Origin of the sequence: Streptomyces europaeiscabiei, assembly GCF_001550375.1 — a bacterium.
Classification (GTDB): Bacteria; Actinomycetota; Actinomycetes; order Streptomycetales; family Streptomycetaceae; genus Streptomyces; species Streptomyces europaeiscabiei.
Map to the genome: position 1 here is coordinate 1 of NZ_LRTR01000315.1, position 55,616 is coordinate 55,616.

53 protein-coding genes and 1 tRNA gene are annotated in these 55,616 nt (G+C 71.3%); 32 read left to right on the forward strand and 22 right to left on the reverse strand.

Annotated features, from left to right (window positions below; genetic code table 11):
- Nucleotides 1–33: 33 nt before the first annotated feature.
- A complete protein-coding gene (locus tag AWZ10_RS15200; protein WP_060891310.1) occupies nucleotides 34–1,008 on the reverse strand; it encodes a helix-turn-helix transcriptional regulator in 975 nt (324 codons plus the stop codon).
- Between the two features lie 279 nt (nucleotides 1,009–1,287).
- On the opposite strand from AWZ10_RS15200, the gene AWZ10_RS15205 reads away from it, so the two are divergent.
- From AWZ10_RS15205 to AWZ10_RS15225, 5 genes are all read left to right on the forward strand, one after another.
- The gene (locus tag AWZ10_RS15205) at nucleotides 1,288–2,781 is read left to right on the forward strand and encodes an MFS transporter (RefSeq protein WP_244172494.1); all 1,494 of its coding nucleotides are present in this window, start codon (nucleotides 1,288–1,290) and stop codon (nucleotides 2,779–2,781) included.
- Between the two features lie 192 nt (nucleotides 2,782–2,973).
- Nucleotides 2,974–3,798 (forward strand): DeoR/GlpR family DNA-binding transcription regulator, encoded by an 825-nt coding sequence (locus AWZ10_RS15210; protein WP_046704877.1) that lies wholly within the window; start codon nucleotides 2,974–2,976, stop codon nucleotides 3,796–3,798.
- On the forward strand, nucleotides 3,795–4,742 hold the full coding sequence (pfkB, locus tag AWZ10_RS15215) for a 1-phosphofructokinase (protein ID WP_046704876.1): 948 nt from the start codon (nucleotides 3,795–3,797) through the stop codon (nucleotides 4,740–4,742). The genes AWZ10_RS15210 and pfkB overlap by 4 nt, the downstream gene beginning before the upstream one ends.
- A gap of 171 nt (nucleotides 4,743–4,913) precedes the next feature.
- Nucleotides 4,914–7,025: a PTS fructose transporter subunit IIABC gene (locus tag AWZ10_RS15220; RefSeq protein WP_060891312.1), complete on the forward strand. Its 2,112-nt coding sequence runs from the start codon at nucleotides 4,914–4,916 to the stop codon at nucleotides 7,023–7,025.
- Nucleotides 7,026–7,317: 292 nt separating this feature from the next.
- Complete coding sequence (locus AWZ10_RS15225; protein ID WP_046703059.1) at nucleotides 7,318–7,596, forward strand: hypothetical protein; 279 nt, start codon at nucleotides 7,318–7,320, stop codon at nucleotides 7,594–7,596.
- A 28-nt stretch (nucleotides 7,597–7,624) separates the two neighbouring features.
- Here AWZ10_RS15225 and AWZ10_RS15230 read toward each other — a convergent pair whose 3' ends face one another.
- The 4 genes from AWZ10_RS15230 to AWZ10_RS15245 form a co-directional block, all read right to left on the reverse strand.
- Nucleotides 7,625–8,383 carry a DUF6227 family protein gene (locus tag AWZ10_RS15230; protein ID WP_060891313.1) on the reverse strand — a complete coding sequence of 253 codons (759 nt, stop codon included), beginning with the start codon at nucleotides 8,381–8,383 and terminating at the stop codon, nucleotides 7,625–7,627.
- A gap of 157 nt (nucleotides 8,384–8,540) precedes the next feature.
- Nucleotides 8,541–9,764 (reverse strand): L,D-transpeptidase, encoded by a 1,224-nt coding sequence (locus tag AWZ10_RS15235; RefSeq protein WP_060891314.1) that lies wholly within the window; start codon nucleotides 9,762–9,764, stop codon nucleotides 8,541–8,543.
- 205 nt (nucleotides 9,765–9,969) lie between these two features.
- Complete coding sequence (locus AWZ10_RS15240) at nucleotides 9,970–11,010, reverse strand: P1 family peptidase (RefSeq protein ID WP_060891315.1); 1,041 nt, start codon at nucleotides 11,008–11,010, stop codon at nucleotides 9,970–9,972.
- Nucleotides 11,000–12,349 (reverse strand): low temperature requirement protein A, encoded by a 1,350-nt coding sequence (locus AWZ10_RS15245; RefSeq protein ID WP_046703055.1) that lies wholly within the window; start codon nucleotides 12,347–12,349, stop codon nucleotides 11,000–11,002. The genes AWZ10_RS15240 and AWZ10_RS15245 overlap by 11 nt, the downstream gene beginning before the upstream one ends.
- Nucleotides 12,350–12,512: 163 nt before the next feature.
- On the opposite strand from AWZ10_RS15245, the gene AWZ10_RS15250 reads away from it, so the two are divergent.
- Nucleotides 12,513–12,695 carry a hypothetical protein gene (locus AWZ10_RS15250; RefSeq protein WP_037705523.1) on the forward strand — a complete coding sequence of 61 codons (183 nt, stop codon included), beginning with the start codon at nucleotides 12,513–12,515 and terminating at the stop codon, nucleotides 12,693–12,695.
- Between the two features lie 88 nt (nucleotides 12,696–12,783).
- Here the strand turns inward: AWZ10_RS15250 and mscL are convergent, their stop codons facing one another.
- Both mscL and AWZ10_RS15260 read right to left on the reverse strand, forming a co-directional pair.
- Nucleotides 12,784–13,260, reverse strand: coding sequence for a large conductance mechanosensitive channel protein MscL (mscL, locus tag AWZ10_RS15255; RefSeq protein WP_173531449.1), 477 nt, complete (start codon nucleotides 13,258–13,260; stop codon nucleotides 12,784–12,786).
- 150 nt (nucleotides 13,261–13,410) lie between these two features.
- Entirely contained in the window at nucleotides 13,411–13,935 is a 525-nt protein-coding gene (locus AWZ10_RS15260) for a hypothetical protein (RefSeq protein ID WP_244172497.1), read from the reverse strand.
- On the opposite strand from AWZ10_RS15260, the gene AWZ10_RS52930 reads away from it, so the two are divergent.
- Complete coding sequence (locus AWZ10_RS52930) at nucleotides 13,904–14,083, forward strand: hypothetical protein (protein ID WP_208618501.1); 180 nt, start codon at nucleotides 13,904–13,906, stop codon at nucleotides 14,081–14,083. The genes AWZ10_RS15260 and AWZ10_RS52930 overlap by 32 nt on opposite strands.
- Nucleotides 14,084–14,238: 155 nt before the next feature.
- On the opposite strand, the gene AWZ10_RS15265 is transcribed toward AWZ10_RS52930, so the two are convergent.
- From AWZ10_RS15265 to AWZ10_RS15275, 4 genes are all read right to left on the reverse strand, one after another.
- Nucleotides 14,239–15,147, reverse strand: coding sequence for an S-methyl-5'-thioadenosine phosphorylase (locus AWZ10_RS15265; RefSeq protein WP_244172495.1), 909 nt, complete (start codon nucleotides 15,145–15,147; stop codon nucleotides 14,239–14,241).
- Nucleotides 15,148–15,225: 78 nt separating this feature from the next.
- Nucleotides 15,226–15,567, reverse strand: a complete 342-nt coding sequence (locus AWZ10_RS47710) for an FmdB family zinc ribbon protein (RefSeq protein WP_078935154.1) — start codon at nucleotides 15,565–15,567, stop codon at nucleotides 15,226–15,228.
- A gap of 70 nt (nucleotides 15,568–15,637) precedes the next feature.
- Entirely contained in the window at nucleotides 15,638–16,918 is a 1,281-nt protein-coding gene (locus AWZ10_RS15270; protein ID WP_060891317.1) for an MFS transporter, read from the reverse strand.
- A gap of 376 nt (nucleotides 16,919–17,294) precedes the next feature.
- The gene (locus AWZ10_RS15275) at nucleotides 17,295–18,770 is read right to left on the reverse strand and encodes a potassium/proton antiporter (RefSeq protein ID WP_408991363.1); all 1,476 of its coding nucleotides are present in this window, start codon (nucleotides 18,768–18,770) and stop codon (nucleotides 17,295–17,297) included.
- A 371-nt stretch (nucleotides 18,771–19,141) separates the two neighbouring features.
- Here AWZ10_RS15275 and AWZ10_RS15280 point away from each other — a divergent pair, with 371 nt between their 5' ends.
- Nucleotides 19,142–21,931, forward strand: a complete 2,790-nt coding sequence (locus AWZ10_RS15280; protein ID WP_060891319.1) for a penicillin acylase family protein — start codon at nucleotides 19,142–19,144, stop codon at nucleotides 21,929–21,931.
- Nucleotides 21,932–21,992: 61 nt separating this feature from the next.
- On the opposite strand, the gene AWZ10_RS15285 is transcribed toward AWZ10_RS15280, so the two are convergent.
- A complete protein-coding gene (locus AWZ10_RS15285) occupies nucleotides 21,993–22,601 on the reverse strand; it encodes a 5-formyltetrahydrofolate cyclo-ligase (RefSeq protein ID WP_107417436.1) in 609 nt (202 codons plus the stop codon).
- Between the two features lie 103 nt (nucleotides 22,602–22,704).
- On the opposite strand from AWZ10_RS15285, the gene galU reads away from it, so the two are divergent.
- The 7 genes from galU to AWZ10_RS15320 all read left to right on the forward strand — a co-directional run bounded on the left by galU (nucleotide 22,705) and on the right by AWZ10_RS15320 (nucleotide 28,478).
- Nucleotides 22,705–23,607 (forward strand): UTP--glucose-1-phosphate uridylyltransferase GalU, encoded by a 903-nt coding sequence (gene galU / locus AWZ10_RS15290; RefSeq protein WP_046703048.1) that lies wholly within the window; start codon nucleotides 22,705–22,707, stop codon nucleotides 23,605–23,607.
- A gap of 5 nt (nucleotides 23,608–23,612) precedes the next feature.
- Complete coding sequence (gene glp, locus AWZ10_RS15295) at nucleotides 23,613–24,935, forward strand: molybdotransferase-like divisome protein Glp (RefSeq protein ID WP_046703047.1); 1,323 nt, start codon at nucleotides 23,613–23,615, stop codon at nucleotides 24,933–24,935.
- A gap of 84 nt (nucleotides 24,936–25,019) precedes the next feature.
- Nucleotides 25,020–25,502, forward strand: coding sequence for a cyclic pyranopterin monophosphate synthase MoaC (gene moaC, locus AWZ10_RS15300; protein WP_046703046.1), 483 nt, complete (start codon nucleotides 25,020–25,022; stop codon nucleotides 25,500–25,502).
- A complete protein-coding gene (locus tag AWZ10_RS15305) occupies nucleotides 25,499–26,041 on the forward strand; it encodes a MogA/MoaB family molybdenum cofactor biosynthesis protein (protein WP_046703045.1) in 543 nt (180 codons plus the stop codon). The genes moaC and AWZ10_RS15305 overlap by 4 nt, the downstream gene beginning before the upstream one ends.
- A gap of 20 nt (nucleotides 26,042–26,061) precedes the next feature.
- Complete coding sequence (locus tag AWZ10_RS15310; RefSeq protein ID WP_173531448.1) at nucleotides 26,062–26,691, forward strand: GNAT family N-acetyltransferase; 630 nt, start codon at nucleotides 26,062–26,064, stop codon at nucleotides 26,689–26,691.
- A gap of 211 nt (nucleotides 26,692–26,902) precedes the next feature.
- Nucleotides 26,903–28,279 (forward strand): divisome protein SepX/GlpR, encoded by a 1,377-nt coding sequence (sepX, locus tag AWZ10_RS15315; RefSeq protein ID WP_046703044.1) that lies wholly within the window; start codon nucleotides 26,903–26,905, stop codon nucleotides 28,277–28,279.
- Nucleotides 28,280–28,404: 125 nt separating this feature from the next.
- Nucleotides 28,405–28,478 (forward strand) — tRNA-Ala (locus tag AWZ10_RS15320).
- Between the two features lie 67 nt (nucleotides 28,479–28,545).
- On the opposite strand, the gene AWZ10_RS15325 is transcribed toward AWZ10_RS15320, so the two are convergent.
- Together AWZ10_RS15325 and AWZ10_RS15330 are read right to left on the reverse strand one after the other, a co-directional pair.
- On the reverse strand, nucleotides 28,546–28,983 hold the full coding sequence (locus AWZ10_RS15325; protein ID WP_060891331.1) for a hypothetical protein: 438 nt from the start codon (nucleotides 28,981–28,983) through the stop codon (nucleotides 28,546–28,548).
- An 83-nt stretch (nucleotides 28,984–29,066) separates the two neighbouring features.
- Nucleotides 29,067–29,543: a GNAT family N-acetyltransferase gene (locus tag AWZ10_RS15330; RefSeq protein WP_046708571.1), complete on the reverse strand. Its 477-nt coding sequence runs from the start codon at nucleotides 29,541–29,543 to the stop codon at nucleotides 29,067–29,069.
- Between the two features lie 153 nt (nucleotides 29,544–29,696).
- On the opposite strand from AWZ10_RS15330, the gene AWZ10_RS15335 reads away from it, so the two are divergent.
- Nucleotides 29,697–30,491: an exodeoxyribonuclease III gene (locus tag AWZ10_RS15335; RefSeq protein ID WP_079104372.1), complete on the forward strand. Its 795-nt coding sequence runs from the start codon at nucleotides 29,697–29,699 to the stop codon at nucleotides 30,489–30,491.
- A 34-nt stretch (nucleotides 30,492–30,525) separates the two neighbouring features.
- Here AWZ10_RS15335 and AWZ10_RS15340 read toward each other — a convergent pair whose 3' ends face one another.
- Nucleotides 30,526–31,203: a MerR family transcriptional regulator gene (locus AWZ10_RS15340; RefSeq protein ID WP_046708566.1), complete on the reverse strand. Its 678-nt coding sequence runs from the start codon at nucleotides 31,201–31,203 to the stop codon at nucleotides 30,526–30,528.
- 156 nt (nucleotides 31,204–31,359) lie between these two features.
- On the opposite strand from AWZ10_RS15340, the gene AWZ10_RS15345 reads away from it, so the two are divergent.
- The 4 genes from AWZ10_RS15345 to AWZ10_RS15360 all read left to right on the forward strand — a co-directional run bounded on the left by AWZ10_RS15345 (nucleotide 31,360) and on the right by AWZ10_RS15360 (nucleotide 35,154).
- Nucleotides 31,360–32,934, forward strand: coding sequence for a flavin-containing monooxygenase (locus tag AWZ10_RS15345; protein ID WP_060891322.1), 1,575 nt, complete (start codon nucleotides 31,360–31,362; stop codon nucleotides 32,932–32,934).
- Nucleotides 32,931–33,878 carry an alpha/beta fold hydrolase gene (locus AWZ10_RS15350; protein WP_046708568.1) on the forward strand — a complete coding sequence of 316 codons (948 nt, stop codon included), beginning with the start codon at nucleotides 32,931–32,933 and terminating at the stop codon, nucleotides 33,876–33,878. Before AWZ10_RS15345 ends, AWZ10_RS15350 begins: the two co-directional genes overlap by 4 nt.
- On the forward strand, nucleotides 33,875–34,771 hold the full coding sequence (locus tag AWZ10_RS15355) for an SDR family oxidoreductase (RefSeq protein ID WP_060891323.1): 897 nt from the start codon (nucleotides 33,875–33,877) through the stop codon (nucleotides 34,769–34,771). The genes AWZ10_RS15350 and AWZ10_RS15355 overlap by 4 nt, the downstream gene beginning before the upstream one ends.
- A gap of 101 nt (nucleotides 34,772–34,872) precedes the next feature.
- Nucleotides 34,873–35,154 carry a hypothetical protein gene (locus tag AWZ10_RS15360; RefSeq protein WP_037705541.1) on the forward strand — a complete coding sequence of 94 codons (282 nt, stop codon included), beginning with the start codon at nucleotides 34,873–34,875 and terminating at the stop codon, nucleotides 35,152–35,154.
- A 233-nt stretch (nucleotides 35,155–35,387) separates the two neighbouring features.
- Here the strand turns inward: AWZ10_RS15360 and AWZ10_RS15365 are convergent, their stop codons facing one another.
- On the reverse strand, nucleotides 35,388–38,741 hold the full coding sequence (locus tag AWZ10_RS15365; RefSeq protein ID WP_060891332.1) for a S41 family peptidase: 3,354 nt from the start codon (nucleotides 38,739–38,741) through the stop codon (nucleotides 35,388–35,390).
- Between the two features lie 399 nt (nucleotides 38,742–39,140).
- Here AWZ10_RS15365 and AWZ10_RS15370 point away from each other — a divergent pair, with 399 nt between their 5' ends.
- The 4 genes from AWZ10_RS15370 to AWZ10_RS15385 all read left to right on the forward strand — a co-directional run bounded on the left by AWZ10_RS15370 (nucleotide 39,141) and on the right by AWZ10_RS15385 (nucleotide 44,105).
- Complete coding sequence (locus AWZ10_RS15370; protein ID WP_060891324.1) at nucleotides 39,141–39,740, forward strand: TetR/AcrR family transcriptional regulator; 600 nt, start codon at nucleotides 39,141–39,143, stop codon at nucleotides 39,738–39,740.
- A gap of 174 nt (nucleotides 39,741–39,914) precedes the next feature.
- On the forward strand, nucleotides 39,915–42,242 hold the full coding sequence (locus AWZ10_RS15375; protein WP_060891325.1) for an MMPL family transporter: 2,328 nt from the start codon (nucleotides 39,915–39,917) through the stop codon (nucleotides 42,240–42,242).
- A gap of 183 nt (nucleotides 42,243–42,425) precedes the next feature.
- Complete coding sequence (locus tag AWZ10_RS15380) at nucleotides 42,426–43,514, forward strand: epoxide hydrolase family protein (RefSeq protein WP_046704827.1); 1,089 nt, start codon at nucleotides 42,426–42,428, stop codon at nucleotides 43,512–43,514.
- Between the two features lie 81 nt (nucleotides 43,515–43,595).
- The gene (locus AWZ10_RS15385) at nucleotides 43,596–44,105 is read left to right on the forward strand and encodes a DinB family protein (RefSeq protein WP_046704828.1); all 510 of its coding nucleotides are present in this window, start codon (nucleotides 43,596–43,598) and stop codon (nucleotides 44,103–44,105) included.
- A gap of 40 nt (nucleotides 44,106–44,145) precedes the next feature.
- Here AWZ10_RS15385 and AWZ10_RS15390 read toward each other — a convergent pair whose 3' ends face one another.
- A complete protein-coding gene (locus tag AWZ10_RS15390; RefSeq protein WP_046704829.1) occupies nucleotides 44,146–44,610 on the reverse strand; it encodes a hypothetical protein in 465 nt (154 codons plus the stop codon).
- A gap of 72 nt (nucleotides 44,611–44,682) precedes the next feature.
- Between AWZ10_RS15390 and AWZ10_RS15395 the strand changes: the two genes are divergently transcribed.
- Together AWZ10_RS15395 and AWZ10_RS15400 are read left to right on the forward strand one after the other, a co-directional pair.
- On the forward strand, nucleotides 44,683–45,042 hold the full coding sequence (locus AWZ10_RS15395) for a hypothetical protein (RefSeq protein WP_244172496.1): 360 nt from the start codon (nucleotides 44,683–44,685) through the stop codon (nucleotides 45,040–45,042).
- A gap of 118 nt (nucleotides 45,043–45,160) precedes the next feature.
- Nucleotides 45,161–46,036, forward strand: a complete 876-nt coding sequence (locus tag AWZ10_RS15400; RefSeq protein ID WP_046704830.1) for an intradiol ring-cleavage dioxygenase — start codon at nucleotides 45,161–45,163, stop codon at nucleotides 46,034–46,036.
- Nucleotides 46,037–46,186: 150 nt separating this feature from the next.
- Here the strand turns inward: AWZ10_RS15400 and AWZ10_RS15405 are convergent, their stop codons facing one another.
- The 5 genes from AWZ10_RS15405 to AWZ10_RS15425 all read right to left on the reverse strand — a co-directional run bounded on the left by AWZ10_RS15405 (nucleotide 46,187) and on the right by AWZ10_RS15425 (nucleotide 50,549).
- Nucleotides 46,187–46,828 (reverse strand): response regulator, encoded by a 642-nt coding sequence (locus AWZ10_RS15405; protein WP_046704831.1) that lies wholly within the window; start codon nucleotides 46,826–46,828, stop codon nucleotides 46,187–46,189.
- Nucleotides 46,821–48,263, reverse strand: coding sequence for a sensor histidine kinase (locus AWZ10_RS15410; protein ID WP_079104370.1), 1,443 nt, complete (start codon nucleotides 48,261–48,263; stop codon nucleotides 46,821–46,823). The genes AWZ10_RS15405 and AWZ10_RS15410 overlap by 8 nt, the downstream gene beginning before the upstream one ends.
- 11 nt (nucleotides 48,264–48,274) lie before the next feature.
- Complete coding sequence (locus AWZ10_RS15415; protein ID WP_060891326.1) at nucleotides 48,275–49,069, reverse strand: ABC transporter permease; 795 nt, start codon at nucleotides 49,067–49,069, stop codon at nucleotides 48,275–48,277.
- A complete protein-coding gene (locus AWZ10_RS15420; protein ID WP_060891327.1) occupies nucleotides 49,066–49,974 on the reverse strand; it encodes an ABC transporter ATP-binding protein in 909 nt (302 codons plus the stop codon). The genes AWZ10_RS15415 and AWZ10_RS15420 overlap by 4 nt, the downstream gene beginning before the upstream one ends.
- Nucleotides 49,975–50,174: 200 nt before the next feature.
- The gene (locus tag AWZ10_RS15425) at nucleotides 50,175–50,549 is read right to left on the reverse strand and encodes an SsgA family sporulation/cell division regulator (RefSeq protein ID WP_046704835.1); all 375 of its coding nucleotides are present in this window, start codon (nucleotides 50,547–50,549) and stop codon (nucleotides 50,175–50,177) included.
- A gap of 350 nt (nucleotides 50,550–50,899) precedes the next feature.
- Between AWZ10_RS15425 and AWZ10_RS15430 the strand changes: the two genes are divergently transcribed.
- From AWZ10_RS15430 to AWZ10_RS15455, 6 genes are all read left to right on the forward strand, one after another.
- Nucleotides 50,900–51,964, forward strand: a complete 1,065-nt coding sequence (locus AWZ10_RS15430; protein WP_046704836.1) for an energy-coupling factor ABC transporter permease — start codon at nucleotides 50,900–50,902, stop codon at nucleotides 51,962–51,964.
- A 1-nt stretch (nucleotide 51,965) separates the two neighbouring features.
- The gene (gene cbiQ, locus AWZ10_RS15435; protein ID WP_060891328.1) at nucleotides 51,966–52,727 is read left to right on the forward strand and encodes a cobalt ECF transporter T component CbiQ; all 762 of its coding nucleotides are present in this window, start codon (nucleotides 51,966–51,968) and stop codon (nucleotides 52,725–52,727) included.
- On the forward strand, nucleotides 52,715–53,512 hold the full coding sequence (locus tag AWZ10_RS15440; RefSeq protein WP_046704838.1) for an energy-coupling factor ABC transporter ATP-binding protein: 798 nt from the start codon (nucleotides 52,715–52,717) through the stop codon (nucleotides 53,510–53,512). Before cbiQ ends, AWZ10_RS15440 begins: the two co-directional genes overlap by 13 nt.
- A 194-nt stretch (nucleotides 53,513–53,706) precedes the next feature.
- Complete coding sequence (locus tag AWZ10_RS15445) at nucleotides 53,707–54,180, forward strand: MarR family winged helix-turn-helix transcriptional regulator (RefSeq protein ID WP_037705555.1); 474 nt, start codon at nucleotides 53,707–53,709, stop codon at nucleotides 54,178–54,180.
- Nucleotides 54,181–54,364: 184 nt separating this feature from the next.
- Nucleotides 54,365–54,823 (forward strand): organic hydroperoxide resistance protein, encoded by a 459-nt coding sequence (locus tag AWZ10_RS15450; RefSeq protein WP_060891329.1) that lies wholly within the window; start codon nucleotides 54,365–54,367, stop codon nucleotides 54,821–54,823.
- Between the two features lie 171 nt (nucleotides 54,824–54,994).
- Nucleotides 54,995–55,616: serine hydrolase domain-containing protein (locus AWZ10_RS15455; RefSeq protein ID WP_159058279.1), on the forward strand; the 622-nt coding region annotated here is incomplete at its 3' end.

Sequence of the window (55,616 nt, forward strand, 5' to 3'; positions counted from 1 at the left end):
CACGCCGCACGCCCCGCGCCCCGCGTCCGCGCCTCACGCCTCGGAGACGCCCGCCGCCCGAGCCAGCCGCGAGCTCAACTCCCGTACGTACCCGACCAGTTCCGGCGGCTCGTGCACCGTGAAGTCGCAGTCGACCATGGCGAGCCGTACGGCCAGCCACTCCACGGAGTCGCCGACGGAGGCCCGCAGCCGGCAGCTGTGCTCGTCGACGGGTTCGGGCGTACCGAACCAGCGGGGGAGCCGGGCCGCGATGAACTCGGCGGGCGCGGCGAAGGTGACGTCGCACGCGTAGGTCTCCTGCCGCCCGTACATCGACTGCCGCAGATATTCCTCCGCGCTCCCCGTCGGCAGCTCGCGCGGCGAGTACCGGGCGCCCGTGGCGAAGGGTTCCTCGACCCGGTCGACCCGGAAGGTGCGCCAGTCGGCGCGATCGAGGTCGTACGCGACGAGATACCAGCGGCGGCCGGTCGAGACGAGCCGGTACGGCTCGCAGTGGCGCCGTGAGTCCGTGCCGTCGCCGGAACGGTAGGCGAAGCGCAGCCGCTCCCGACCCGCCACCGCCGAGGCCATCACGGTCAACGTCTCGGGCGCGACGGTCGCCCCGTCGCCGCTGGTCAGGGGAGTGGTGGCGGCCTGCAGCGTGGAGACCCGGTGACGCAACCGCGACGGCAGCACCTGTTCGAGCTTGGCGAGCGCCCGCACGGAGGCCTCGTCCACTCCCTCCACCGCGTGCCCGGCACCGGCCCGCAACCCCACCGCGATCGCCACCGCCTCCTCGTCGTCCAGCACGAGCGGGGGCATCGCCTTCCCCGCCACCAGCCGGTACCCGCCCTCGGCCCCCATGGTCGCCTGTACCGGATATCCCAGCTCCCGCAGCCGGTCGATGTCCCGCCGGACCGTACGACGCGACACCCCGAGCCGCCCGGCGAGTTCCCCACCGGGCCACTCACGGGGCGTCTGGAGGAGGGAGAGGAGTTGGAGGAGCCGGCCGGGGGTGTCGGTGGTCATGAGAGCCCCTCTCCGGCCGATGGTTTCCCTGTTGTCGTCATGACCCGAGCATGCCGGAGAAGTAGGACACTATCTGACCTACTGGGCCTCTACATTCAACGCATGACCTCGACAACGAGCGCCCTTCAGGGGCGCGGGGCTGTTACATCTGCGACTCCGTCGCGTGGGCACGACCAGCCACGGACGACCGTCAGTGACCCGACGACAGAAGCCCGAACGGCGCTCGACGCGTCCCCCGGCGGAGCCGACCGGCGCCGCTGGGTAGCCCTCGCCATCGTCATGACGGCCGCCTTCATGGACCTGGTCGACGTCACCATCGTCAACATCGCGATCCCCTCCATCCAGCGAAGCGAAGCCGCCACGTTCAGCCAGATCCAGTGGATCACCGCCGGCTACGCCCTTGCCTTCGCCGCAGGTCTCGTCACCGGTGGCCGCCTCGGCGACATCCACGGCCGCAGGCGGATCTTCCTCCTCGGCATCGGCGGTTTCACGCTCGCCTCCGCGCTGTGCGGCCTCGCCGCGAACCCGGAGATGCTGGTGGCGGCGAGGATCGCGCAGGGCGCGACCGCCGCGCTGATGGTGCCGCAGGTGCTGTCGATCGTGCACGCGACCTTCCCGGCGCACGAACGAGGCAAGGTGTTCGGCCTGTTCGGGGCGATCGTGGGTCTCGGCGCGGTCTCCGGACCGCTGCTCGGCGCCCTGCTCATCGAGTGGAACCCGCTCGGCCTCGAATGGCGGGCGATCTTCCTGATCAACCTGCCGGTCGGTGTCGCGGGCCTGATCCTGGGCCGCCGTTTCATCACTGAGTCCAAGGCCCCGCAGGCGCTGAAGCTGGACCTCGTCGGCGTCGCCCTCGTCACCGCCGGCCTGCTGATGCTGCTCTACCCGCTCACCCGGGGCCGGGAGCTGGACTGGCCGCTGTGGGGGTACGTCTCGATGGCCGGCTCGCTGGCCGTGTTCGTGGCGCTGGTGGCGTACGAGCGGCGCAAGACCGCGCGTGACGGGTCCCCGCTCATCGAACTGTCGCTGTTCAGGGTGAAGAGCTTCGCCGCGGGCATCGCCGTACAGACCGTCTTCGGCGTCGCCCTCGGTGTCTTCTTCCTCGTCTGGACGCTCTATCTCCAGACCGGCCTCGGCTGGAGCGTCCTGCGGGCCGGCCTCACCGGCATCCCGTTCTCCCTCGCCGTGTCGGTCGCGGCCGGGGTCTCGGTCCAGAAGCTCGTCCCGCGCTTCGGCCGCAAGGTCCTCCAGGCGGGCGCGCTGCTGATGGCGGCCGGGGTGCTGCTGTACCTGGCGGAGTCCGAACGGTACGGCCTCGCCATCACCCCCTGGCAGATGGCGCTCCCGCTGGTCGTGATGGGTGCGGGCATGGGTCTCATCGTCGCTCCGCTGACCGACGCGATCCTCTCCGGAGTGCCGCGAGAGCACGCCGGGTCCGCGTCCGGGCTGATCAGCACGGTCCAGCAGATGGGCAACGCGCTGGGCCTCGGCCTGGTCGCCGTCGTCTTCTTCGGCGTCATGGACGACCACCTCGCCCCGGCCGAGATCGGCCCCGCCTTCGTCGACTCCTTCGAGTACGCGCTCGGCTGGGTGGCCGCGGTCCTGGTCGCCATCTTCCTGCTGATGTTCGCCCTGCCGGGGCGAGCCGCCCCGGAGACCGGTGAGCCGGCGTCCGTTGAGCCCGACGAGCCGGTGTACGCGGAATCCGACGAGCCGGTGTACGCGGGGGCCGGTGAGCCGGCGTCGGCACGGGCCGGTGAGCCGGTGCGCTGACCGGCGGTGAACCGGCGCGCCGACGGCGGCGAGAGGGGGCCCGGCACTGGGAGGCGCCGGGCCCCTCTCGCCGTACGCCCGATCATGTCCGTCCATGTCTGAGTCACGCCCGAACCTGTTTACTTTTTGGAAATCCGGGCGTAGCCTCCGAGCGAAACCACAGAATCGGGCATGGGTCGGAGGGGAACGGGCATGTACGCACCGGAGCGGCAGCAGGAGATCCTCCGGCTCGCGCGTGACGGCGGCCGGGTGGACGTCGTGTCGCTGGCGGAGGAGTTCCAGGTCACGGCGGAGACGATCCGCCGGGATCTGAAGGCCCTCGACCGCGCCGGCCTCGTCCAGCGGGTGCACGGCGGCGCGATCCCCGCCGGCCGCCTGGACTTCGAGCCCGACCTCGCCGAGCGCGAGGGCACCGCGGCCGACGAGAAGGACCGCATCGCGCAGGCCGCCCTCGCCGAACTGCCGAGCGACGGCACGGTCGTCCTCGACGCCGGTACGACGATCGCGCGCCTCGCCGCCGTCATCCCGCTGGAGGCCGCGCTCACCGCGGTCACGCACAGCCTGCCGATCGCGGCCCGCCTCGCCGACCACCCGGGCATCCAGCTCCACCTGGTCGGCGGCCGTGTCCGCCACCGCACGCGCGCCGCCGTGGACGCCTGGGCGCTCAGGGCCTACGGCGAGATCCGCGCCGACGTCCTCTTCGTGGCGGCCAACGGCTTCTCCGTCGACCATGGTCTGACCACCCCCGACCTCGCCGAGGCCGCCGTGAAGCGGGCGGCGGTGGCCGCCGCCCGGCGCGTGGTGCTGCTCGCCGACTCCTCCAAGCACGGCCAGGAGCACTTCGCCCGCTTCGGCGACCTGAGCGACGTGGACCTGCTGATCACCGACGGCGGACTGAGTCTCGAAGACGCCCTCGCCATCGAACGCAAGGGCACCGAAGTGCTGCGCGTCCCGGGCACCGCACCCGTCAACGGCTCCGCCGCGGCCCGGTCCAACGGCCGGAAAGACCGCTCATGATCCTCACCGTCACCCCGAACCCGTCCCTCGACCGCACCTACGAGGTCCCCTCCCTCGACCGCGGTGAGGTCATCCGGGCCACCGGCGAGCGCATGGACCCGGGCGGCAAGGGCGTCAACGTATCCCGGGCGGTCGCCGCGGCCGGCCGACGCACCGTGGCCGTACTGCCGCTCGGCGGAGCGCCGGGCGCGCTGGTCGCGGACCTCCTCGACGCGCAGGGCATCGAGGTCGCGCGGGTGCCGGTGGCCGGGGCGACCCGCTCCAACATCGCCCTCGCCGAGGCCGACGGCGTCCTGACGAAGATCAACGCGCCCGGCCCCGAACTGACGGCCACCGAGCAGGAACTCCTCCTGGAGACCGTCCGCGCCCAGTCCGCCGACGCCTCCTGGATCGCCTGCTGCGGCAGCCTCCCGCGCGGCCTCGCCCCGTCCTGGTACGCCGAACTCGTCGCCCGCGCGCACGCCGTCGGCGTCCGTATCGCCCTGGACACCTCCGGCCCGGCCCTGCTCGCCGCGCTCCGCGAACGCCCGGACGTCGTCAAGCCCAACGCCGAGGAACTCGCCGAGGCCGTGGGCCGCCCCCTCGCCACCGTCGGCGACGCCCTCAAGGCCGCGGAAGAGCTCCGCGAGATGGGCGCCGACGCGGTGCTGGCCAGCCTCGGCGCCGACGGGCAGCTCCTCGTCGACGCCTCGGGCGCCTGGTTCGGCACCGCCCGCGTCGACGCCGTCCGCAGCAACGTCGGCGCCGGCGACTCCTCGCTCGCCGGCTTCCTCATCGCCGGCGGCCACGGCCCCGAAGCCCTCGCCTCCGCCGTCGCCCACGGCGCCGCCGCCGTCCAACTCCCGGGAAGCGTCATGCCGACCCCGTCCGACCTGGACCCGGCCGCGGTCACGGTGACGGCGGAGATACCGGCGGACCGGGTTCTGAGGGAGCCGGTGTCATGAGGGAGCCGGTGTCATGAGGGGAAGACCGCGAACGAACCTTCGTTCTTCCTTACCCGCCGTCCCGCACCCGTCCTTCCCCCGGTCGGCCCCTGCGGCCCCCGCCCCCCACACTTCCGTCCCCACCCCCGCCCACCACATTCCCCGGGCGATACGCGTGCGAAGGAGCCCGCGATGAGCGAGATGATCACCGCGGACCTGGTCGACCTCGACCTGTCCGCCGATACGAAGGAAGCGGCGGCGCGTGCCCTCGCCGAGCGCATGGTGGCGAAGGGCCGGGTCACCGACCTGGCCGGCTTCCTCGCCGACGTGGCCGCCCGCGAGGCGCAGATGCCGACCGGCCTCGACGGCGGCATCGGCATCCCGCACTGCCGCAGCGAGCACGTCACCGAGCCGACCCTCGCCTTCGGCCGCAGCGCGGCCGGCGTCGACTTCGGCGCGCCCGACGGTCCCGCCGACCTGATCTTCCTGATCGCCGCCCCGGCGGGCGCGGACGACGCCCACCTCACGATCCTGTCCTCCCTCGCCCGCCAGTTGATGAACACCGAGTTCACGGACGCGCTCCGCGGCGTGGACGACGCGGCCCGCGCCGCCGCGCTCATCCGGGGCGACGAGACGGCACAGCCCACCGAGACCCCCTCGGGCACCGAAGACTCCGCGGCGGCGTCGGGCGGAACGGCCTCCCCCGACGCCGCCGCGGTCAGCACGACCCCGGCACCGACCCCGGTGTCGACTCCGGCACCGACCTCGGCGTCGACCGCCCCCGAAGAGGCCGCCCCCGCCGCGGCCAGCCCCTTCCGTATCGTCGCCGTCACCTCCTGCCCCACCGGCATCGCGCACACCTACATGGCCGCCGAGTCGCTGGAGAACGCGGGCCGGGACGCCGGTGACGTCGAGATCGTCGTCGAGACGCAGGGCTCGGCCGGCTTCTCCCGCCTCGACCCGGCGGTCATCGCCGCCGCCGACGGCGTGATCTTCGCCCACGACGTGCCCGTACGGGAGAAGGACCGGTTCGCCGGCAAGCCCACCGTCGACGTCGGCGTGAAGGCGGGCATCAGCCGCCCCGCCGCACTGATCGCCGAGGTCCGCGGCAAGGCCGAGCGCGGCGAGGTCACGGCCGCCGCCCGCCCCGGCACCCGCGTCGACCGGGCGGGCGAGCCCGGCGAGGGCTACGGCACCAAGCTGCGCAAGTGGCTGATGTCCGGCGTGAGTTACATGGTCCCGTTCGTCGCTGCGGGCGGCCTGCTGATCGCCCTCGGCTTCGCGATCGGCGGCTGGGAGATCAACCAGGCCAAGCCGGTCACCGAGCACTTCGACTGGCTCCAGGTCGACAGCTGGGCGGCCCTGCTGTTCCAGATCGGTGCCGTCGCCTTCGGCTTCCTGATCCCCGTCCTCGCCGGCTACATCGCGTACGGCATGGCGGACCGGCCGGGTCTCGTCCCCGGCTTCGTCGGCGGCATGATCGCCGCCAACATCAACGCCGGCTTCCTCGGTGGCCTGGCCGCCGGTCTGATCGCCGGCGGGGTCGTCCTCGGCATCCAGCGGATCAAGATCCCGCCGGTGATGCGCGGCATCATGCCGGTGGTGGTGATCCCCCTCATCTCGTCGATGATCGTCGGCTTCCTGATGCTGGTGGTGATCGGCAAGCCCATCGCCGAGGCCCAGAAGGGCATGACGGACTGGCTGAGCGGCCTCTCCGGCAGCAACGCGATCCTGCTCGGCGTCCTCCTCGGCCTGATGATGTGCTTCGACCTGGGCGGCCCCGTCAACAAGGTCGCGTACGCCTTCGCCACCGCCGGTATCGCCGTCCAGGACCCCAGCGACTCCGCGATGAAGATCATGGCGGCGGTCATGGCGGCCGGCATGGTCCCGCCGCTGGGCATGGCCCTCGCGACCACGATCCGCAAGAAGCTGTTCACCACCGCCGAGCGCGAGAACGGCAAGGCGGCCTGGGTGCTCGGTGCCTCGTTCATCTCCGAGGGCGCGATCCCGTTCGCGGCGGCCGACCCGCTGCGCGTGATCCCGGCCTCCATGGCGGGCGGCGCGGTCACCGGTGCACTGGCCATGGCCTTCGGCTCGACGCTGCGCGCCCCGCACGGCGGCATCTGGGTCACCCCGCTGATCGGCAAGCCGTTCCTCTACCTGCTGGCCGTCGCGGTCGGTACGGCGGTCACGGCCGGCCTGGTCATCCTCCTGAAGGGCATGCGCAAGGCCCCGGCGGGCACGACGCCCGAGTCCGCTCCCGCGGCCGCCGACGCGCAGACGAAGGAGCCGGTCGCGGCCTGAACCCGTGACGACCCGTGACGACCCGTGACGACCCGTGACGACCCGTGACGTGCGTACGGCCGCGGCCCCCTCCCACGCGGAGAGGGCCGCGGCCGTACGCGTTTCCCGGCCGGGGAGGGCCGCGGTTGTGCGCGTTGTCCGGCGGGAGGAGGCCGGGGCCGGACCGAGGTGAGCGAGACGCGCCGTGCGTCCCTTTGGAAGTCTTTACACCCAGTGTGACGTGTAAGCCGTACCTGCGAGATACATCACGGTCCGGGCCCAAAGTCCCATCGGGTGGTGTCTACTGGACGGCATGCCTGAGCACGTGTCGATCCTCCACCCGTTGGGCGTGGCCGCCCTCGCCCTCGCGGCGGTCGTCTGGGTCGCCGTGCTCGTCCGCGTCCTGCGCCGTGACCACGAGGTCCACCGCGGCCGCTTCGCCGACCGGGCCCGCCGGCGCGGGCAGCGCCTGCGGGGCCTGCCCCATCAGCTCCGCAGGGGCCCGCACGTGGAGCACGTGGAGCTGACCCCGGCGGAGCAGGACGCCTTCGCGTTCCTGGCCCGACAGTTCAGCGACGACCGCATGGCCTGAGCCCCTGCGCCCACAGGTTCGAGGGGGTCTAGCCGAGGGTCCCCGCCCGCCGCTCCATCGCGTCCCGGGCCGCCTCCTCCGACGCGTACACCTCGCACATGTGGCGCCCGTCCGGCGTGGCCGTGTGTTCGACCTCCCAGAGGGAGATCTCCTGCCCGTCCGCGAGCAGGAACGCGTGTTCGTAGAGCGAGAAGCTCAAGCCCGGCCGACCACGCCGCGCGGGACGGTGCGGGCGGCCGAAGGCCTGGGTGATCTCGTGCGCGAACGCGGTCCGCAGCAGCAGCGTGGCCAGCTCGTCCCCGGGCGGGTCCGGGTTCTCCGCGCGCCGCAGCAGCCGACGGGCGTGGTCCGCCGAGTCGTCCGGCACGTAGTCGTGGCGGGGCTCGGGGAACGCCGCCAGTTCCATCATGGTGGGCAGCTCGAAGTCGGGGGCGTCCGGCGGCAGCGGCAGGCGCGCGGTGGCGGCCCGCAGCTCCTCCTCGTCCGTGTACACCTCGTGCTGGGTGTCGCTGCCGGGCACCGTGTTGTGCACCAGCTCCCACAGGGTGACGGCCGAACCGTCGGCGAGCAGCCAGGTGTGCCGGTACGTCGCCCGGTGCAGCCCCGAACTGTAGTGCGCGGAGTGCAGCGAGCTGTCGTGCGCGAGAACGCAGTCGAGCTGTCGTATCGTCTCGTCGGGCAGTTCGAAGGAGTTCAGGGCGCGGCCGAGGAGCCGCGCGAGGTGCTCCTCAGGAGACTCGGGCGACTCGGGTGGCTCGTACGCTGCCGTCTCGTACGGAACGCTCAAGGTTTCTCCCGGCGTTGCTGCATGTCACCTTGTGGGTGCATACCGTAGCCCCTCGGTCGGACATCATGTCCGGGAACCGAGAAAACGTACGTGGATAGAACGCCGGAGCCGCGCGGTTCGTTCCCGCGCGGCCCGAAGAACTCCCAGAACAGAGGGGTCAGATGGCGTCTCCCGCCGTCCACTCGCTCCACGACATGTTCCAGCCGTTGAGGCCGTTGTCCGGCGAGACCGTCTTGTCGGGGGAGTTCTTGACGATCACCACGTCGCCGATCAGCGAGTTGTCGAAGAACCACTTGCCGACCGTGTCGCCGTTCGCCCCCTGGGCGTCCGCGAGGCCGACGCAGCCGTGGCTGGTGCCCTGCCGACCGAAGGGCGGGTTGGACCTGTTGTACCAGTAGTTGCCGTGGATGAAGGTGCCCGATGTCGTCAGCCGCATCGCGTTCGGCACGTCCGCGATGTCGTACTCACCGCCGAAGCCCACCGTCGACCCGTTCATCCGCGTCTGCCGGAACTTCTCCGAGATCACCATCTGGCCGTTGTACGTCGGGTTCTCGGCGGCGCCCGCCGAGATCGGCACGGTCTTGAGCGTCTTACCGTCCCGTTCGACCGTCATGGTCTGCGTGTTCACGTCGACCGTGGAGACCTGCGAGCGCCCGACCGTGAAGGTGACCGTCTTGTCCTGCACGCCGTAGAGGCCGTTCGCGCCCTCCACGCCGTCCAGGTCCAGCTTCATCGTGACCTTGGAGCCGGCCTTCCAGTACTCCTCGGGCCGGAAGTCGAGACGCTGCGCCCCGAACCAGTGCCCGACCACCTCCTGCCCGCTGCTCGACGTCACCTTGATGTGCGACTGCACGGCCTTCTTGTCCGTGATCGCCTTGTCGAAGGTGAACGACACCGGCATCCCGACCCCGACCGTGGTGCCGTTGTCCGGTGTGTACGTGCCGATGAAGCTGTTGGCCGTCGACACGGTCGTGAAGATGGAGTTGGCGGCCGACGTCTTCCCGGCGGCGCTCTTCGCGGTCGCGGAGATCCGGTACTTCGTGCCGCGCTCCAACTGCTCCTTCGGCTTCCAGGACCGCCGGTCCGCCGCTATCTCGCCCGCCACCACCGCGCCGCCCTCGGCGGCGGTCATCTCCACCTCGGTCAGCTTGCCGCCGCTGACCTTCACGCCGGTCGCGTTGATGGAAGCGCCCGTCGAACCGTCCTTCGCCGAGATCGTGATCCGCGCCGCCCCGTCGGCGTCCCCGGCCGAAGTCCCCTTGCCGTCACTCTTGTTGTCGGCCTGGGCGTCCCCGCCACAGCCGGTCAGGGTCAGCGCACCGACCACCAGCACGGCACAGGTCCCCAGTGCCCGCCGTACAGCAATCTTCGGCCTCGTCACGATCTGCTCCAGCTTCTTCGCGTCTACGGTGATCCACGTGATCCGCTCCGGTTACGTGAAGAAGGAGCGAGCGACGGCCCGGCGGGTTCCCCCTGACTCCCGCCTGACGGCATCACGTGACAGAACCGGGACAATCGCCCCCGGCGACAGCTGCTGGAGCAACCGGACTCTCAGGCCCCCCTCATCCTCCTCATCCCTCTCCTCCTCATCCCCGTCGTCCCTCTCCGTACAACTCCTCGTACGACGGCCACACTCCACCGGGCCCGTCCACCGACTCGGCCGCCCGCACCGCCCGTACGATCGCCCGGGTCACCAAGTCCGCCGCCGCCGCGAGGAGTTCGTTCAGGGCGAGGAGGCCGACCCCGGGCGGCAGCGGCCGGGCGCCCGTCGCCAGGGTGAACACCGTGTCGCCGTCGTTGAGCAGATGCACGGGGCGTACGGCGCGGGCGATGCCGTCGTGTGCCGTGCCGGCCAGCTTCTGGGCCTGGGCGCGGGTCAGATCGGCGTCGGTGGCGACCACGGCCAGCGTGGTGTTCAGCGGGGGAGGGGGACTCTTCGCGGCGGCCTCGGCGATCCGGCGGCGCGCGTTCTCGTGGACCTCGGGCGCCGGATACGCCGCACGTCCCTGGAACAACTCCCCGTACAGCACCCCCGTCTCCGGATCCGTCACCGATCCCGCCGCGTTGGCGACCACCAGTGCGGCCACCGTGATTCCCGAGTCCAGCACGGTGCTCGCGGTGCCGATGCCGCCTTTGAGCAGCCCGACCGTCGCCCCCGTCCCGGCACCCACGCACCCCTCCGCCACCGGAGCGCCGGGCCCGCTCGCGGCGGCTGCCTCGACCGCCGCCCGGCCGGTGGCCGCGTCCGGTCTGGCCCTGAACTCCCCGCCCCGCCCCAGGTCGAAGACACAGGCGGCCGGCACGACCGGCACCACGTGCGCCGGGTCGGGCCCCACCCGCACACCGCGTCCGCGCTCTTCCAGCCAGGCCATCACTCCCGACGCGGCGTCCAGCCCGTACGCGCTGCCGCCGGTCAGGACCACCGCCTCGACCTTCTGCACCAGGTTGCGCGGGTCGAGCGCGTCGGTCTCCTTGGTGCCCGGCCCGCCCCCGCGCACGTCCACGGCCGCGACCGCGCCGCCCTCCGGAGCCAGCACGACCGTGGTACCGGTGAGCCAGCCCCCGCCGGCCCGGGTGGCGTGGCCGACCCGCAGGCCGGGGACATCGGTCAGCGCGTCAACTGTCATGGACGTCATGAGTGCTGTGGGCCTCTCGTGTCTCGCCGGCCCGGTGGGACCGGCGGGTCTCTGCGGCGTCGGGGGTGCTGTGGGCGCGGGCGGTGAACACCACCCCGACCGTCACCGTCGCGGCCGCCACGACGCCCGCGGCCAGGACCGCCCAGTGGCCCAGGAACGTGCACACGATCACGGCCAGCGCGGAGAGCGGCAGGACGGTCTGCTGGGCCGTGCCCACTTTGTGGTGGCGGGCGTGCAGCGCCCACACGGAGAGGAGATACAGCGCCGTCGGCAGGGTCACCGCGGCGGACGCGGCCGGCGTGGAGATGTGTGCCTTGTGCACCGCCTGCTCCACCGCGACCTCCAGCCCGGCGCCGATCGCGGCCGCCGAGGCGAAGATCAGGTAGTGGCCGTAACCCCACAGGAAGCTCTCCTTGCTGGAGCGCAGATGACCGTGGATGGGAACGGCGAAGTAGACCCACCACGCCGAGAACACGATCAGCAGCCCGCCCACCGCGATGGGCAGCAGCTCGCCCAGCGCGTCGTCGTCGTCCACCGCCGACTTCACGGCGACCGTCGCCGCCAGGAGCGTCTCGCCGAGCACGATGATGGTGAACAGGCCGTAGCGCTCGGCGATGTGATGCGGATGCCAGGGCGTCTGGAAGCCCTTCTCCGCGTACACCGGGACGCACAGTTCGGCGATCGCCATCGCCAGGAACAGCCACGGCCCGGCCGGTTCCGGCACGATCAGCAGCCCCAGCCAGCCGACCTGGCACAGCGCCACGCCGCCCGCGTACCGCAGTGCCGTGACCCGCTCGGCGCCCGTCGCGCTTCGCCCGGCCCGCAGCCACTGCGCGGTCATCGCCAGCCGCATGATCACGTAGCCGAGGACGACCAACAGCCAGTCGTGGTCCTCGAAGGCGCGGGTGACCCCGGCGGCGAGGACCAGCACACCGGCGATCTGGAGGAGGGTCACCAGTCGGTACGGCACGTCGTCGTTGTCGTACGCCGAGGCGAACCAGGTGAAGTTCATCCAGGCCCACCAGATCGCGAAGAAGATCATCGCGTAGTTCACGATGCCCTCGGCCGCGTGCGCCTCCGCGACGGCGTGCACCAGTTGGATGCCCGCCTGGGCGACGGCCACGACGAAGCACAGGTCGAAGAAGAGCTCCAGCGGTGAGGCGACCCGATGTTCCTCCTCACGCCCCCGCGCGACCAGCCTGCGCACCGGAGCCCGGCCGACGCCGGGAGAGGAGGCGGAAGCCGAGGCCGGGGACGCGGCCGAGGCCGTGCCGGAACCTGGGGCCGGTTCCGGAACCGAGGGGGTCGAGGGCGTGGAACTGGGCGTCATGCGGCCAAGCACACCAGAAAAGCCGGTGGAATTCCCGCTCGGGTGTTCACCAGTTCCCGGGTGGACCGAGGGAGTGCGTGGACGGGCCCGGTGAACGTGTGGGCGGGCCGGGGCGGGGTCTGCGACCGGCCGTTGTTCGTGCTCGGGGCCGTACCCTGGAGGCATGAGTACCGCTCCCGCCCCCGAACCGCGTGATCCCAAGGCCGCGCTCGTCTTCGACGACCCGCTCAGCCGGCCGTCGTCCGACGACACGGACCACGGGTGGGGCGAGCGGCCCGGCGACGGCGGCGACAGCGTGGCCGACCTGAAGCGCTTCCTCGACGAGAAGCCGCCCCACCACATCTGACACCGCCGGCCGAAGACCTTGAGGCGTCGGAGCCCCTTGGCGAAGACCCGGCGGCGTCGGCATCGTCGGCCAAGAGCCTCAAGTGCCGCTACTCGCGGTCGTGGCCCGAGCCGCGCTGGGCCACCAGGGCGTCGCGGATCTCCTTGAGCACCTCCAGCTCGGTCAGCTCGATGACCTCTTGGGTGCCTTCCTTCGCCTTCCGGCGGGCTTCCTGGCGGGCCAGGTACTTGGCCATGGGGAGCACCATCAGGAAGTAGACGACGGCCGCGGTGATCACGAAGCTGAGCGTGGCGCTCAGGACCGTGCCCCACATGATCGGGATGCCACTGATGACCGTGCCGTCCGCATCCGTGTCGCAGGGGTCCTGCAGGCACGAGCTGTACTTGTCGAGGTCCTTGGTGCCGAAGGCCCCCACGAGTGGGTTGATGACCCCCTTCACCACCGAGTTGACGATGTTGGTGAATGCCGCGCCGATGACCACGGCGACGGCCAGGTCGACGACGTTCCCCCGCATCAGGAAAGCCTTGAAGCCCTCCCAGACGCTCGGCTTCTTCTTCTCGCTCACCACGAGGCCCCTCTGCGCTGATTGTGGAACAAATGACTCCGCAACCTACGTCAGGGCCGGGCCCGGGTGTCCAATTGGGTCCCCCCATCGTGGGACTTGACGGGTGGGGGCCTGCCTTCCGAGTGCCGGTGCCCGCGCCGGGGTTCGCGGTCACCACAGCGTCACCGCCAGGCGGGACGTGGCGCCCGCGCCGGCCAGCCGGGCCGCGATGCGGCGGGGCACGGTCAGGACGACCAGGGCTCCGCTCTCGGTGGCACTGGCGGTCGGCACCTTGGACACGCGGGCGCCGCGTGCGACGACCCGTGCGGCGCCGGCGCCCGTCGCGGACTCCTCGGCCGCGATCACGTCGACGCGATCACCGGGGCGCAGCAGCCGTACCGTGGCGCCGTCGGCGATCCGGACCGGCGCGCTCACCGTCTCGACAGTGGTGGGGCGCTCGGGGACCGGGTCGGCCACGGGGTGGCCCCTGACCCGTCCGACTTCCCTCGGCCCCGCACCCGTCGCCAACAGGGCGGCGGCGGTCACCGCCAGGCCGACGGCCATCGCTCGCCTTCGGCAGCGGGCGAGGCGGCGGAGCCGGTGTGCCCCGCCACGTACCCGCAGCGGGGCGAAGTGCGGGACCTCGCAGGTGGGAGGCGCGTCGGTGCCGGGCGGGCCGGAGGCCCAGGAGGGCAGACGCGCGGATGCGGGTGTGGATGAGTACGGCGACGTGAACGAGCGCGCGGACGTGGACGTCGGCGTGGACAAGTACGAGGGCGAGGGCGAGGACGAGGACGAGGGCGAGGACGAGCGACGGGACATGGGGCCACCACCTGCTGTGTGAGATCGGCTTGCGGTCCCACGATGAGGCTTCGCGGCGGAGCCCGCTGAGGCCTGTGGACTACCCGCCGACTGTGGAAAACCCCACCACCCGAACGAGGAGTTCCGCCCCGGCCGCTCCCTCACCCCCGCACCGGACCGGCCGCCGGGGCCGCACCGTCAGGGCAGTTCGAACCCCGGGTCCATCCCACCCAGTGCCTTGGTGCACAGGCAGTCGCGGCTGTCGTTCGGCGGGAGGGCGGCGACCGCGTCGAAGAGAACCCCCCGCAACCGGTCGACGTTCGAGGCGAAGACCTGGAGGACCTCCTCGTGGGAGACGCCCTCGCCGGTCTCGGCGCCGGCGTCGAGGTCGGTGACGAGGGTCAGGGAGCTGTAGCAGAGCTCCAGTTCGCGGGCGAGGATCGCCTCGGGATGGCCGGTCATGCCGACCACGGACCAGCCCTGGGCCTGGTGCCACAGGGACTCGGCGCGGGTGGAGAAGCGGGGGCCCTCGATCACGACCAGGGTGCCGCCGTCCACCGGTTCCCAGTCGCGCCCGCGCGCCGCTTCGAGGGCGGCCTTGCGGCCGACGGGGCAGTAGGGGTCGGCGAGCGAGGCATGGACGACGTTGGGGATGGTGCCGCCGGGCAGCGGCAGGCCGTCGAAGTAGGTCTGGGCGCGGGACTTCGTGCGGTCCACCAGCTGGTCCGGGACAAGGAGCGTGCCCGGTCCGTACTCCGGCCGCAGACCGCCCACCGCGCACGGGCCGAGCACCTGGCGCGCCCCGACGGAACGCAGGGCCCACAGGTTGGCCCGGTAGTTGATGCGGTGCGGCGGCAGATGGTGGCCACGGCCGTGGCGCGGGAGGAAGGCGACCCGGCGGCCGGCGATCTCGCCGAGGAAGAGGGAGTCACTGGGCGGCCCGTAGGGGGTGTCGACCTGTATCTCGGTCACGTCGTCGAGGAAGGAGTAGAAGCCCGACCCTCCGATGACGCCGATCTCCGCGAGGTCCGTCCCTGCCGTGCCGTCCGCCGTGCCCGCCCCGACCGCCGGCCCGACACCGTTCTCCACGTGCTTCGTGTTCGCCATGCCCGCACCCTAACCGGGCCGGGAGACGCCGAAGACCCCGCCGGTCGTCGTACGACGGCGGGGTCCCGGACGCAGGCGCTACGCGGCCGAGGTGCTGCTGGTGGAGGAAGAGCCCGAGGACGACGACTTCGAGTCGGAGGACGACGAAGACGACGAGGACGAGCCCGAGGACGACTTCGTGTCCGAGGAGGACTTCGCGTCCGACGAGGACTTCGACGTCGCCGGGGTGCTGCTCGACGAGGAGCCGCGGCTGTCGTTCCGGTAGAAACCGGAGCCCTTGAAGACGATGCCGACCGCGGAGAACACCTTCTTGAGGCGGCCGTTGCAGGCGGGGCACTCGGTCAGGGCGTCGTCGGTGAACTTCTGCACCGCTTCGAGGCCCTCACCGCATTCGGTGCACTGGTACTGGTACGTCGGCACTGGCTCTTCCTCCTGGCACTCTCACTCGATGAGTGCTAACGACGGTCCATACTGACCTATTCCCCCGGGATCAGTCCACTGTCACCGGCACTCGGTGACCGACGACACGCGCGACCGTACGGCTCCGGGGCCTGCCCACCAGCCGTGTACGCAGCGCCAACAGTGTCGCAAGAGCCAGTGCCGTACCGGCCGCGGGCACCAGGAATCCGGCGCCGGTCCACAGCCGGTCCTCCAGTTGTCCGGCGGCCGTGACGGCGGCCGCCTGGCCGAGCGCGACCGCGCCGGTCAGCCAGGTGAAGGCCTCGGTGCGGGCACCGGACGGGACCAGGGAGTCGACCAGCGTGTAGCCGGTGATCAGGGCCGGGGCGATGCACATGCCGACCAGCAGGCCGAGCGTGGCGAGGACGAGCACGGAGTCGGCGGTCCACAGGGCGGAGGCCGCCAGGGCGAGGGCCGCGTAGCCGACGACCAGGCGCCGCTGAGGGCCCACCTTCCACGCGATCGCGCCGCAGACGATGCCGGAGAGCATGTTGCCGGCGGCGAAGACGCCGTACAGGACGCCGTTGAGACCGGGCTCGCCGATCGAGTCGGAGAAGGCGGCCAGCGAGACCTGCATGCCGCCGAAGACGGAACCGATGCCCAGGAAGGTGACGATCAGGACGCGTACCCCGGGGACGGACAGGGCGGAGACGCGCTCCACGCGCGCGTGCGCCATGGAGACGACCTTGGGCTGGGTGCCGCGCTGCGCGGCGAACAGCAGGCCGCCGACCAGGGTGAGCCCGGCCTCGGTGAGCAGGCCGGCGGCCGGGTGCACGGCGGTGCAGAGCGCGGTCGCGACCAGCGGGCCGAGCACGAAGGTCAGCTCGTCGGTGACGGACTCGAAGGCGGCGGCGGTGCTCATCAGGGGCGAGTTGCGGAGCTTGACGCCCCAGCGGGCCCGCACCATGGGGCCGATCTGCGGCACCGAGGCTCCCGTCGGCACGGCGGCGACGAACAGCGCCCACAGGGGGGCGTCCATCAGGGCCAGCGCCATCAGGGAGAGGCTCGCCGCCCCGTGGACGAGGATGCCGGGGATCAGGACGGCCCGCTGACCGTGACGGTCGGCGAGGCGGCCGCTGTAGGGGGCGAACACCGCCATGGAGACACCGGTGGCGGCGGCCACGGCGCCGGCGGCCCCGTACGAGCCGGTGGTGTGCTGGACCAGCAGCACGATGGAGATGGTCAGCATGGCGAACGGCTGACGTGCCGCGAAGCCGGGGAGAAGGAACGTCCACGCGCCGCGGGTGCGCAGCAGTTGCCCGTAGCCCGGGCGGGACGTCTTCGAGGTGTTCGAGGTGACCGTGGATGCCACGGCCGTGCCTTTCCGCCGCCTGGTAGCGCGCCCGTGCGGGGGCGCCGAGAGCTGTCCTCTTGCGCTACTGCGGTAGATGCCGGAGCCCACTGCGAGGGGCGTCCCGGCCGCCATACGGTCGCGCCAGCTCTGCGTCAGGCAGAGTTGGTCCGATCAAGTGCGCCTTCATCGTACAGGGGAGATCGGCGGGGTCGCCTGTGAAAACGAGCACCATGGACGGCCGTACCTCCGATTCCGGAGGGTGTGAACAGTATGAAACCTGTTCTCAACGACCCGCCTCGGAGGTCTCGCCGACCTGCCCCAAAGGCTCCCGGCGACCCGCACCCGAGGCTCCACGGACCCGCCGGAGGCACCCGGCGACCGGCCCCGGAGCCCGTCAGCGACCCGTCCCGTCCTTCCCCTTCCCCTTCCCGTTCCCCGTCCCCAGCCAGTCGGCCAGCTTGCCGCCCTGGCCGACGGCCCTGAGGCGGCGTTCGGCCTGGTCCCGGACGGGATCCGTGGCGACGACGAGCAGTTCGTCGCCGCGTCGCAGCACCGTGGTCGGCAGCGGCACGAAGGACGTGCCGTCGCGGACGACGAGGGTGACGGCGGCGCCCGGGGGGAGCCGGAGCTCGTTGACCTCGACGCCGTGCATGCGGGACTTCTCGGGGATGGCGACGGACAGCAGGTGGCCGCGCAGCCGCTCCAGGGGCGCCGATTCGATGCCGAGGTCGGCGGCCTCGTCGCCGGAGCCGCCCAGGCGCAGCTTGCGGGCCAGCCAGGGCAGCGTCGGACCCTGGACGAGGGTGTAGACGACGACGAGCACGAAGACGATGTTGAAGATCCGACGGCTGCCCTCGACACCGCTCACCATGGGGATCGTCGCCAGGATGATGGGCACCGCGCCGCGCAGCCCGGCCCACGACAGCAGTGTCTGCTCGCGCCACGGCACCCGGAACGGCGTCAGCGCGACGACGACGCTCAGCGGTCGCGCCACCATGGTCAGCACCAGGCCGATGACGAGTGCGGGCCAGATGTCGTCGGCCAGGTCGTGCGGGGTGACCAGCAGTCCGAGCAGGACGAACATGCCGATCTGGGCGATCCAGCCGACCCCCTCGGCGAAGCCGCGCGTGGCCGGCCAGTGGGGCAGCTTGGCGTTGCCGAGGACCATGGAGGCCAGGTAGACGGCGAGGAAGCCGCTGCCGTGGGCCAGGGCGCCGGCCGCGTAGGCGGCGACGGCGATGGCCATGACGGCGATCGGGTAGAGGCCGGAGGCGGGCAGCGCCACATGCCGCAGGGCCCAGGAACCCAGCCAGCCCACGGCGAGCCCGATGGCGGCGCCGATCGCCAGCTCCAGCCCTATCTCCCCGATCAGGGCGTACCAGTGTTCGACCGGCCCGGCCATGGAGAGCGAGGCGACGAGAATGACCACCGGGGCGTCGTTGAAGCCGGACTCGGCCTCCAGGGTGCCCGTCACGCGCGCGGGGAGGGGGATCTTGCGCAGTACGGAGAAGACGGCCGCCGCGTCCGTGGAGGACACGACCGCGCCGATGATGAGTGACTGTCGCCACTCCAGCCCGATCAGATAGTGCGCGCCCGCGGCCGTGACGCCGACGCTCACCGCGACTCCGACCAGCGCCAGTGAGCTGGCGGCCGGCAGGGCCGGCTTGATCTCCTTCCACTTCGTGCCGAGGCCGCCCTCCGCCAGGATCACGACGAGGGCCGCGTAGCCGATGACCTGGGTCAGTTCGGCGTTGTCGAAGTGGATGTCGCCGATGCCGTCCTGGCCCATGGCGATGCCGATGCCCAGGTAGACGAGCAGGCTGGGGAGCCCGCTGCGCGACGAGATCCGGACCGCGGCGACCGCGACCAACAGGACGAGCGAGCAGACGAGCAGGAGCTGGTTGAGGTCGTGGACAGTCAGAGGGCCGTACCTTTCTCGCCGAACCGCACGTGGTTCCGAGTGGGGGATGCCGAGCACTGGATGCGGGGCACACGCGCGTGTGGGCATGCGCAGCCGATCACGGAAACCGTGCGGTTGCGGTTACGTCAGTGCAAGTACTTCGTTACCTTACCTAACTCTTGACGATTTCTTGACGCTTGCGAGGGCAAGATCGAACGGCCGTCCGCGCCAGTTCCCGACTCCGCGTCAAGTCGCGTCGGGCCCTGCGCCTATGGTTGCTCCAGCGTTCAGTACAAAGCACAGCCCGACCTGCCGCTCGTGTTAGGACAGCAAGGACAGCGATGCCCACCGACAATCCCGCCTCCTCCGGCCAGCAGTCAGGCAAGTCCGGCAGGAAGAAGGGACGCAAAGTCCGTCTTCTCCTGATCGTCCTGGTCCTGGCCATCATCGGTGGCGTCGGCTACGGGGCGTTCTGGTCCGTCTCCACCGTGCGCGCCTCCTTCCCCCAGACCAAGGGTTCGATATCCCTGGACGGCCTGTCGGGACCGGTCGACGTCAAGCGCGACGGCTACGGAATCCCGCAGATCTACGCCTCCTCCGACGAGGACCTGTTCATGGCGCAGGGCTACGTCCAGGCGCAGGACCGGTTCTACGAGATGGACGTGCGCCGCCACATGACGGCCGGCCGCCTCTCGGAGATGTTCGGCGAGGGTCAGGTGGAGAACGACGAGTTCCTGCGCACCCTCGGCTGGCACCGGATCGCCGAGGAGGAGTACAAGAAGACGCTCTCGGCCGAGACGAGGAAGTACCTCGACGCGTACGCCAAGGGGGTCAACGCCTACCTCGCGGGCAAGGACGGCGACGAGATCTCCCTGGAGTACGCGGCCCTCGGCTTCGCAGGCGACTACAAGCCCGAGGAGTGGACCCCGGTCGACTCGGTCGCCTGGCTGAAGGCGATGGCGTGGGACCTGCGCGGCAACATGCAGGACGAGATCGACCGCGCCCTGATGACCAGCCGCCTCGGCCCCAAGCAGATCGCCGACCTGTACCCGCAGTACCCGTACGACCGCAACGAGACGATCGTGCAGGAGGGCGCGTACGACGAGCTCACCAAGACCTGGTCGGACGGGTCCGGGTCGACGCAGGGCGCCGGCCAGGGCACCGAGGGCTCCACGCAGGGCACGGGCGGCACGGGAACGGGCGTGGGCACCGCCGGGACCTCCACGGACTCATCGGCCCTCCAGACCCAGCTGGGCGGCCTCTACAACGTCCTGGAGGACCTGCCCGAGGCCGTGGGTGTGAACGGCAACGGCATCGGCTCCAACTCCTGGGTCGTCTCCGGCGACCACACCATCACCGGCAAGCCGCTCCTCGCCAACGACCCGCACCTGTCGGCGACGCTGCCGTCGGTCTGGTACCAGATGGGCCTGCACTGCAAGGCCGTCTCCGCGAAGTGCCAGTACGACGTCTCCGGCTACACCTTCTCGGGCATGCCCGGCGTGGTCATCGGCCACAACGCCGACATCGCCTGGGGCATGACCAACTCCGGCGTCGACGTCACCGACCTCTACCTGGAGAAGCTCACCGGCGACGGCTACCAGTACGGCGACAAGGTCCTGCCGTTCGACACCCGTGAGGAGACCATCGAGGTCGCCGGGGGCACGGCCAAGAAGATCGTCGTCCGCACCACCCAGGACAACAGCCCCCTGCTGTCCGACCGGAGCAGCGAACTCGTCCAGGTCGGCAAGAAGGCCACGGTCGGCCAGGACGCTCCCGACCGCGGCGACGGCTACGGCATCGCCCTGCGCTGGACCGCGCTCGACCCCGGCACCTCCATGGACGCCGTCTTCGCCATGAACAGGGCCAAGGACTGGGACGACTTCCGCGAGGCCGCCGCCCTCTTCGACGTCCCCTCGCAGAACCTGATCTACGCCGACACCGAGGGCCACATCGGCTACCAGCTGCCCGGCAAGATCCCCACCCGGGGCAAGGGCGACGGCTCGGTGCCCGCGCCGGGCTGGGACACCAGGTACCGGTGGACCGGCTACATCGACCCGGACGAGCTGCCGTACGAGTACGACCCGGAGCGCGGCTACATCGTCACCGCGAACCAGGCCGTCGTCGACGACAAGTACCCGTACACCCTCACCAGGGACTGGGGCTACGGCACGCGCGCGCAGCGGATCACCAGCCTCATCGAGTCGAAGATCAAGGGTGGCGGCAAGATCTCCACCGACGACATGCGGCAGATGCAGATGGACAACAGCAGCGAGATCGCCAAGCTGCTGGTGCCCCTGCTGCTCAAGATCGACGTGAACGACAAGTACATCCGCGAGGCGCAGAAGCTCCTGGAGGGCTGGGACTACACCCAGGACGCCGACTCGGCGGCCGCCGCGTACTTCAACTCGGTCTGGCGCAACATCCTCAAGCTCGCCTTCGGCAACAAGCTGCCCAAGGAACTGCGCGTCGAGGGCCAGTGCCTGTCGGTCGAGCCGGTCGACGCCACCGGGCCCGCCGACGAGGACCGGCGGGTGCGCGAGTGCGGCAGGCGCGACGCGGACCAGGCGCAGCCGGACGGCGGCGACCGCTGGTTCGAGGTGGTCCGCCGGATCATCGACGACGAGGACAACGACTGGTGGTCGACCCCGGCGACGCGCACCCAGAAAGCCGCCGACACCCGTGACGAGCTGTTCAAGCGGGCCATGCGGGACGCCCGTTGGGAACTGACCGCCAAGCTCGGCAAGGACATCGACACCTGGAGCTGGGGCCGGCTGCACCGCCTGTTCCTGAAGAACCAGACCCTCGGCACCGAGGGCCCCGGTTTCCTCCAGTACATGCTCAACCGCGGCCCCTGGAAGCTCGGCGGCGGCGAGGCCACGGTCAACGCCACCGGCTGGAACGCGGCGGGCGGCTACGAGGTCGTCTGGGTGCCCTCGATGCGCATGGTGGTGAACCTCGGGGACCTCGACAAGTCCAAGTGGATCAACCTCACCGGCGCCTCCGGGCACGCGTACAACGCGCACTACACCGACCAGACCGACAAGTGGGTCAAGGGCGAGCTGCTGACGTGGTCGTTCTCCGACAAGGCGGTCGAGAGCACCACGAGCGACACGTTGCTGCTGAAACCGTGACGCCCGGCTGAACACGGAAAGCGGCCTCCACGCGTGCGTGGAGGCCGCTTTCGCGTCCGGGTCACCGGAACCGTCGTACTCCCGACGGGGTCACCACCGCGTGCACCGGGCGGTCGTGCGGCTCCTCCGGGACGCGGTCCACGACCTCCGAGTCGTACAGGAGCACCACCAGGGCCGGGTCGGCGCCCGCGCGTTCCAGGCGGGCCAGGACGCGGTCGTACGAGCCGCCGCCCCGCCCCAGACGCATCCCGCGCGCGTCGACCGCGAGGCCCGGCAGCAGGACGACGTCGGCGGTGGTCACGGCCTCCGTGCCGAGCCGCTCGCCGACGGGTTCCAGGAGCGCCATACGGCCGCCCCCGTGCCGCACGCGCGCGAGGTAGGCCTCTCCCTCGTAGACGCCCCAGTCGAGGTCGTTGTCGGGGAGCAGGGCCGGCAGCAGGACGCGCACGCCCCGAGCGCGGAGTGCGTCGAGGAGCGCGAGCGTGCCCGGTTCACTCCCCACGGCGACGTACGCCGCGACCGTGCGCGCGTGCGCCAGCTCGGGCAGACCGAGGGCCCGTTCCGCAAGGGCGCCCGTCGTGTTCCGGACGTCATCAGGTGTCAACCCGTTCCTCACCAGGAGGAGCTCTCGTCGCAACATTCGCTTGGAAAGCTCCGGTTCAGGTCCCATCCGGCTCACAGGTAGCTCCAGTATTCTTCGTAATCGGCTCATATGAGAACGAATTCATCGGAGCCACAGATTCCGCACAAAGACGCCGGATATGGTTCCGCCCATGAGTGAGGCGAACCCCAGGATCAGCAAGGCTGTCATCCCCGCAGCGGGTCTGGGAACCCGGTTCCTGCCGGCCACCAAGGCGACTCCCAAGGAGATGCTGCCGGTGGTCGACAAACCGGCGATCCAGTACGTGGTGGAGGAGGCCGCGTCGGCGGGCCTCGACGACGTCCTGATGATCACCGGCCGGAACAAGCGTCCCCTCGAGGACCACTTCGACCGCAACTACGAGCTGGAGTCGGCCCTCCAGAAGAAGGGCGACGCCCACCGGCTCGCCAAGGTCCAGGAGTCCAGCGACCTCGCGACCATGCACTACGTCCGCCAGGGCGACCCCAGGGGCCTCGGCCACGCCGTCCTGTGCGCCGCCCCGCACGTGGGCGACGAGCCCTTCGCGGTCCTCCTCGGCGACGACCTGATCGACCCCCGCGACCCGCTCCTGCAGCGCATGGTCGAGGTCCAGGAGCGCAGCGGCGGCAGCGTCATCGCCCTCATGGAGGTCGCGCCGGAGCAGATCCACCTCTACGGGTGCGCGGCCGTCGAGGCCACGGAGGACGGCGACGTCGTCAAGGTCACGGGCATGGTCGAGAAGCCAGAGGCGGTCGACGCCCCGTCGAACTACGCGATCATCGGCCGCTACGTCCTCGCCCCGCAGATCTTCGACGTACTGCGCCGGACCGAGCCGGGCCGCGGCGGCGAGATCCAGCTCACCGACGCCCTCCAGCAGCTCGCGGCGGACGAGAAGGTCGGTGGCCCCGTGCACGGCGTCGTCTTCAAGGGCCGCCGCTATGACACCGGTGACCGCGGCGACTACCTGCGTGCCATTGTCAGACTCGCATGCGAACGTGAAGACCTGGGACCGGACTTCCGGACCTGGCTTCGCACTTACGTAGCCGAGGAGATGTAGCCACGTTGAGCACCGCCGCGACCCGCACCACCGGACCGGGCCAGCTCTGGTCGGTGACCGAGCACCTGGAGGACATCCTCGCCACCGTCCGCCCCCTGGAACCCATCGAGCTGCAACTCCTCGACGCCCAGGGCTGCGTCCTGGTCGAGGACGTCACGGTGCCGGTCTCGCTGCCGCCGTTCGACAACAGCTCGATGGACGGGTACGCGGTGCGCGTCGCGGACGTCGCGGGCGCGAGCGAGGAGTTCCCGGCCGTGCTCACGGTGATCGGGGACGTGGCGGCGGGCCAGGCCGAGCAACCCCACGTGGGCCCCGGCGAGGCCGCCCGCATCATGACCGGTGCCCCCCTGCCGCCCGGCGCGGAGGCGGTCGTCCCGGTGGAGTGGACCGACGGTGGCCTAGGCGAGGGACCCGTCTCCGGGATGCGCGCCCGCAGCGCGAACCCGGAGGGCGCCACCGGCCAGGTCGCCGTGCACCGCTCCGCCGAGGCACGCGCGCACGTGCGCGCCAAGGGCAGCGACGTGCAGGCCGGTGAACGCGCCCTGGCCGCGGGGACGATCCTCGGCCCGCCCCAGCTCGGGCTGCTGGCCGCCATCGGCCGCGCCTCGGTGCGCGTTCGCCCGCGCCCGCGCGTGGTCGTGCTCTCCACCGGCAGCGAACTGATCCCGCCGGGCCAGACCCCGGCCACCGGCCAGATCTACGACTCCAACAGCTTCGCCCTCACCGCCGCCGCCCGGGACGCGGGCGCGATCGCCTATCGAGTCGGCGCCGTCGCCGACGACGCCGAGACCCTCCGCTCCACCATCGAGGACCAGCTCGTCCGCGCCGACATGGTCGTCACCACCGGCGGCGTCAGCGTGGGCGCGTACGACGTCGTCAAGGAGGCCCTGGAGTCCGTCGGGGACGAGGACGAGGAGGGCGCCGGCATCGACTTCCGCAAGCTCGCCATGCAGCCCGGCAAGCCCCAGGGCTTCGGCACCATCGGCCCCGACCACACCCCGCTGCTCGCCCTCCCCGGCAACCCGGTGTCGTCGTACGTCTCCTTCGAGATCTTCGTCCGGCCGGCCATCCGCACCCTGGCGGGCCTGACCGACGTGCACCGGCCGACGACCACGGCGACCCTCCGGGCACCCAAGGCCCTGACCTCGCCAGCAGGGCGCCGGCAGTACCTGCGCGGGACCTACGCCGACGGCGAGGTCACCCCCGTGGGGGGTGCCGGATCGCACCTCGTGGCGGCCCTCGCGCACGCCGACGCGCTGATCGTGATCCCCGAGGGCACCGAGTCGGTCGAACCCGGCACGGAGGTCGAGGTCGTCCTGCTCGGCTGAACCGTCGGGGGTGGCGTACCGTGTCGCGCACAACAGACCGCGCGCCGCACCGCGACGGGCCCCGACCGGGAGCGCCACACCACCATGAGTACGCCGCACGACCGACTGACCCACATCGACGAGGCGGGCGCCGCCCGCATGGTCGACGTCTCCGGGAAGGACGTGAGCGCGCGCACCGCCCGCGCGAGCGGCCGGGTCCTGGTCTCACCCGCGGTGGTCGAACTGCTGCGTGGTGAGGGGGTGCCCAAGGGCGACGCCCTCGCCACCGCGCGCATCGCCGGGATCATGGGCGCCAAACGCACCCCCGACCTCATCCCGCTCTGTCATCCGCTGGCGGTGTCGGGCGTCAAGGTCGATCTGTCGGTCGCGGACGACGCCGTCGAGATCCTCGCCACCGTGAAGACCACGGACCGCACGGGCGTCGAGATGGAGGCCCTCACGGCGGTCTCCGTCGCCGCCCTCACCGTGATCGACATGGTCAAGGCGGTCGACAAGGGCGCCGTCATCACGGACGTCCGCGTCGAGGAGAAGACGGGCGGCAAGTCGGGCGACTGGAGCCGGGCATGACGGCGCCGGTGGAACCGCCCCTCGGGGGCGCCCTCACGGCGCCGTACGCCGCCCTGGTCGTGACCGCCTCCAACCGGGCCGCCGCCGGGGTCTACGAGGACCGGGGCGGACCTCTGATCGCCGAGGGGCTCAGGGCGCTCGGCTTCGCCGTCGACGGCCCCCGGGTCGTGCCCGACGGCGACCCCGTGGAGGCCGCGCTGCGGGTCGGCGTCGACGCCGGGTACGACGTGATCGTGACGACCGGCGGGACCGGCGTCTCGCCCACCGACCGCACCCCCGAGGCCACCCGCGCCGTCCTCGACCACGAGGTGCCCGGCATCCCCGAGGCGATCAGGGCGTACGGCCGGGAGAAGGTGCCGACGGCGGCGCTCTCCCGGGGCCTCGCCGGAGTCGCGGGCCGGACACTGATCGTCAATCTGCCGGGCTCGACCGGCGGGGTACGGGACGGCCTGGCCGTACTGGAACCCCTGCTGACCCACGCCGTCGACCAGCTCCGCGGCGGGGACCACCCCAGACCCAGCCACGGGGGTGCGAGCTGAACAGCCCATCCTGGCCCGTGGTGCTGGTGGACGGCGAGGTCGTCCTCCGACCCATAAAGATGCGTGACCAGCGCGTCTGGCGCGAGGTCAACCGCCGCAACCGGGACTGGCTGCGGCCCTGGGAGGCGACCATTCCGCCACCCACGCCCAGCGGGCCCGTCGCACACCGGCCGACGTACCGTCAGATGGTCCGCCATCTGCGGGCGGAGGCGAACGCGGGCCGGATGCTGCCGTTCGTGATCGAGCACCAGGGGCGGCTGGTCGGGCAGTTGACCGTCGCCGGGATCACCTGGGGCTCCATGTGCTCCGGCCACGTCGGCTACTGGGTCGACGAGTCGGTCGCCGGGCGCGGGGTGATGCCGACGGCGGTCGCGCTCGTGGTGGACCACTGCTTCCGGACCGTCGGACTGCACCGCGTCGAGGTCTGCATTCGCCCCGAGAATCGGCCCAGCCGACGGGTTGTGGAGAAACTCGGATTCCGCGAGGAAGGCCTTCGTCCACGATATCTTCACATCGACGGAGCCTGGCGCGACCATCTCGTCTTCGCGCTCACCGCCGAAGAGGTCCCCGAAGGGCTGCTCGGCCGCTGGCAGCGGGAACGGGCGCGGAACGCGGGCTCCGACGTGGGCAAGCCCGGACAGCCCCAATAAATGAAATGAGTGTTCGAAAAGCATGTCCGGGTGATGACCGGGTGGCGATCGGCTTGAACGAGTTGAGGCGTTCTCGGCACGTTAATTTCGCGCTCTCGGTGGCCTGCTGATCGGATCGGTCACAAAAAAAGCTCGAAATATCAGCCGGATCGTGCGACACACCGGCCCAATTGGCGGATGGCCTCACGCAAACCCCTCTACCGTGTGAGGCGTGAGCAGCAGCGGCCTCATCTACGCAGTCATCGTCGGGGCCTGGGCCGCCTACTTGGTGCCGATGTGGCTCCGTAGGCAGGACGAGCTGAACGAAGCCCGTCCGACGGAACGCTTCAGCACCGCCATCCGGCTGCTTTCCGGCCGGGCGGGGATGGAGCGCCGATACGCCAAGGACCTGCGGGCGCGCTCCACCGAAGAGGGGGAGCCCAGCGCCGAACCGGGCGGCGTCACCGACTCGGTGGACGTCCGGGCCTTCGCCATGCCCCCGCACCGGGAGCACACGAGGGCACAACTGCCGGCGGAGCGGGGTGAGTCACCGCAGCAGGGCCAGCAGCAGGGTCAGCAGCAGGGCCGGCAGGCGCAACAGCCGGGGAAGCCGGCGGCGCAGGCGAAGCCGGTGCCCCAGCAGGGTGGTGCGCCGCCGGCCAAACAGGCGAGTGCGCCGTCCGTCAAGCAGGGTGCGCCGTCCGCCAAGCAGAGTGCGGCCCAAGTCCCCGCTCCCGCGCGTGCGAAGCGTCCGGGCAACCAGGCGACAGGCGCACGCCGGGGCGACTCGGCGGAGGCCAAGGCGCGTGCCCAGCGCTTGAAGGTGCTCGCGCGCCGACGGCGTACGACGGTGATGCTCTTCTTCGCCTTCACGCTGGGTACGGTCGTCGCGGCGGTCGGTGGACTCGCCTTCCTGTGGGCGCCTGCCGTACCGGCGGTGCTGCTGAGCACGTACATCGCGCATCTGCGCCGCCAGGAACTGAAGCGGTTCGCGTACACGATGGACCGGCGGCAGGCCGAGGTGGCGGCGCAGCGACTGCGGGAGCGGCAGCCCCAGCGGCGGCGCCCGATGCCGGATCCGGTGGACACCGACGAGCCGGAGGACGGACCGGAGAACGAGGAGAACCGGGCCGAGCTGGCCGGGCTCGCGGCCGACCGCCGCGCCCTCGTCGAGCAGACCGACCACGCCGAGTGGGTCGACCAGCAGCGTGAGCGCCAGCGGCGGCCCGGCCAGGGCGACAGCTGGGACCCGGTCCCCGTGCCGCTGCCGACGTACGTCACCGCGCCGGTCGCTCCCCGGGCCACGTCCGGGGTCGACCTCGGAGCACCGGACGCGTGGAGTTCCGCGCGCTCCAGTGCGGCCGACCCGCACGGCTCGTCGGGCGCTCCGTCGAACTCCGCGCACGCCTCCGGGCGTGAGTCGGAGAGGGAGCGTGGTGGCGGGGAGCGGGCTGAGGACGCCGACGCGGACGACGCGGGTGACGCTCCCGACGGCGACCGTTCCGACGCCCGCCGGGCCGCGTCCGCACGTCGCTCCCGCGAGCGGGGGCGTACGCCGCTCTTCGACCAGTACGAGGACGGCGACCGCCCCCGCGCGGCCAACGAGTGACTCTCGCGGCCGCGGATCTCCCACTCCGCTGACCAGCCACGAGCCGGCCGTAGGCCGCTCTCCGGCCCCTCGGATACGGATTTCCGAGCACCGCGATCGGGATGCTAGAGTTTCACTCGTTGCAAGGGCCTGTGGCGCAGTCTGGTAGCGCACCTCGTTCGCATCGAGGGGGTCTGGGGTTCAAATCCCCACAGGTCCACGCAGCTCAGAGCCCCCAGTGGTGATCACCACTGGGGGCTCTGACGTGTTGTCAGGACGATGTTCTGTCAGGACGGATCGCCGGCGCCTGTCGCCCGCTCCGTGACCGTGACCGTGATCGCGTCGAAGTACGGCCAGCCATCCACCTCGACCGTCCGGGCGGACGGGTGGAGGTCCAGGTTCGGGGCGGCGGCGTCCAGGAGGCGGCGGACCGTGCCGGGCTCGTGGAGGTTGAGATAGGTGTGGTCGGACCGGCGGACCAGGGCGCCGGAGTCGAAGTAGCAGTTCGAGACGGTGCGGTCCTCGGACGGGCCGAAGAGCAGGACCAGCCGGCGGCGCCGGGGGTCCTCCGGGTAGAGGGACAGCTTGAGACGGCAGTGGTCGCGGGCCACGCGCTGGGGGTCCCTCTCGCTCGCGCGAAGTCGTGCGTGGGGGAGTTGGCGGACGGTCCAGTGCCAGGTGGTGTCGCCCACGACGAGACGGCGTAGACGGTTGTTCTTCGTCACCGGGACACCGTAGGCGGCCAACGCCGTCGCGGGCACCGGGATTTACGTGCCTCGTGCCCCGGGGTGCGGGGTGCGGGGTGCGGTCAGAGGGGCTTCGCGAAGCACAGGCTCAGTTCGTGGAAGCGGTAGTAGCCGAACTTCGCGCAGGGCGCGTAGCCGCTGGAGGTGTAGAGGGCCACGGCCTCGGGCTGCTTGGCGCCGGTTTCGAGGACCATGCGGGTGCGGCCGCCGGCGCGGGCGTCGGACTCCAGTTCGGCGAGTATGCGGCGGGCCAGGCCCAGGCCGCGGGCCTCGGGTGTGACGTACATCCGCTTGATCTCGGCGTCCCCGTCCTGGTAGTCCTCGTCGTTGGCGTCCTGGGTGCGCCAGCCGCCCGTGGCCAGGGGTCTGCCGTGTTCGTCGTAGGCGATCAGGTACAGCCCCGCCGGCGGTACGAAGTGCGCCGGGTCCATGTGCGTGGCGTCGCCGTCGTCGCCGTAGCGGACGCTGTATTCGGCCTGGACCTCGTCGTTCAGCTTGACGGCGTCGGGGTGGTCGAAGGCTACGCGACGGATAATCATGCTGCGCATCGTACATCTATGCAGGGTCGGCGCCCAAGGTGTACCCGGCCGGTGTGCCCGGCCGGGTAGCCCGTCCAGTGAGCCCATCCGGTGTGATCTTCGTCGGAATCTGGACTCCGTCCAAGGTGCGGGTATCGTGCCGGGGTGCTGACTGTGACCTCTGTGAATGTGAACGGGCTGCGGGCCGCCGCGAAGAAGGGCTTCGTGGAGTGGCTCGCCGGGACCTCGGCGGACGTGGTGTGCCTGCAGGAGGTGCGGGCCGAGCCGGAGCAACTGCCGGAGGGGGTGCGACAGCCCGAGGAGTGGCACGTCGTGCACGCCCCGGCCGCCGCCAAGGGGCGCGCGGGAGTGTCGCTCTACAGCCGGCGCGAGCCCGACCGGGTCCAGGTCGGCTTCGGGTCGGCCGAGTTCGACGGGAGCGGGCGGTACGTCGAGGCCGACCTCCCCGGCGTCACCGTCGCCAGTCTCTACCTTCCCTCCGGCGAGGTCGGGACCGAGCGGCAGGACGAGAAGGTCCGGTTCATGGGGGAGTTCCTCGTCTACCTGAAGGAGCTCCGGGAGCGGGCCGCCGCCGACGGGCGCGAGGTCGTGGTCTGCGGCGACTGGAACATCGCCCACGAGCAGGCCGACCTCAAGAACTGGCGGGCCAACCAGAAGAACTCCGGGTTCCTGCCGGAGGAGCGGGCCTGGCTCGGGCAGGTCTTCGACGAGGGCGACGGGGCGTACGTCGACGTCCTGCGCGCCCTGCATCCCGATGTCGAGGGGCCCTACACCTGGTGGTCGTACCGGGGGCGGGCTTTCGACAACGACTCGGGATGGAGGATCGACTATCAGGTGGCCACGGCCGGACTCGCCGCCAAGGCGGTGAAGGGGTTCGTGGAGCGGGCCGCGACACATGCCGAGCGGTGGTCGGACCATGCGCCGGTGACGGCGGTCTACGACCTCTGATGGCGCCGGGGCCGACCGTCGGGGCCGATTCCGGCTACGGCCCCTGATCGCCCGCTTCGGTCTGCCGCAACCGCCGGTCCAGCGCCAGTGACAGTTCCGCCTCCGCCACGCTCTTCGCCAGGGGGCGCAGCCGGTGGAGGTCTTCGGGGGTGCGGCCCGGCTGCGTGAGGACGAGGTCGGTGAAGAGGACGGCGAGGGCCTCGGCGTGTTCGCGTACGCGGCGGCCGACGGCGAGGACGTCGGCAAGGGGTACGCCGTCGCGGACCAGGGCGGCCGAGACGTCGAGGAGACGGCGGCTGATGTGGACGATCTCGCCGCCGTCGGTGGCGAGGTAGCCGAGGTCGAGGGCGGCGGCGAGGTTCTCCGGGGTCGCCTGGTCGCCGAAGTGGTCGGCGAGTTCCTCGGGGGACAGACGGACCGGGACCTCCTCGGTGGGGTCCCCGAGGCCCAGCAGTTCACCCACGTCGCGGCCCTGGTCGAAGGCCTCCGCCAGCTCGGCTATGCCGCTGAGCGTGTGACCGCGTTCCAGCAGCGCCGAGATCGTGCGCAGCCGGGCCAGGTGCGTGTCGTCGTACCAGGCGATACGGCCCTCGCGGCGGGGCGGCGGGATCAGTTTGCGCTCCCGGTAGAAGCGCAGGGTGCGTACGGTGATGCCGGCCTCTCCGGCCAGTTCCTCCATGCGGTACTCGCGTCGCTCGCCGTCTTCTGCCACGCGCGCAGCCTATGTCGTACCGCTGGTAACTCCAGAGTGCCGGACCCCTACCCATCGGTACGGTCCTGCCCTACGCTCCCACTGCGCCAGTGATTACTGGCGCGGACATGGGGTGCGAACGCGGTGTGCGCACGCGTTGAGGCGTGGAGGTACCGGATGGCCGAGCAGGATCAGGGGCGGCGGGATCAGGGGCCGCATGTGCGGGTGGCGGTGGTCGGGTCCGGGTTCGGCGGGCTCGGGGCGGCCGTGCGGCTGCGGCGCGAGGGGATCACCGACTTCGTCGTCCTGGAGCGGGCCGGTTCCGTCGGCGGCACCTGGCGGGACAACGACTACCCGGGGTGCGCCTGTGACGTGCCGTCCCATCTGTACTCGTTCTCGTTCGCGACCGACTACGAGTGGCCGCGCGCCTTCTCCGGGCAGGAACACATCCGGGCCTATCTGGAGCGTGTGACGGATGTCTTCGGGCTGCGGCCCCATATTCGCTTCGACTCCGAGGTGCTGAGAATGGCCTGGGACGGGGAGCGGCTGTGCTGGGACATCGAGACCAGCAGCGGGCCGCTGTCCGCCGACTTCGTCGTCTCCGCGACCGGGCCGCTCTCCGATCCGAGGATCCCGACCGAGGCCGAGCTGCCGGGGCTCGGCTCCTTCCCCGGCAAGGTCTTCCACTCCGCCCGCTGGGACCACGGCTACGACCTGCGCGGCAAGCGGGTCGCGATGATCGGTACGGGGGCCTCCGCGGCCCAGATCGTGCCGGCGATCGCGCCCGAGGTCGGCCGGCTGACCCTCTTCCAGCGGACCCCGCCGTGGGTGCTGCCCCGGGTCGACCGCGGCATCGGCGGCGTCGAGCGGTGGCTGCACCGGCAGCTGCCGTTCACCGCGCAGGCCCGGCGCGGACTGCTGTGGGGCGTCCGGGAGTTGCAGGTGCAGGCCTTCACCAAGCGCCCCAAGGTGCTGGGCCTGGTGGAGCAGGTGGCGAGGCGGAACCTGGCCCGGACCGTCAAGGACCCGGAGCTGCGCGCCCGGCTCACCCCCGACTACCGCATCGGCTGCAAGCGCATCCTGCTGTCCAACACCTACTATCCGGCGCTCACCCGGCCGAACGTCGACGTGGTCGCCGCCGGGCTGGCCAAGGTCGACGGCTCCACGCTCGTCGCCGCCGACGGGTCCGCCGCCGAGGTCGACGCGATCGTCTTCGGCACCGGGTTCCACGTCACCGACATGCCCATCGCCGACCGGGTGGTGGGCGCCGACGGCCGCACCCTCGCCGAGGCCTGGTCGGACAGCGGGATGCAGGCGCTGCGCGGGGCGTCGGCCGCCGGGTTCCCGAACTGGATGACGATCATCGGGCCCAACACGGGCCTCGGGAACTCCAGCATGATTCTGATGATCGAGTCCCAGCTCAACTACATGGCGGACTTCGTACGGCAGTTGGACGTGCTGGGCGGCCGGGTCGCCCTCGACGCCCGGCCCGCCGCCGTGGCGGCCTGGAACCAGCGGGTCCACAAGCGCATGGAGCGCACGGTCTGGAACACCGGCGGCTGCACCAGCTGGTACCTCGACGCCAACGGCCGCAACACGACCGTCTGGCCGGGCACGACGACCGAGTTCCGGGGCGCGACCCGGCGGGTCGATCTGAGCGAGTACGCGGTGCTGCGGGCGGCTCGGCCGGGTACGGAGAACGAGGAGACGGCCGGCAAGGCCGACACAGCGAAGGTGGAGGCCGGAGCGTGACCCGACTGACCCATGTGAAGCACGGACCCTACGCGCCGCCCGTCGCCGTGAGGGAGTTGGCGGCCGTGTCCGCCGACGGGGCGCGGCTGCACGTCGAGGTGCATGGACCGGAGGGCGCACCCGCGGTGGTGCTGGTGCACGGCTGGACGTGTTCGACGGCGTACTGGGCGGTGCAGGTCCGGGACCTCGCCGTCGACCACCGGGTCGTCGTCTACGACCAGCGCGGCCACGGCCGCAGCCCCGCCTCCGCCGTGTGCAGCGCGGACGCCCTCGCCGACGATCTGGAGGCGGTGCTCGCGGCGACGCTCGCGCCGGGCGAGAAGGCGGTGCTGGCCGGGCACTCCATGGGCGGGATGACGCTGATGGCGGCCGCCGGACGGCCGGGGTTCCGGGAGCACGCGGCGGCGGTCCTGCTGTGCAGCACGGGCAGTTCGAAGCTGGTCGCCGAGTCGCTGGTCGTGCCCATGCGGCCGGGGCGCGTGCGTACCTGGCTCACCCGGCAGGTCCTCGGCTCGCGGGCGCCGCTCGGGCCGGTCACGCCGGTCGCCCGGCGGATCCTCAAGTACGCGACGATGGGCCCCGGTTCGTCGCCGGTGATGGTCGAGGCGTGCGCACGGATCGTGCACGCGTGTCCGGCCAGGGTGCGGCACGCCTGGTCGCACGTCCTCGCCTCGCTGGATCTCGACCACGGCATACAGGAGTTGACGGTGCCGACGGCCGTCGTCGTGGGGACGGCGGACCGGATGACCCCGCCCGTGCACGCGCGGGCGCTGGCCGCCGCGCTGCCCGACTGCGTGGGCGTGAGTGAGCTGACCGGGGTCGGACACATGGCGCCGGTGGAGGCACCGGAAGCGGTCACCGCCCGGATACGCGAGCTCGTGGCGACGTACGCGACGAAGTGTGCGACGACCGAGCGGGACGAGTTGGAGGAGGCGGGCGCATGAGCAACAACAGCATCCTGGAGGGGCGGGTCGCGGTCGTCACCGGAGCCGCGCGGGGCGTCGGGGAACTCCTCGCGCGCAAGCTCTCGGCGCGTGGGGTGAGGGTCGCGCTCGTCGGCCTCGAACCGGACGAGCTGAAGCGGGGGTCGGAACGGCTGTACGGCGACAGCGCGTACTGGCACGCCGACGTCACCGACCACGAGGCCATGGCGCGGGTCGCCGAGGAGGTCAAGGAGCGGTTCGGGCGGGTCGACATCGTCGTCGCCAACGCGGGCGTCGCGAACAGCGGGCCCTTCGTCGACTCCGACCCGGACTCGTGGCGGCGCGTCATCGAGGTCAACCTCGTCGGATCGGCAGTCACCGGGCGGGCGTTCCTGCCGGCGCTGATCGAGAGCCGGGGCTATCTGCTGCAGATCGCCTCCCTCGCCGCGATCACCCCGGCGCCGATGATGACGGCGTACTGCGCGTCCAAGTCGGGCGTCGAGGCGTACGCGCACTGTCTGCGTGCCGAGGTCGCGCATCAGGGGGTGGGTGTCGGGGTCGGGTATCTGTCCTGGACCGACACGGACATGGTGCGCGGCGCCGACAAGGACGAGGCGTTGCGGGAGTTGCGGGAGCGGCTGCCGTGGCCGGCCGGCAAGACATATCCGCTGGGGCCGGCCGTGGACCGGCTCGTCGCCGGGATCGAGCGGCGGGCCGGCCATGTGTACGGGCAGTGGTGGCTGCGGGGCATGCAGGGCGTACGCGGGTATCTCCCCGGGCTCATAGGGACGTTCGCGCCGCGGGAGGTGCGGCGGATGGAGCCGCGGCTGCGCGAGGTGTCCAAGGGGCTGGTGGGGGCCGGTGGGGCCGCGGACGAGCGAACGCGGGGGGTGGGGGCACAGGGCCCTCAATAACCGAGCGTTACCGAGCGTAACTGGTCGAAATGCGTTGAATGTCCGCCCGTGTTTGTCTGGTCGAGGCCCGATCCCCTCACCCACTACGGGAGTGAAACCACATGGGCATGAAGGACCAGTTCCAGGACAAGGCCGAGCGGCTGAAGCAGCAGGCCAAGCAGAAGGCCGGGCAGTCGCCCCAGGCGCGTGAGCGCGCTCAGCGGCCTGGTGAGCACGGGCAGCCGGAGCGTGAGCGTCAGCCGCAGCGTGAGCACGGGCAGCCGCAGCGGGAGCGCCAGCCGCAGCGTGAGCACGGGCAGCCGGAGCGTGGCGCGCAGCGGCGGGACGAGGAGTCCGAGCGGCTGATGCGGGACGAGGAAGACCGGTTCCGGCAGGACGTGTAGTCGCCGGACTCGGCTTCGGCCACGCGGAACGTGGGGCACCCTCCTTTTCGGAGGGTGCCCTGCGTTTTTGTTCGGGGTGCGTTGGAGGTGTGTGTGGGTGCGTTGTCGGGTGCGCGGTGCGCAGTGTGGGTGGGCGGAGGCTGGTCGCGCGGTTCCCCGTGCCCCAATGACTACGCGCCCCTATGACTACGCGCCCCTATGACTACGCGCCCCTATGACCATGACGCTGCGCGTCAGGGGGTGGCCCTGGGCGGCAGCTTGGGGCGGGCTCTGTTCGGGGTGTTCGTGTAGTCCGGGGGGTCTGCCGGGGGGTGGGTCTTGAGGAGGTCCAGGGCCAGGGTCACCGCCGCGTCGAGTTGGGTGTTGCGGCCCTCGGCCCAGTCGAGGGGCGTGCGGAGGGTTTCCAGGTCCGGGGTGACGCCCCGGTTCTCGATGGTCCAGCCGTACGCGTCGAACCAGGCGGCGTTCATGGGGACGGTGATGACGGTGCCGTCGCCGAGTTGGTGGCGGCCGGTCATGCCGACGACGCCGCCCCAGGTGCGGAGACCGACGACGGGGCCGAGACCGAGGAGTTTGAAGGCGGCGGTGATCATGTCGCCGTCGGACGAGGTCGCCTCGTCCGCCAGGGCCACCACCGGGCCGCGCGGGGCGCTGGACGCGTACGACACCGGCTGGGCGTTGCGGGTCAGGTCCCAGCCCAGGATCGTGCGGGTCAGTTTCTCCACGACCAGTTCGCTGATGTGGCCGCCCGCGTTGCCGCGTACGTCGACGATCAGGGCGGGCCGGGAGACCTCCATGCGCAGGTCGCGGTTGAACTGGGCCCAGCCGGAGCCGCCCATGTCCGGGATGTGGAGGTAGCCGCAGTGGCCGCCGCTCAACTCGCGCACGACCTCGCGGCGTTTGGCGACCCAGTCCTGGTAGCGCAGGGGGCGCTCGTCGAGGAGGGGGACCACGGCCACGCGGCGGGAGCGGCCCTCGCCCTCGGCGTCGAAGGGGCCCGAAGGGCCTTTCTCGGAAGGGTGATGGTGGGCGACGGGTTGGGCGAAGGTCAGCTCGACGGTCGTACCGCCCGCGCCCGCCAGCAGGGGGTACGGGCCCGTCGTCGGGTCGACGGGGCGACCGTCGACGTGGGTCAGCGCGGCGCCTTCCCTGATGCCCGTGCCGGCCAGCGGGGAGCGGGCCTTGGAGTCGGACGAGTCGCCGGGGAGGATGCGCCGGATCGTCCAGGCGTCGTCCCGGCGGACGAAGTTGGCGCCCAGGAGGCCCTGGCGGCGCTGGTAGTGGGGCGGCCCTTCGTTGCGGCGCGCGGGGGAGACGTAGGCGTGGGACGTGCCCAGCTCGCCCAGAACCTCCCGCAGCAGATCCGCGAACTCGTCGGGGGACGCGACCCGTTCGACCAGGGGGCGGTACTGGTCGAGGATCCCGTCCCAGTCGATGCCGCTCATCCTCGGGTCCCAGAAGTACGCGCGGATGAGGCGGCCGGCCTCCGCGTACGACTGGCGCCACTCCGCCGCCGGATCGACCTCGTGCAGGACGCGCCGCAGGTCGATCCAGACGGTCGAGTCGCCGTCGCCGGACTCGGTGGAGGGGACGGCCCGGAGGTCGCCCTCGTCCACCACGACCAGCCGTGAGCCGTCGCCGCTGACCGCGAACCAGTCCAGGTGCTCGACCAGTTCGGACTTCTTCGCCTTGTTGATGTTGAAGTGTTCGAGGGTCGGGCGGCCCGTCAGATCGTCCGGGTTGGCGAAGGTCTCGCCGAGGGCGCCCGAGATGGGCCAGCGCAGCCAGACGAGGCCGCCGCCGGCGACCGGGTGGAGCGCCGAGTACTTGGAGGCGGTGACGGGGAAGGGCGTGACGCGGTTCTCCAGGCCCTCGGTCTCGACGGTCACCGTCCCGTCGGTGTTCTCGTCCTCCGCCGGGTCCATGCCTCCGGCCACCGGGCGGCCGTCGGGGTTCAGGGCGAAGGGGGAGGGCGTGGCGGAGGAGAGCGGGACCAGGTAGGGGCGGCAGCCGAGCGGGAAGGACAGGTCGCCGGTGTGGACGTCGTACACCGGGTCGAAGCCGCGCCAGGACAGGAAGGCGAGGTAGCGGCCGTCGCGCGTGAACACCGGGTTCTCGTCCTCGAAGCGGCCGTTGGTGACGTCGACGACGATCCGGTCCTTCATACGGGCCATCTTGATCTGGCGGAGGGTGCGGCCGATGCCCGGGTGGGACCAGGTCAGCCAGGCGCCGTCAGGGGAGAAGGCGAGGTCACGGACGGGGCCGTTGAGGGAGGTGATGAGCTCGGTGACCTCCCCGGTCGATTCCCCGGTCGATTCGCCGGTCGATTCCTCGGCCGATTCGCCGGTCCCCGCGGCGGCGGTCGCTTTGTCGGACACCGTGAGGAGGAGGACGCGGCCGTCGTCGGCGGCGATGGCCAGGCGTTCGCCGCGTGGGTCCGACACCAGTTCCAGGACGCGGCCCAGGCCGCCGGAGGCGAGGCGGCGGGGTTCGCGGTCGCCGGTGGCCCGGGGGAGGTGGGCGATCTCGATCGCGTCCTCGCCGTCCACGTCCGTCACGTACGCCACCTGGCCGCCGGAGCCGAGCATCTCGGGCAGCCGGACGCGTACGCCGGGGGTGTCGGCGATGGTCCGGGCGGGGCCGTCGCGGTGCGTGAGCCAGTAGAGGCTGCCGCGTACGACGACCGCGCTCGCCCGGCCCGTCTCGTCGACGGAGATGCCGTCGACGTGCTGGGCGGCCGGCACCTGGTACGGCCGCCGCCCGGTGAGCGAGCCGCCGAGCCGTACGTCGAGGCGGCGCGGGACGGCGTCGGCGGCGAGGTCGTCGACGATCCACAGGTCGCCCGCGCACTGATACACCACCCGGGTGCCGTCACTCGCCGCGTGCCGGGCGTAGAAGGCGTCGTGGTCGGTGTGGCGGCGCAGGTCGGAGCCGTCGTACGCGCAGGAGTAGAGGTTGCCGACGCCCTCGTGGTCGGAGAGGAAGGCGATGCGGCCGCCAACGAACATGGGGGAGTGCAGGTGCCCGTCGAGGTCGGCCAGCAGCCGCTCGCCGTGCAGCCAGAGGCGGCCCGTGGCACCGCCCCGGTAGCGCTTCCAGGAGGCCGGTTCGTGCGGGGGCGTGCCGGTGAGGAGCAGGGTGCGGCGCTCGCCGTCGATCTCGGCGGACTGGATGTCGGAGACCGGGCCCCAGGGGAGCTTGCGGCCGGGGTCGCCGTCCGTGCGGACCTTGTAGGCCCAGGTGAAGTAGGAGAACGGCTCGCCGTGGGAGGCGACGGCCAGGATGTCCGAGCGGCCCTTCTTGTTGGGGGGCGTCCAGCCGCGGACCTCGGTGTCGGGGCTGCCCCAGTGGGTGAGCCGGCGGGCGGGGGCACCGCCGTCCACCGGGGTCAGATGGATCTCCGGGAGGATGCTGCGCCAGCTCGTGAACGCGATGTGCCGGCCGTCGGGCGAGAAACGCGGTCCCGCGACCTTCGTACGGTCGACGGTGAGCCGCCAGGCGCGGTCCGAGCCGTCGAGGGGGGCCAGCCACAGGTCGTCCTCGGCCACGAAGCAGAGGCGGTCGCCGCTGAGGTGGGGGAAGCGCAGGTAGCCGGTGTCCCGGCCTGCCCCTTGCTCCCGGTCCGTCCTCCGCTCCCGGCCTGCCCCTTGCTCCCGGTCCGTCCTCCGCTCCCGGTCCGTCCTCCGTTGTCGGTCCGTCCTCCGCTGTCGGTCCGACCCTTGCTTCGGGCCTGTCCCTTGCTCATAGGTGTCGCTCACCTCCCCATGCTTTTCCCCTCGCGGGGCCCCGGCAACTCGTGAAACGGGCCGACCGGCGACGGCGTGACCCACAACACGAACGAAACCGTTTCGTTTTCTTCGACTCTCGGGGTATCTTCATAAGTGTACGAAACCGTTTCGTTCGAGGAGCGGGGTGTTCGGCCCGTGCCAAGCCGCACGGCCGGTAGCCTTGTCGTCTCGAACGTGCAACCGGGGTAGGGGAGTGGGATGACTGAGACCGCGACGGTGCGCCGCAGTCGGATCACGCCCGAGCGCGAGGCCGAGCTCTACGCGGCCGTCCTCGACCTGCTCCGGGAGGTCGGCTACGACGCCCTCACCATGGACGCCGTGGCCACCCGGACCCGGTCCAGCAAGGCCACCCTCTACCGCCAGTGGGGCGGCAAGGCCGAGCTGGTGGCGAAGGCGATCCGGCAGGACAAGTCGATCGGCGAGGCCGGTGTCGACACCGGGTCCCTGCGCGGCGACCTCCATGCCCAGGCGCGGCGCGAGGACGACTGTGCCATGGAACAGAGTTCCGCGCTGATGCGTGGTCTGGCCATGGCGGTGCACACCAACCCCGAACTGCTCGGGGCGTTCCGCGAGTTCCTCATCGAACCGGAGATGGAGGAGTTCCGGCGGGTGCTGCAGCGCGCCGTGGACCGTGGTGAGGTCCGGCCGGACAACCCCGCGCTCGAATTCGTGATGCACATGATGTTCGGTGCCTTCCTCACCCGGACGCTGCTCGAAGAGCTGCCGCCGACCCAGGTCTTCCTCGTCTCGTACATCGACGCCGTGGTCCTCCCTGCCCTCGGCGTACCGATCGACTGACACTTCCGCGCCGACAGCCGCCTGATACGCGGCTGGCTCCACCTGACGCCACCCGCTCATGTCGTCGGGCCGATCACCCCTGGCTTTGCCCCGCCCTGCCTCTCCCTCCCCGCGGCACGGGCTGATCCGTCCTGCCCTCCGCACGTCCACGACCTGAACGGGAGTACCACCCCCGTGGCCATATTCCTCTACAAAATGGGTCGACTCGCCTTCCGGCGACGACACTTCGTAGCCCTCGTCTGGGTGGCACTGCTGACGCTCGCGGGCGTCGGCGCCGCCTCCGCGCCCGCCGCGGGCTCGTCCTCCTTCTCCATCCCCGGCACCGAGGCCCAGAAGGCCTTCGACCTGCTGGAGCAGCGCTATCCCGGTATGAGCGCCGACGGCGCCACCGCCCGGGTCGTCTTCAAGGCGCCCGAGGGCGAGAAGATGGCCGACGCCGCCAACAAGGCGGCCGTCGAGAAGACCGTCAAGGAACTGGGCGACGGCTCCGAAGTCGCCTCCGTCAGCGACCCGTTCACCACCAGGGCGGTCAGCAGGGACGGCACGATCGCCTATGCCTCGGTGACCTACAAGGTCCCGGCCATGGAGCTGAAGGACTCCTCCAAGGAGGCTCTGGAGACCACCGCGCTCAAGGCGCAGGACGCCGGGCTGACGGTCGAGATGGGCGGTGACGCCCTGCAGGCCGAGCCCGAGACGGCGGCCACCGGCGAGATCATCGGCCTCGCCCTCGCGGCGGTCGTCCTCGTCGTCACCCTGGGCTCGCTCGTCGCGGCCGGGCTGCCGCTGCTGACGGCGATCATCGGCGTCGGTATCGGCGTCTCCACCATCACCGCCCTCGCCAAGGCGCTCGACCTCGGCAACACCACCTCCACCCTCGCCCTGATGATCGGTCTCGCGGTCGGTATCGACTACGCGCTGTTCATCGTCTCCCGCTACCGGTCCGAACTGGCCGAGGGCCGGGAACGCGAGGAAGCGGTCGGCCGGGCTGTCGGCACCGCGGGCTCGGCGGTGGTCTTCGCGGGGCTCACGGTCGTGATCGCGCTGGCCGGCCTCGCGGTCGTCAACGTCCCGATGCTGACCAAGATGGGTCTCGGGGCGGCGGGCACGGTCGTCATCGCGGTCCTCATCGCGCTCACCATGGTCCCGGCGCTGCTCGGCTACGCGGGCCGCAAGGTCCGGCCGGCCGGTGAGAAGGGCAAACGGCTCGGACGCGGCAAGGCGAAGGACTCCACCGAGGCCTCGACCAAGGACTCCGCCGTGGCCTTGGCCAAGGACTCCGCCGTGGCCTTGGCCAAGGACTCCGCCGCGAAATCCGCCAAGGACTCCACCGTGGTCAAGCCCGGCATGGGCACCCGCTGGGCGAGCTTCGTCGTCCGTCGTCCGGTCGCCGTGCTGCTGTTCGGCGTGGTCGGCCTGGGCGCGGTCGCGCTCCCGGCCACCCAGCTCGAACTGGGCCTGCCCGATGACGGTTCGCAGGCGACGTCCACCACACAGCGCCGGGCGTACGACCTGCTGTCCGAAGGCTTCGGGCCCGGCTTCAACGGCCCCCTGATGGTCGTCGTCGACGCCAAGGACAGCGCGTCCCCGCAGGAGGCCGCCACCGCGGTGACCGACGGGATCAAGGGTCTCAAGGACGTCGTGACGGTGACCCCCGCGACGTTCAACAAGGCCGGCGACACCGCGATGATCACGGTGATCCCGAAGTCCAAGCCGTCCTCGACGCAGACCGAGGACCTGGTGCACACCATCCGTGACGCGGGCGCCGGCGTGACGGCGGACACGGACGCGAAGGTGCTGGTCACCGGCGCCACGGCGATGAACATCGACTTCTCGCAGAAGCTCACCGACGCGCTGCTCCCGTACCTGGCGCTGGTGGTGGGGCTCGCCTTCCTCCTGCTGATCGTGATCTTCCGGTCGATCCTGGTTCCGCTGAAGGCGGCGCTCGGCTTCCTGCTCAGCGTGCTGGCCGCGCTCGGTGCCGTGGTCGCGGTCTTCCAGTGGGGCTGGCTGGCGGGACTCATCGGAGTCGAGGAGACCGGCCCGATCATGTCGATGATGCCGATCTTCATGGTGGGCGTGGTCTTCGGCCTGGCGATGGACTACGAGGTGTTCCTCGTGACCCGCATACGTGAGGCTTACGTCCACGGCGAGAGCCCGAACCAGGCCGTGGTGACCGGCTTCAGGTACAGCGGCCGGGTGGTCGCCGCCGCCGCGGCGATCATGATGGCCGTCTTCGCCGGCTTCATAGGCTCCGGCGAGTCGATGATCAAGATGATCGGCTTCGGCCTGGCCATCGCCGTCTTCTTCGACGCGTTCGTCGTCCGTATGGCCATCGTCCCGGCCGTCCTCGCCCTCCTGGGCGACAAGGCCTGGTGGCTGCCGAAGTGGCTCGACCGCGCCCTGCCGAACGTCGACGTCGAGGGTGAGGGTCTGCGGGCGCACGACGACGCCGCGAAGAACCCGGCCGAGGACGACGAGGACAGGGAACTGGTCCGCGCCTGACGTGACGGACGGCTGCCGAGGGGGATCGGCAGCCGCGCAGGACCGCCGGTGAGGGCCCGTGGGGACGGGCGCCCTCACCGGCTTCTGCGTTTCCGGGTCTCCGGCATGTGGGACACATCCTGGCCTATACGGTTCCTAGCGTGGTCGTACGCGTTCACCCCACCGGAACTGGAGCGACCGACCATGGCTGCCGACACCGAGATCCGCCCCTTCCGTATCGACGTCCCGCAGACCGAACTGGACGACCTGGAGGAGCGGTTGGCGCGTACGCGCTGGCCGAAGCAGCTGCCCGGTGACGGTTTCGACCGGGGGGTGCCGGTGGCGGCGGTGCGGGAGCTGGCCGAGTACTGGCGCACGAAGTACGACTGGCGGGCCCAGGAACGCCGCCTCAACGAGTTCCCCCAGTTCATGACCGAGATCGACGGCCTGGACGTGCACTTCCTCCACGTACGCTCGCCCCGGCCCGACGCCGTCCCCCTTCTCCTCTCCCACGGCTGGCCCAACTCGGTGGTCGAGTTCACGCGTCTGATCGGCCCCCTGACCGAACGCGGGTTCCATGTCGTGGCCCCGTCCGTCCCCGGCTTCGCCTTCTCCGAGGGGCCGAGGGAGGTGGGCTTCGGTATCGACGACGTGGCCCGCATGTGGGCCGAGCTGATGCGCCGCCTCGGCTACGACCGCTACGGCACCCAGGGCGGCGACCTGGGCGCGTATCTGGCCCCGGCGGTGGCGCGTACGGCCCCCGAGCACGCCATCGGCGTCCACATCAACGGCGGCTTCGGCTTCCCCATGGAGGCGGACGTCCCCGAACTCACCGAGGCGGAACGGGCCCACTACGAGATGATCAAGCAGTGGTCGGACGGCGGCGTCGACCACCACACCCTCCTCCGCTTCGCCCCGCAGACCTTCGCGTACGCCTGGAACGACTCCCCGGTCGCCCAACTCACCTGGATGATGCAGAAGTTCGAGGACTTCCTCATCCGCGACTACGACCGCGACCTGTTCCTCACGAACGTCACGCTCTACTGGCTGACGGGCACCTCCGGCACGTCGTCCTGGTTCATGTACAACCGCCGGGAGTTCGGGTGGCCGCAGGGGCAGCAGCACGTCCCGACGGGCGTCTACTGCGGCCCGCCCGCGATCCGCCGCCTCGCCGAACGGGACAATCGGATCGTGCACTGGCCGGAGTCGAACCCGGGGAGCCACTTCGTGGCGATGGACGAGCCGGTGGCACTGGCGACGGATATCCGCGCGTTCTTCGACAGAATTCTCTGACCGCTCGATTCTCTGACCGCTCGATTCTCCGGCCATCGGGTTCCCCGACGGTCGGATTCCCCGATTGCGAGGGCATGACCAGTGACCGACGACAGCCGCATAGGCCCGCCCCTGCTCGGCTCCGAACGAGACACGCTCCGAGCCTTCCTCGACTACCACCGCGCGACCCTCGCCATGAAGTGCGAGGGCCTCACGGACGAGGAGTTGCGCAGCCGGTCGATGCCCCCGTCGACGCTCTCGCTGCTGGGCCTCGTGCGGCACATGGCGGAGGTGGAACGCGCCTGGTTCCGCCGGGCCTTCGAGGACCACGACGCCCCCATGGTGTGGTCGAGGGAGATCGACTTCCAGGCCGCGTACGACGTGGGCGCCTCGACGCGGAAGGAGGCGTTCGGCGCGTGGGAGACGGAGGTGGAGACCTCACGCCGTATCGAACGGGAGGCCGAGTCCCTGGACCTCGTCGGCTACCAGCCGCGCTGGAACGAGGAGGTCTCGCTCCGCTTGGTCATGATCCACGTCCTGCTGGAGTACGGCCGCCACAACGGCCACGCGGACTTCCTGCGGGAGGGGGTGGACGGGACGGTCGGGGCGTGACACACGACGGGATGGTCGGGGCGTGACACACGACGGGACGTCAGAGGTGTTGCTTGGCCGTCATGATGAGGTGGGTGATGCCGTCCAGGGTTGCGAGCCTGCGCTCGTCGAGCCGAGTCCTGTCCTCCGTCCTGGAAAGCGCCGTGATGTCGGCGAGGACGGTCCCCGCGCTCTGGCTCAGAGCCGCGTCGTCCGTGAGCATCTGCGCCCGGAACAGCGCCTCCTGCGCGCTGGAGCGCAGGTCGTACGCGCGGATCCGGACGGTGTCGGGGTCCTCCGGCGGCGGCTGTTCGTGCTCACAGAACCACAGGTGGACGAGGCAGCGGCGGTAGTTGATCAGTGCGCCGGCGTACACGGAGTACGCGTCGAGCCGCTCCTGACGCAACTTCTCGCGGCGGGCGAACTCATGGCTCCGGTCGGTCGTGCGTTGCTGGAAGGCGAGCGTCAGTCCCGACCCGAGGAGCGTGCCGAGGACGGCTATGCCACTGGCGATGATGGTCTCCACGGCCCAAGCTGATCACGCGGTGATGAGCGGTGGCAGGCGGGGCGGCGACAGGTGGGGTTGTGGGAGGCGTGGGTGGACAGACTGCGGCGGACCTTTCTGGACTTCGACCGGCGCCACGGCGGTGCGGAGCCTCCACCGAATCGCCGGGCGGACCAGCGGGTCGCGGTGGTCGTAGGGGCCGGGGACCTGCTGCTGTGCTGCGTGCTCCTCCTGGTGGCCGTCGGGGCGCTGTTCGTCGAGCCCACCACCCGGGAACAGGAGACCGTGGCCTGGCATCTCGCGGGCCGGATCTACGGTTACTGGCTCGTGGGCGGGCTGGTTCTGTTCCCGGTGCTGCGGATGACGCGGACGCTGGTCGTCCACCTGGCCACGATGATCGTGACGCCTGCCGTGCTGTTCGTGCTCGTGGTGCTGTCGGCCGCCGCACGGTGAACGGAAGCCGTGCCGCCTGACAAGGTGCCCATGGCGGACACCTGGGAATCACACAGCTACCGCTCGTAGTATCCGGGCATTCCATGACGGGAACTTTCCGAAAGCGCGGTTCGGCATCATGAGCACAGCGAGCAACAGCGGCAGCGGCGGCCACAGCCACGGGCACGACCACCACCACGACGACGAGTTCGACAGAGGGCTCTCCTACGACCTTCCCGTGTTCGCCCGCCGTCGCATGATCAGACTGCTGGCCGGCGCGAGCATGGTCCCGCTGGTGGCGGCCTGTTCCACGGACGACTCCAGCAGCGGCGCCGCGTCGGACTCGGCCTCCTCCGGCTCGTCCTCGTCCGGCACCTCCGGCTCGGACTGCGAGGTCATCCCGACAGAGACGGCCGGCCCGTACCCCGGTGACGGCTCGAACGGCCCGAACGTCCTCAAGGAGAGCGGTGTCGTCCGGCGCGACATCACGAAGAGCTTCGGCTCGTCCAGCGGTGTCGCCGAAGGCATCCCGCTGACGATCACGCTGACGGTCGTCGACCAGTCCTCCGGCTGCGACACCCCGAAGGAGGGCGCGGCCGTCTACCTGTGGCACTGCGACCGCGAGGGCCTGTACTCCCTCTACTCCGACGGTGTCACCGAGGAGAACTACCTGCGCGGCGTACAGGAGACCGACGACAAGGGCCAGGTCACCTTCACGTCGATCTTCCCCGGCTGCTACACCGGCCGCTGGCCGCACATCCACTTCGAGGTGTACGGCAGCCTGGACGACGCCACCGCCGCCCAGGACATCGCCGCCACCTCGCAGCTCGCCTTCCCCAAGGACGTCTGCGACACCGTGTACGCGACGGACGGGTACAGCCAGAGCGTCCAGAACCTCGGCGAGCTCTCCCTGGAGAGCGACATGATCTTCAGGGACGGCTACGACCAGCAGCTCGCCACCCTTGAGGGCAGCACCGACAAGGGCTACACGGCCACCCTCACCGTCCCGGTGTAACCCGGGAACCGGCCCCGGCCCCTGTCCCGGCCGAGGTGCGCCGTGTCCCCGCACGGGGTCAGCCGCCCGGGGACTGTCGTGTCGTCGGCAGAACCACTCGTCCATGCTGAGGCCGACGAGGGGCATGGCGCCCTCACACCGCGAGGCCGCTCACCCGAGGATGCCGCGGTCGTAGGCCGCCGCCACCGCGGCCGCGCGGTCCTTCACGGCCAACTTGCCGTACAGGTGCGTCAGGTGGGTCTTGACCGTCGCCTCGCTGATGAAGAGCTCTCGGGCGATCTCGCGGTTCGACGTGCCTTTCGCGACCAGTTCGAGCACCTCCCGTTCGCGGGCCGAGAGAGCCTGGCTCGCGGGCGCGGTGGGCTTCCTGACGGCGCAGACCAGGCGGGACGCGATGGCGGGCGAGAGGACGGTGCGCCCCTCCGCGGCGGCACGGACCGCCGCGAACAGATCGTCACGGGGCGCGTCCTTGAGGAGATAGCCGGTGGCGCCCGCCTCGATCGCGGGGATCGTGTCGGCGTCGGTGTCGTACGTGGTGAGGACGAGGACTTTGGCGCGGGCGCCTCGCCGGGTGAGCTCGGCGATTGCCTCCACCCCGTTGCCGGCGGGCATGCGCAGGTCCATGAGGACGACATCCGGGTCGAGGCGCAGGGCGAGTTCGACTCCCTCGACGCCGCCCGCCGCCTCGCCCAGGACGTCGAAGTCGGGATCGGAGGCGAACATGCCGCGCAGACCGTCCCGTACGACGGGGTGGTCGTCGACGATCAGCAGGGTGATGACGCGGTCAGTCATGGCGCACCAACGGTACGCGAGCACTGATCGCGGTGCCCTGCCCGGCTTCCGACTCGACGGCGAGGGTGCCCGCGATGCGTTGGGCACGGGCGCGCATCCCGTCGAGGCCGAAGCCGCCGATGCGCGTACGCGGCGGTACGGCGAGGGGGTCGAAGCCGAGCCCGTCGTCCCGTATGTCCAAGGTGACCTCGTCGCCCATGTAGGAGAGCGTCACGCCTGCGCGGGCGGCGTCGGCGTGATCGGCCGCGTTGGTGAGAGCTTCCTGGGCGATCCGCAGAAGGGTGGCGGCGACCTCTTCGTGCAGCGGTTCCTCGATGCCGGTCACCGTGAACCGGGCGGTGACACCGGTGCGTTCGGACCACTCGGCGACGGTCTTCCGCAGAGCCACGGGGAGCGTGTCGTGCTCCAGGGCGGCCGGAGAGAGGTTGCGCACGGAGCGCCGGGCCTCGCCCAGGGACTGGCGGGCCAGCGCCTGCGCGCGGTCCAGGTGCTCGCGGGCCACGTCCGGATCGGCGGCGGAGGCGACCACCTGGAGCTGGGTGATGATGCCGGCCAGGCCCTGGGCGATGGTGTCGTGGATCTCGGCGGCGAGGCGGTGGCGTTCGTCGGCGACGCCCGCCTCCCTTGCCTGGATGACGAGTTGGGCGTGCAGGGCCGCGTTCTCGGCGAGCGCCTTCTCCAGGGCGGTGATGGTCTCGGCCCGCTCCCTGAGCCTCTCGGCTTCCTTGGCGTCAAGGTGGGTCATGACGGTGACGAGCACCGTATGGAGGATGAACAGCCCGCCGAAGAGGAGCCAGTTCGTGTGGGAGGCGGGCGGCAGGCCGCCGGACTGGGAACCCGCCATGATGACGGCGGTGACCACGAGCCCGGCCCGGGCGGCGCGCGGCGGCAGCAGGCGTCCGGCTTCGAAGTAGCCGAGGAAGGCGTAGATCGAGAACAGCGGGTTGAGCCAGGTGAGAGTGAGGGCGAGGGTGGTGCGCAGCGTGAAGTAGACGTACCCCGCAGTGGTGCCCTCGGGTAGTACCCGGCCGTGGATGCCCAAGTCGGTTTCCGGCACACAGACGGGGCCCCCGCCTCGGGTGCCGCTGCCGGCGGCGGCCGCCGTGGAGTCCGCCGCCAGCAGCCGCGGCACCGCCCGCGTCCACCACGCCTGGAGGACCAGCGAGGCGAGCACCAGGCCCCCCGCGAGGTACATCTCCCGTCGGGTCATCACCGCGTCGGCGGCCGCGGCCCCGATGAGCGTGGCCAGGCCCAGCAGGGCGTACGGGCCGTACCGGAAGAACTGCGCCCAGCGTTCCTCGACCGTCGCCGTGCCGCCTCCTTCGACCGTCGCCGTGCCGCCTCCTTCGACCGTCGCCGTGCCGCCTCCTTCGACCGTCGCCGTGCCGCCTCCCTCAGCCGTCTTCGTGACGCCTCCCTCGGCTGTCGTCCTCATGTGCGCCTGACCTACTCCCACTTGAACCAGCGCCGGGCCGCGGCCATCAGCAGTACCGCCCACAACGCCGTGACCCCGAGGTGTGTCCAGCTGGGCCAGTCCCCTGCGGCGGCCGCGTCGAGGGCCTGTGCGGCGGCGCCCAGGGGGGTGAGTTCCACGATGCGCTGGAGGGCGTCGGGCATCGCCGAGACGGGCAGCCACACACCGCTGGTGAACATGACAGGGAAGAACACCACGGACCCTACCGCCTGGGTGATCTTCGTCGTCCGGCTGAGGGCGGAGACGGTGCCGCCGATCGCCAAGGTGGCCAGAGTGGCGAGTACGAAGGCCACCAGGTACCCGGCCGCCTGGCGGGGCAGAGCCACGTCGAACACGAACCGGCCCACCGCGAGGGCGAGCGAGGCGGAGAGCACCACGGCGGCGCCGTGCAGCACGATCTGCGCGCCGATGAGGGCGCCCGGCCGCACGGGTGTGGTGGACATGCGGCGCAGGATGCCCCGCTCGCGGTAGCCGGTCAGGACGGGCGGCATGGCCTGGATGCCGGACATGATCACGGCGAGCAGAACGGCGACGGGGACGTACAGGTCCACCGGGCGCCGGCCGTTCGGATCGGCCGACGGCTCCCGAAAGGACGGGATGGAGCCCAGGACGCACAGCAGCACCGTGGGGAAGGCGAGGATCCAGAAGAGGGCGGCGGGCTCACGCAGGAAGAGCCGCGCCTCGGCCTTGAGGACGGCGGTGGCACTGCCCTTGACGGCGGTGGGACGGGTGGGGGTGTGGGTGATGGCGGTGGTGGTGGCGGTCATGCGTCCGGTCCCGTCAGGTCGAGGTAGGCGTCGTCCAGGGTGGCTTCCGTGACGCGGAGTTGGTGGGCGGTGATGCCCTGCCCGGCGAGCAGTGACAGCAGGGCGTCGACCGTTTCGTCGGTGCCCTTGACGACGATCCGGCCGTCCTTCTCCGTCCGGGTCACGGACGCGACCGAGGGCAGGTCCGCCAGCTGCCGTGTGTCCAGCGGGGCGGAGGGCCTGAAGGAGACCGCCGTACCGCTCGCGGTGCGGCCTATCAGCCCGGCCGGGGTGTCCAGTGCGGTGATACGGCCCTGGTCGATCAGGGCGATCCGGTCGCACAGGCGCTGGGCCTCCTCCATGAAGTGAGTGACCAGCAGCACGGTGACACCGCTGTCACGTACCTCCTCGATGAGCTGCCAGGTGTCGCGGCGGGCGCGCGGGTCGAGCCCGGTGGTCAGCTCGTCCAGTACGACGATGCGGGGGTTGCCGATCAGGGCGAGCGCGATGAACAGGCGCTGCTTCTGTCCGCCGGACAGCTTCGCGAAGCGCGTGCGGAGCTTGTCGGTGAGACCGAGGCGCTCGGCGAGGGCACGCCAGTCGGCGGGATCCGGACAGCAGGCGGCGTACAGTTCGAGCGCTTCCCGGACCGTGATCTTGGGCTGCAGTTCGCTCTCCTGGAGCTGCGCGCCCAGGATGCGGGTGACGGGGCCGCGGTCGGCGACGGGGTCGTACCCGGCGACGCGGATGCTGCCGCCGTCGGGCCGCCGCAGTCCCTCCACGCACTCGACGGTGGTGGTCTTGCCGGCGCCGTTGGGGCCCAGGATCCCGAAGATCTCCCCCTCCTCGACGGCGAAGGACACGCCGTCGACTGCTTTCCTGCCCCCGTAGGCCTTGTGCAGGCCGCTGACTTCGATGACTGCCATGCACAAGAGCGTGCCCGGGGGCGCAGGACGCGGACATCGGCCATCGCGCTCGAAGAGGCATCGGCCGATCGGTTGATGGCGGGGTACGACCTGGCTTGGTACGACCTGGCCGGGACGGCGTGGTGATCACCGTGCGAGCGGCCGGCCTCCGGGTGCGTGCGGCAGGGCCGTCGCGGTCGTGCACACCCCCGGCGCTCCGCTCAGTGCGCGACCGGAACCGCCGTGTACGTCCGGCGCAGGAAGCGGATCAGTGCCTTCGTGTCGAACTGCATCACCGCCACCCCCTGGGCGGAGTGGAACTCCATGACGGCCTGGACGCGGCCGCAGGGCCAGATGCTTACAGGGCCGGAGCTGGTGGGGGTACGCAGGCCGCGTTCGAGGAGGTCGCGGGGGAAGGTCCACTCGTCGGGGCCGGGGAGGCGTTCGCGGACGGCGGAGGTGTCGGGGCCGGGGATGCGCAGGCGGACGGTGGAGGCGTCGGTGTCGTAGCGCAGGACGACCGGCACGGTGTCCCGGTCCTCGGGGGAGTCCGTGACGACATGGGCCCGAGCGTACTGCTCGACGGTGACAGACATCGGGCTGCTCCTCACGCTGAGTGACCCTGACGGAAGCTGTGAATCCGCTGTCCGCTGCCCCTCCAATGTCGCACATTTTCCGCCGCGCGCCCGTGGAGGCCCTGCGGGAGTCCCGGGAGGCCGATGTGAGCGCGCCGGGCGGCCGGCGGGTGTTCCTGTGTCGCGTTCGGCGAGTCGTTCGCTAATCGGACTTGCGTCGCTCTTGCAAGAGACTCGCAATAGGGCTCTATCATCGTAAGGTTCCGGCCACTCCAGCCATCCGCAGAATGCCCCAGCATCCAGCACCCAGCCCTCAGCCAGCGTGTCCCCACCCGGTGGCCCGGCCCCCGACCAGGAGAGCGAGCCCTCGTATGCACGTCCCCGACGGATTCATCAACGCCCCCGTCTCGGCGGTCGCCGGAGTCGTCGCCGCCGGTGCGGTCGCCGTGAGCCTGCGCGGCGCCCGGCGTGAGCTGGACGAACGGACGGCGCCGCTCGCCGGGCTCGTCGCCGCGTTCATCTTCGCCGTGCAGATGCTGAACTTCCCGGTCGCGGCCGGGACCAGCGGACATCTGCTCGGCGGTGCCCTGGCCGCGATACTCGTGGGCCCCTATACAGGGGTCCTGTGCGTGTCCGTGGTGCTCCTCATGCAGGGCATCCTCTTCGCCGACGGCGGCCTCACCGCCCTCGGCGTGAACATCAGCGTCATGGCCGTCGTCACGTCCGTCGTCGCGTACGCCCTCTTCCGCGGACTCGTGAAGGTGCTGCCCAGGACGCGCCGCTCGATCACCGTCTCCGCCTTCGTCGCCGCCCTGATCTCCGTGCCCGCCGCGGCCGTCGCCTTCACGCTCGTCTACGCGATCGGCGGCACCACGGACGTGCCGATCGGCTCGGTCCTCACCGCCATGGTCGGCGTCCACACCCTCATCGGCATCGGCGAGGCCGCGATCACCGCCGCCACGGTCGGTGCCGTCATCGCCGTACGCCCGGACCTCGTGCACGGCGCCCGGGGCCTGACCGCCCCGCTGAAGCTGCGCGTCGGCGGTGAGCTGGTCGACGCGCCCGCAGCCGAGCCGACGCCCGCCCCCGTCGCCGCCCGGTCGCCCCGCAGGCTGATCCTCGCCGGCCTCGGCACCTCCCTCCTCCTCGCCGGTGTCGTCAGCTTCTACGCCTCCGCCGACCCCGACGGGCTGGAGAAGGTCGCCGCGGACAAGGGCATCGACGCCAAGGTCGAGGACCACGCCGCCGCCGACTCCCCGCTCGCCGACTACGGCGTCGAGGGCCTCACCGACACCCGCCTCTCCGGCGGCCTCGCGGGCGTGATCGGCGTCGGCGTCACGGTCGTCGCCGGTACGGGGATCTTCTGGGCCGTACGCAAGCGGCGTACCGGCGAGGACGACGCCACGTCCCCCACCTCCCTGCCCGAGAACGCCTGACATGGGGGCCGGCCACGCCCACAAGCTCTACCGGCACGCGCACTCGCCCGTGCACGCCCTGCCGCCGCACACCAAACTCGCGGCCGTCTTCGCCTTCGTGGTCGTCGTGGTGTCGACGCCGCGGGAGGCGATGTGGGCGTTCGGGCTGTACGCCGTGCTGCTCGGCGTGGTCGCGTGCGTGGCCCGCGTACCCGCCGGGTTCCTGCTCCGGCGGCTGCTCATCGAGATCCCGTTCGTCGCGTTCGCCGTGCTGATGCCGTTCGTGGCGCAGGGCGAGCGCGTCGAGGTCCTCGGGATGTCGCTGAGCGTCAGCGGGCTGTGGGGCGCCTGGAACGTCCTCGCCAAGGGAACGCTCGGCGTCGCCGCCTCCGTCCTCCTCGCGTCCACCACCGAACTCCGTGAACTCCTCCTCGGACTCCAGCGCCTCAGACTGCCCCCGCTGCTCGTCCAGATCGCGTCCTTCATGATCCGCTACGGAGACGTGATCACCGATGAGATGCGGCGGATGCGGATCGCGCGCGAGTCACGGGGGTTCGAGGCGAGCGGCGTACGGCACTGGGGGGTGCTCGCCAAAACGGCCGGGGCGCTGTTCATCCGCTCGTACGAGCGTGGCGAGCGGGTCCATCTGGCCATGATCAGCCGGGGGTACGCGGGCACCATGCCCGTCATCGACGAGGTGACCGCGTCCCGGGCGCAGTGGTCGTACGCCTTCGCCCTGCCGGTCGCCGCACTCGTCGTATGTCTGCTGGGATGGAGCCTGTGACCGCGTCCGAAAGCCTCGCGCCCCCGTCCGAGAGCCTCGTGCCCCCGTCCCTCGAAGTCGCCGGGCTAGCCTTCGCCTACCCCGACGGCCATCAGGCCCTCTTCGGCGTCGACTTCACCGTCGGGCGAGGGGAGCGGGTCGCGCTGCTCGGGCCGAACGGGGCCGGGAAGACCACCCTCGTCCTGCACCTGAACGGCATCCTCACCGGGGGAGCCGGCACGGTGACCGTCGCCGGGATGCCGGTCGGCAAACGGCACATGGCCGAGATCCGGCGGAAGGTCGGCATCGTCTTCCAGGACCCCGACGACCAGTTGTTCATGCCGACCGTGCGCGAGGACGTGGCCTTCGGGCCCGCAGCGGCGGGAATGCGGGGCCCCGAGCTGGAGGCCCGGGTGGACAAGGCCCTCGGACAGGTCGGCATGGCGGAGTTCAGGGAACGGCCGCCGCACCACCTCTCGTTCGGGCAGCGGCGGCGGGTGGCGGTGGCCACCGTGCTCGCCATGGAGCCCGAGATCCTCGTCCTCGACGAGCCGTCCTCCAACCTGGACCCCGCCTCGCGCCGCGAACTCGCGGACATCCTGCGGTCGTTGGACGTCACCGTGCTCATGGTCACGCACGACCTGCCGTACGCGCTCGAACTCTGCCCGCGTTCCCTGATCCTCAGCGAGGGTGTCATCGCGGCGGACGGGGTGACGGGTGAGCTTCTCGTCGACGACGAGCTGATGCGGGCCCATCGGCTGGAGCTGCCGTTCGGATTCGACCCGCGGTCGGTGAGGGCCCGTTAGGGCTCGGTGGTGAGGGTTGTCCGCCGGGTGCGGGTGGGTGCGGGTGGGTGCGGGCTTCTCGCGCAGTTCCCCGCGCCCTTTGAAGGCCGGGGGCGCCCTGCGCTTTTGAGGGGCGCGGGGAACTGGACGACCAGCCCCTGCTCACCCGCGGACAAACACGGTCCCCCCGCAGCGCACCACACGCGTCCGTGACAATGGGGCCCGTGACGAATCATGAGGAACCCGAACAGCACGGTTCGCTGCTCCTCGACCAGCAGTTGTGCTTCGCGCTGTACGCGGCCCAGCGCGCGGTCACCGCCGCGTACCGCCCGCTGCTCGACGAACTCGGCCTCACCTACCCGCAGTATCTGGTCATGCTCTCCCTCTGGGAGCGCGGTGAGACCACCGTCAAGGAACTGACGGGCGCCCTGCGGCTCGACTACGGCACGGTCTCGCCGCTGCTGAAGCGGCTGGAGTCGGCCGGGCTGCTGAGCCGGGAGCGGTCGCTGCGGGACGAGCGTTCGGTGCGGATCGCGCTCACCGGGCGCGGCGAACAGCTCCGCGACCGTGCGGCGGCCGTCCCCGCCACCCTCGCGGCCGCCACCGGGCTGCACGCCCCCGAGGTGGCACGGCTGCGCGAGGAACTGTGGCAGTTGACGGCACGGGCGACGAAGGCGGCAGGCCGCTGAGCGGGCGAGGCCGCCCCGTCGGTCACTCGCCGGTCGGCGGGGCGGCCGGTGGTGACCTTGTGTTACCCATGGTTACTACCCCCTGGTAACCGCTCTCCCCTACCGACCGGTACCTTGTGCACGATGTATTCGTGCGCGCCTGTCCTGGGGAGGCCACGCGCTCGTCCTGGGGGAGGCCAAGGGAATGACTGACGACGCCGCGGGGGAGACCCCTTCCGATACGCGTCCGACGAAGATCATGTACGTCGCCGAGGCCACCGCGCACGGGGGCCGGGACGGCTACATCAGCAGCCAGGACGGCCAGATCGACCTCAAGGTCGCGATGCCACCGGCGATGGGCGGCGACGGCAACGGCACCAACCCCGAGCAACTGTTCGCCGCCGGGTACAGCTCCTGCTTCCACAACGCGCTGGTCCTCGTCGGCCGCCGCGCGGGCTACGACCTGACCGGCTCCACCGTCGCCGCGAAGGTGGGCATCGGCCCCAACAAGCAGCGCGGTTACGGCCTCGCCGTCGCCCTCAGCGTCTCCCTCCCGGTCATCGACCAGGACATCGCGGCCAAGCTCGTCGACGCGGCGCACATGGTCTGCCCGTACTCGAACGCGACCCGCGACAACATCGACGTCACCATCGTGCTGGGCTGAGACGGCCTGGAGGGGCCGGGAACGGTCCGGAGCGGCCGGGAACGGCCCGGAGGGCGGCGGCGAGGGGCTGCGGCGGCCCCGGGCGGGGGAATCCCGGGCCATGCCTGTACGTTGCATCCGTCGTCGTGGCGAGCGGTCGTGGCGAGTGAACGGACAGCAAGGAGCGCCGACGTGGACGTGAACGGTACGGTCGCCGAGGGCTTCGAGCCGGTCAGGGCCGCGTTCGTACGCAACTTCGAGGCGCTCGGCGAGCGGGGCGCGGCGGTCGTGGTCTACCGGCACGGGCGCAAGGTCGTCGACCTGTGGGCCGGCACCCGGGACGTCGACGGCGACGAGCCCTGGCAGCACGGCACCGCCCAGATCATGCGCTCGGCGACGAAGGGCGTCGCCGCCGCCGTACCGCTGATGCTGGCCGAGCGCGGGGAACTGGACCTCGACGCGCCGGTGGGCCGGTACTGGCCGGAGTTCAAGGCGCACGGCAAGGACCTCGTGCTGGTGCGGCACGTGCTCAACCACCGGGCCGGGCTCCCGGTCCTGGACCGTCCCCTCACCCCCGCCGAGGCGCTGGACCCGCGCCGGGGCCCGGCGGCCGTGGCCGCGCAGACCCCCGCCTGGGAGCCCGGCACCGACCACGGCTACCACCCCCTGACGTACGGCTGGATGCTCGACGAACTGGTCCGGCGCGTGACCGGCCGGGGGACCGGCGAGTGGATCGCGTCGGACATCGCCGCCCCGCTCGGCCTGGACGCCGACCTGTGGCTGGGGCTGCCGGACTCGGCGGCGGCGGCGGACC

Bases quoted from the DNA above. Each gene is read 5' to 3' on its own strand.
- AWZ10_RS15425 (WP_046704835.1), bottom strand. From the start codon at position 50,549: ATGTCTGTCACCGTCGAGCAGTACGCTCGGGCCCATGTCGTCACGGAC.
- AWZ10_RS15355 (WP_060891323.1), top strand. From the start codon at position 33,875: ATGAGCAACAACAGCATCCTGGAGGGGCGGGTCGCGGTCGTCACCGGA.
- AWZ10_RS15370 (WP_060891324.1), top strand. From the start codon at position 39,141: ATGACTGAGACCGCGACGGTGCGCCGCAGTCGGATCACGCCCGAGCGC.
- AWZ10_RS15360 (WP_037705541.1), top strand. From the start codon at position 34,873: ATGGGCATGAAGGACCAGTTCCAGGACAAGGCCGAGCGGCTGAAGCAG.
- AWZ10_RS15430 (WP_046704836.1), top strand. From the start codon at position 50,900: ATGCACGTCCCCGACGGATTCATCAACGCCCCCGTCTCGGCGGTCGCC.
- AWZ10_RS15410 (WP_079104370.1), bottom strand. From the start codon at position 48,263: ATGAGGACGACAGCCGAGGGAGGCGTCACGAAGACGGCTGAGGGAGGC.
- AWZ10_RS15445 (WP_037705555.1), top strand. From the start codon at position 53,707: ATGGGGCCCGTGACGAATCATGAGGAACCCGAACAGCACGGTTCGCTG.
- AWZ10_RS15330 (WP_046708571.1), bottom strand. From the start codon at position 29,543: ATGATTATCCGTCGCGTAGCCTTCGACCACCCCGACGCCGTCAAGCTG.
- AWZ10_RS15400 (WP_046704830.1), top strand. From the start codon at position 45,161: ATGAGCACAGCGAGCAACAGCGGCAGCGGCGGCCACAGCCACGGGCAC.
- AWZ10_RS15420 (WP_060891327.1), bottom strand. From the start codon at position 49,974: ATGGCAGTCATCGAAGTCAGCGGCCTGCACAAGGCCTACGGGGGCAGG.
- moaC (WP_046703046.1), top strand. From the start codon at position 25,020: ATGAGTACGCCGCACGACCGACTGACCCACATCGACGAGGCGGGCGCC.
- AWZ10_RS15265 (WP_244172495.1), bottom strand. From the start codon at position 15,147: ATGGCGAACACGAAGCACGTGGAGAACGGTGTCGGGCCGGCGGTCGGG.
- AWZ10_RS15200 (WP_060891310.1), bottom strand. From the start codon at position 1,008: ATGACCACCGACACCCCCGGCCGGCTCCTCCAACTCCTCTCCCTCCTC.
- AWZ10_RS15220 (WP_060891312.1), top strand. From the start codon at position 4,914: ATGAGCGAGATGATCACCGCGGACCTGGTCGACCTCGACCTGTCCGCC.
- AWZ10_RS15225 (WP_046703059.1), top strand. From the start codon at position 7,318: ATGCCTGAGCACGTGTCGATCCTCCACCCGTTGGGCGTGGCCGCCCTC.
- AWZ10_RS15240 (WP_060891315.1), bottom strand. From the start codon at position 11,010: ATGACAGTTGACGCGCTGACCGATGTCCCCGGCCTGCGGGTCGGCCAC.
- AWZ10_RS15305 (WP_046703045.1), top strand. From the start codon at position 25,499: ATGACGGCGCCGGTGGAACCGCCCCTCGGGGGCGCCCTCACGGCGCCG.
- AWZ10_RS15440 (WP_046704838.1), top strand. From the start codon at position 52,715: ATGGAGCCTGTGACCGCGTCCGAAAGCCTCGCGCCCCCGTCCGAGAGC.
- AWZ10_RS15380 (WP_046704827.1), top strand. From the start codon at position 42,426: ATGGCTGCCGACACCGAGATCCGCCCCTTCCGTATCGACGTCCCGCAG.
- AWZ10_RS15345 (WP_060891322.1), top strand. From the start codon at position 31,360: ATGGCCGAGCAGGATCAGGGGCGGCGGGATCAGGGGCCGCATGTGCGG.
- pfkB (WP_046704876.1), top strand. From the start codon at position 3,795: ATGATCCTCACCGTCACCCCGAACCCGTCCCTCGACCGCACCTACGAG.
- AWZ10_RS15245 (WP_046703055.1), bottom strand. From the start codon at position 12,349: ATGACGCCCAGTTCCACGCCCTCGACCCCCTCGGTTCCGGAACCGGCC.
- AWZ10_RS15210 (WP_046704877.1), top strand. From the start codon at position 2,974: ATGTACGCACCGGAGCGGCAGCAGGAGATCCTCCGGCTCGCGCGTGAC.
- AWZ10_RS15280 (WP_060891319.1), top strand. From the start codon at position 19,142: ATGCCCACCGACAATCCCGCCTCCTCCGGCCAGCAGTCAGGCAAGTCC.
- galU (WP_046703048.1), top strand. From the start codon at position 22,705: ATGAGTGAGGCGAACCCCAGGATCAGCAAGGCTGTCATCCCCGCAGCG.
- AWZ10_RS15205 (WP_244172494.1), top strand. From the start codon at position 1,288: ATGACGGCCGCCTTCATGGACCTGGTCGACGTCACCATCGTCAACATC.
- AWZ10_RS15285 (WP_107417436.1), bottom strand. From the start codon at position 22,601: ATGGGACCTGAACCGGAGCTTTCCAAGCGAATGTTGCGACGAGAGCTC.
- AWZ10_RS15450 (WP_060891329.1), top strand. From the start codon at position 54,365: ATGACTGACGACGCCGCGGGGGAGACCCCTTCCGATACGCGTCCGACG.
- AWZ10_RS15405 (WP_046704831.1), bottom strand. From the start codon at position 46,828: ATGACTGACCGCGTCATCACCCTGCTGATCGTCGACGACCACCCCGTC.
- AWZ10_RS15415 (WP_060891326.1), bottom strand. From the start codon at position 49,069: ATGACCGCCACCACCACCGCCATCACCCACACCCCCACCCGTCCCACC.
- AWZ10_RS15250 (WP_037705523.1), top strand. From the start codon at position 12,513: ATGAGTACCGCTCCCGCCCCCGAACCGCGTGATCCCAAGGCCGCGCTC.
- cbiQ (WP_060891328.1), top strand. From the start codon at position 51,966: ATGGGGGCCGGCCACGCCCACAAGCTCTACCGGCACGCGCACTCGCCC.